The following is a 57,055-nucleotide window of genomic DNA, read 5'->3' as shown; positions in this document are numbered from 1 at the left end:
GGGATTCCCCGGCCTGGGCGCGGTAGATGCCATCCCGCGCCACGGCCACCCGGCTGCCGTCGGCCAGCACCTGGAAGGCCTGGATGTTGAAGCGAAGGGCGCGCGCCGCGAGGGAGAAGGTCGAAGCCACGGGCTTCCAGCCGGAAGTGGGAACGTAGCAGTCCAGGTTCCACGTGGCTCCGCCATCGTCTGAGCGGAAGATCCGGTATTTGCGGGCGATGTAGAGGCTCCCCTTCCGGTCGATGAAGAGGGCCCGCCCCCGGGTCTCGGCTTGGATCGTCAGCGGCGTGTCGGATGTCATCTGGGCGTATTCCCCATGGCCTCGTCAAAGGGTGGAAGGGTCGGTTGAAGGTCAGCCCCGAGCCTATCAGGAGGATGTGTGATTTGAAGCGCGGTGTGATCCGCAGAGTCGTAAATTTCCTGATAGCATCCTGAAGTCCTAGTCCCGGAGAAAGCATGAGCTTGTGGGCGAAAGCCAAACGCTTTTGGAGCCTGCGGGGCTCCAGGGGGCGAATCATGCTGGCCGCCGACACCGTGGTGGTGGGGCGCATCCTGGTCCCGGGCAAAGGACTGGTGCGGATCGGCGCTGGCGTGCGCCTTGATGCCAGCCAGGCGCCGATCCTGCTCATGGCCTTTCCCGGCGCCGAAATCATCCTCGAAGATGGCGTGACGATCGAATCCGGCGCCTCCATCGAAGCGGTGCGCTCGGTCCGGATCGGCGCCCGCTCCCAGCTCTGCGCCTTCAGCATGATCCTCGACAACAGCTTCCATCAGCTGGAGGGGGATCGCGAGGTGCTTCCGGATTCCCATCCTGTCGTGCTCGAAGAGGACGTGTTGATCGGCCCCCGCAGCATCCTGCTGCCGGGGGCCCACCTCGGCCGTGGCACCCGGGTGGGGCCGTGCACCGTCCTGTCACGCCGGACTCCTCCGGGCGCGGTGGTGGTGGGGCATCCAGCGGTCATCCGGATGCCCACATGAACCCCAGGCCCTGGCTCGACACTCTCCGGCGCCTGGCGCTCCCGGTGATCCGCATCCCGTCGATCATCCGGGCCTGGGTGTTCCTGCGGGGCACCCGGCTTGGCAGGCGCGTACGACTGCTCAGGGGCGGCCGTCTCTGGGTGGAGGGGGAGGAGCGGATCACGCTGAGCGATCTGGCCTGGTTCAACAGCGGGCCCATCCCGACGTCCCTGGTGTGCGAGCCCGAGGGGGAGATCCTGATCGGAGTCCACACGGGGTTCAATTACGGCGCCTCCCTTCGGGCCCGGCGCTCCATCCGGATCGGCGAGGAATGCATGTTCGGTGCGATGGCGATGGTCCGGGATCATGATGGGCACCGGACGGCCCCCGTCGTCATCGGCGACCGGGTCTGGCTCGGCCATGGCGTGGTCGTCGAGCCGGGGGTGACCATCGGTGATGATGCGGTGATCTCGGCGGGCAGTGTCGTCGTGGAGGACGTGCCACCTCGGATGATCGCCATGGGAAACCCGGCCCGGTGCATGCCGCTGAAGGCGCTGCGCCGGGCCCAGGCTGCCCATGGCATCGAGGCGCCCTCGGAGAAGGAGAAGACGGGGGCGGTGTCCTAGCCGAGGCTCCTGGGCTTCCGGTGCACGGGGCATGGGGCAGGTGCAAATCCAATGAAGCATTCATCCAGGGGTCGAAATTTCGCAAGAGCACGCTATTGAATGCGGGCTAGACTGTATATGCTGATCTGAATCTCATACGAAGGCGGCTGCCCCGCCCCACCCAGAACCCAACCACAAAGGGTGATCGCGCATGAACCTCGACACCATCTCCATTACTCCGGCCATCCGCGAGTTCATCGCGCGGAATTTCCTCTTCAGTGAGACGGGGTTCAACTACAGCGACGACGCCTCCTTCCTGGAAGAAGGCATCATCGATTCCCTGGGCATCATCGAGCTCGTGTCCTTTGTGGAAAAGACCTTCGGCATTTCGGTCGCCGACAGCGACCTGCTTCCGACGAACTTCGATTCCGTGAGCCGGCTGAGCGCCTTCATCACGAACAAGCTCACCAACGGCTCCTGATGGTTCCTCGATGCTGGTCCACGAATTCCTGACGCGCTCGGCCCGCCGCCTTCCGGACAAGGTCGCCCTCGTGTGCGGCGAGCGGCGCCTGACCTATGGGGAACTGGACGCCATGGCGAACCGTCTGGCGCGGGCCCTGGCCGAGGGTGGCGTGGTGCGCGGCGACCGGGTGGCCCTGCATCTGCACAACACGGTCGAGGCCGTGGTGGGTATCTTCGCGGTGCTGAAGACCGGCGGCGTGTTCGTGCCCGTCAACGCGTCCACCAAGACCGACAAGCTGGCCTACATCCTGAACAACTGCCGCGCCAAGGCACTGTTGATCGAGGCCCGCAACCTCGAAGCCATGAATGCGTGGGACACGGTGCCTTCGCTCGCCCTCGCGGTGGTGTGCGGGCCCAAGGCGGAATCGGCCGGCTCAGGCGACGCGCGGATCCGCGCCTTCGATGCCATCCAGGCGGAGTGCCCGGCGACGGAACTTCCGGTCACCCACATCGACCTGGACCTGGCCTGCCTCATCTACACCTCGGGCAGCACGGGCGAACCCAAGGGTGTGATGTGCGACCACAGCAACGTGGATTTCGCGAGTTCCTCCATTCTGAGCTACCTGGGAAGCCGGGAAGGGGACATCGTGCTCAGCGTGCTGCCCCTGTCCTTCGACTATGGCCTCTACCAGCTGCTGATGACCTTCAAGATCGGCGGAACGCTGGTGCTCGAGCGCACCTTCATGTATCCGAACCTGATCCTCCAGCGCATCCAGGAGGAGCGCCCCACGGGCTTCCCGGGCGTGCCCACGGTGTTCGCCATGTTGTTGCAGAAGGATCTCAGCCAGTACGACCTCAGCAGCCTGCGCTACCTCACGAACACGGCGGCGGCCCTCTCGCCCTCCCGGATCCTCGACATCCAGGCGGCCTTCCCGGGGGCCACGCTCTATTCGATGTACGGTCTCACGGAAACCAAGCGCACCCTCTACCTGCCGCCGGACCAACTGGCCCAGCGGGCCGGATCCGTGGGCATCCCCATCCCCGGCACCGAGGCCTGGATCGAAGATGAGTCGGGCCGGCGCCTGGGGCCGGGTGAGACCGGAGAGCTCGTGGTGCGGGGCCGGCACGTGATGCGCGGCTACTGGGAATCCCCCGAGGCCACGGCCCAGCGGTTCCGGCCCGGGCCGCTTCCCGGCGAGCGCCTCTGTTATTCGGGCGACCTGTTCCGCATGGATGAGGAAGGCTATTTCTACTTCATCAGCCGCAAGGACGACATCATCAAGTGCCGCGGCGAAAAGGTGGCGCCCAAGGAGGTGGAGAACGTTCTCCACATGCTCCCCGGGATTACGGCGGTGGTGGTGGGCGTGCCCGACGCAACGGCGGGCGAGGTGGTGAAGGCCTTCATCGTGCCCAATGGCGCGACGCTGACCGAAGCTCAGGTGATCGCCCACTGCCGGGCCCACCTGGAGGATTTCATGGTTCCGAAATTCGTCGAATTCAGGACCGAGCTGCCGCTGACTTCCTCCGGGAAGATCAGCAAGCTCGGGCTGCGCTAGGAGCCCGGATGTGCGGCATCGTCGGAGTCTGCGGGATCAGCCGGGCGCGGCCTACGGAGGCCTCGACGCTGCGCGCCATGCTGGGGATGATCCGGCACCGGGGCCCTGACCAGTTCGGGATCTACTTGGACGACTGGGCCGCCCTCGGCAACGCCCGCCTCAGCATCATCGATCTGAAGACGGGCCAGCAGCCGATCTCCAACGAGGACGGCAGCCTCTGGATCGTCTTCAACGGGGAGGTTTTCAACCACGTGGAGCTGCGTCAGGAGCTGGAAGCCCGCGGTCACCGCTTCAGCACCACCAGCGATACGGAAACCGTCCTGCTCGCCTACGAAGAGTACGGCCCGGCCTGCCTGTCGAAGTTCAACGGCCAGTTCGCCATCGCCATCTGGGACACCCGCCGCCGCAGCCTCTTCCTCGGCCGGGACCGCCTGGGCGTGAGGCCCCTGTTCTACACGCGGACCGGGGACACCCTCATCTTCGGCTCGGAGATCAAGGCCCTCCTGGCCTATCCCGGCATTCAGGCGGAGCTGGATCCCCTGGCCATGGATCAGATCTTCACCTACTGGAGCCCCCTGTCACCGAGGTCCTGCTTCGAGGGGATCCATGAGCTGCCCCCGGGCCACTTCATGCGCCTCGAGGATGGGCGGATTCGCATCGAGCCCTACTGGGAGCTGCGTTTTCCGGAGGAGGGCAGCCTTCCCCTGCGGACGAAGGGCGAGTACGCCGACGAACTGCGGGACCTGCTCATCGATGCCACCCAGGTGCGACTGCGCGCGGACGTGCCGGTGGGCGCCTACCTGAGCGGGGGGCTGGATTCCTCCACCATCGCTGCGATCATCCGCCACCACACGGCCAGTCCCCTCGAAACCTTCTCGATCTCCTTCGGCGATCCGGGCTTCGACGAAAGCGAGTATCAGACCCAGATGGCGCGCCACCTCGGCACGCAGCATCACGTGGTGCACGCCAGCCACGCCGACATCGGCCGGGTGTTCCCAGAAGTGGTCTGGCACGCGGAGATCCCCATCCTGCGGACTTCTCCGGCGCCCATGTTCCTGCTGTCGAAGCTGGTGCGGGACAAGCAGTTCAAGGTGGTGCTCACGGGAGAAGGCGCCGACGAATTCCTGGCGGGCTATGACCTCTTCAAGGAGGCCAAGATCCGCCGCTTCTGGGCGGCCCGGCCCGATTCGACCTTCAGGCCTGGCCTCTTCAACCGCATCTACCCCTGGATCTCCGGACTGGCCCGGGGCGGGGGCAGCTACGCCTCGGCCTTCTTCGGCATGGGCCTCGAAGAAACCGGATCGCCCGACTACTCCCACAGCATCCGCTGGCGCACGACCGCGCGCACCAAGCGCTTCTTCAGTGAGGACCTGGCCGAGCGCATCGGCGTCGCCATGGCTGCCGAAGGCCACGGGCTGGCCTATCCCAGCGGCTTCGGGCAGTGGGATCCCCTGCATCGCGCCCAGTACCTCGAGATCTCCGTCTTCCTGTCCCAGTACCTGCTGTCTTCGCAGAGCGACCGGATGGCCATGGGGCATTCCGTGGAGGGGCGCTTCCCCTTCCTCGACTACCGCATGGTCGAGTTCTGCAACCGGCTTCCGCCAACGCTGAAGCTGCGCGGCCTCACCGAGAAGTTCCTGCTCAAGGAGATCAGCCGTGAATGGCTGCCGCCGGCCATCACCGACCGACCCAAGCAGCCCTTCCGCGCGCCGATCCACCGGGCCTTCTTCAACGACACGCCCCCGGACTATCTGGAAGAGCTGCTGTCGCCGGGCGCCGTCCGGGCCTCGGGATGCTTCAACCCCGTGGCCGTGGATCACCTGGTGGCCAAGCTCAAGCTGGGCCAGGGGCTAAGTGAGACCGAAGACATGGCCCTGGCCGGCATCATCTCCACCCAGCTGGTGGAGCGGCAGTTCGTATCAGGCTTCCGACCTTCCCCCCCTCTCGACGAATCCGATGACGTGAAAACCGTCCTCCGCCAAGGGGCTTCCACAGAGGAACAGCCATGCCCATGAACCGGCGAGTCCTTGATATCGACGCGGCCGCGGAGACCGACCGCATCGTCAGTTGGCTGCGGGAGAACATGCGGGGCCTGCACCGCAGCGGTGCCGTACTCGGCATCAGCGGGGGCATCGACTCCTCCGTCTGCCTGGCGCTCTGCGTCAAGGCCTTCGGCCCCGAGCGCGTGGTGCCCCTCCTGCTGCCGGAGAAGGATTCGGATCCGGCCTCCGAGCAACTGGCCCGCGACCTGGCCGCCCACTACGGCGTCAAGCCGGTGCTCGAGATCATCACGCCCGCGCTGGACGGCTATGCCTGCTACGAGCGCCGGGACGAGGCCATCGCGCGGATCTTCCCGGAATACGACCCCAAGCGGGGCTACAAGGCGAAGATCGTGCTTCCGCCGGGCCTGCTCGAGCAGGGCACGCTCAACATCTATTCGCTGACCATCCTCACACCCGACGGGCAGGAGAAGACCGCGCGCCTTCCGCCCCAGGAGTTCGCCCAGATCGTCGCCGCCTCCAACTTCAAGCAGCGCACGCGCACGGCCATGCTCTACTACCACGCCGAACTCCGGAACTACGCCGTGGTCGGAACCCCCAACAAGAACGAGCACGACCAGGGCTTCTTCGTGAAGCACGGGGACGGCGGCGTGGATCTGAAGCCCATCGTCCACCTCTACAAGACCCAGGTCTACCAGCTGGCGCGCCACCTGGGCGTGCCCGAGATCATCCAGCAGCGCACCCCCACCTCCGACACCTACAGCGCCCCCGCCACCCAGGAGGAGTTCTTCTTCCGCCTTCCCTTCGACATGATGGACCTGCTCTGGTACGCCCAGGAGAATCACATCTCCCCCGATGAAGCCGCCGCGGCACTGGATCTGACGCCGGCCCAGGTGCAGAACGCCTTCGACGATTTCACGCGGAAGACCCGCAGCACCCACTACCTGCGGACGCCGCCCCTCGACATGGTCGGCCTCGGCAGCCCGGCGCCCGTCGGGGTCTAGGCGCCTTCTGGATCCGGTGGAGGTGCCGCCATGGCTTCGAGTTCCGAACCCCAGCCTTCCGTGATCCGCGGCTTGCTGGCCGTCCTCGTGGGCTTCGGGCTGATGGCTTTCCTCGCCTGTTCCAGGAGTGCCGATTCCCATGCCAAGGAGCACGCCATGACTGGTTCCGCCGGACACGCGAAGATCGTCTTCCTGCATCACAGCACGGGCGAGGTCATTTGGAATGGGGGACTCCCCCAGTTCATCCAGGGCTGGAACGCCGCCCACGGCACGCAGTACGAGATCACCGAGATGAACTATTCGAGCGCCCTGGGAGGACGCACGACCCTGCGGCGGCTGCTGCCCGAACGGATCTTCAACAAGGTGGTCGGCGGCCGCTACCCCTGGGACAACTATCCCTACGACTACTGGAACCTTTGGGTGAAGCACAGGGGCGAGAACCGGGATCGCTCCGAGCTGAACCTCGACGACCTCGCGCGGACCTATGACGTGATCGTCTTCAAGCACTGCTTCCCCGTCAGCCTAGTCAAGGCCGACGATGGCGCCGCTGACGTGTCCTCGCCGAAGAAGACCCTCGCCAACTACAAGCTGCAGTACGAGGCCCTCAAGCAACGCATGCATGAATTCCCCCAGGTCCGATTCATCGTCTGGACGGGTGCCGCCCAGACTCAGGCCTGCAGCAGCCCGGAGGAGGCCGAGCGGGCGCGGCAGTTCACGACCTGGGTGAAGGAGGTGTGGGACGAGCCCGGCGACAACATTTTCGTGTGGGATTTCCACGGGCTGGAGACGGAAGGCGGGCTCTATCTGAAGCCGGAATTCGCCTCGGCGCCCGACGACCCGCACCCGACCCGGGCTCTCGGCGCGAAGGCCGCGCCGCTGCTCGGGCAGCGCATCGTGGATGTGATCGAAGGACGCGGCGACCAGGTCAGTCCGAAGGGGCGCTGAAACCGATCAGGCTTGAACGGAAGATGGAGGGCTACATGGAACCAACGGATCTCCAACAGCTGAAGGTCCAGGTGGCGACGATCATCGCTCACGAGGCGGGATCCGCGACCGAGAGCGAGGCCGAGAAGATCATCGAATCCGCCCGCTCGAGGCATCCGGAGGCCTTCTCCTCCCTCGCCCTGGAATGGGCGGCCAAGCGCGCCGAGGGCGCGCCCCTGGGCCTCATCACGGGGCGCGAACACTTCCTGGGCATCGACCTGCTGGCCCGGAAGGATGTGCTGGCGCCTCGGGAAGAGACTGAGATCCTCGGGAAGGAGGTCCTCGGGGTCCTTCAGTCCCTGGCCCAGGAAGATCCGGAGCGGGAGTTGCGGATGATCGACATGGGCTGCGGCTCCGGAAACCTCGCCTGCGCGGTGGCGGCGGCCATCCCGCGGCTTCGCGTCTGGGCTTCGGACATCACGGCCTCCTGCGCCGAACTCACCCGGGCCAACGCCGCCCACCTGGGCCTGCAGGGCCGGATTGAGGTCAGTCAGGGCGATCTCTTCGCCCCCCTCGCCAACCTGGGGCTGGAAGGCACCATGGACCTCGTGGTGATGAACCCGCCCTACATTCCCACGGCCTCCCTGGAGAAATCCCACGCGGGACTGCTCCAGCACGAGCCGCGGGAAGCCTTTGATGGCGGCCCCTACGGGGTGTCCATTCTCACGCGGCTGCTGCAGGAGGCGCCGCCCTTCCTGAAGAAAGACGGACACCTCCTGTTCGAGTTCGGCTTGGGGCAGGCCCGGATCGTCCAGGCGCTGGTGGAGCGGAAACAGCTCTATTCCGATTTCCGCTTCGCGATGGATGGCCACGGCGATGCCAGGGCGATCATCCTGCGCCTGTAGTGCCCGAGCGCAGGTGAAGATGCCTCGGGCAAAAAGATGGCCTGATGCTTGAGCGGGACCCGGCCCCTGCTGCCATACTGGAGTCATGGATTATTCCGAGAACATGATGAGGCCTGAACGGGCTGAGCCTGCCCGAAGAGACCGGGGTTTCGCTCCCGTGGGGCGCGCCAGGACGGCCTTTTCACGGGGAATCCGGGTTCAGTACCTGTTTGCCGGCCCCCGTCCCTAGAGGCGACCGGCACGTTCATGACGGATCGAGGCTGAGTTGGAGCGTATGCGAGAAAGCGATGAGCCGCTGGATCAGGCTGGAGGCACGGAGCCGGGATGCACACCGCTCGCCGAGCCGCCCGAAGTGCTCTTCGAGAACGAGCACTTCCGCGTGACCACGGCGGTGCCGGGGGATGTCGACGCCCTGGTGGATCTCCACGAGACCTGCTTTTCGAAGCACGAGCACATCCTGGTCCAGCTTGGGCGACCCTTCATCCACGCGGTCTACCGCTGGTTCGTGAGCGCCCCGGAGAATTTCGTGCTGGTCGCGCGGCGCGGCGACCAGATCATCGGCTTCACGACACTTTCGGACCGGCCCTACAACATTCCCATGCTGCGGGCCTGCAAGGCCGAACTGGTGAAGGGCTTCCTGCTGCACCCATGGGCCATCTTCAGCACCGATCTGCTGGTGCGGCTCGTACGGATCGCGTTTAAGAAACGGATGGCCGCCGAGCAGGAGCGGGTGGGTCAGATTGCCTTCACGGGTGTCGATCCGCGGTTCCAGGGGCAGGGCATCGGCAAGGCCATGAAGGAGGCCTCGCTCCAGATGTGCCGCCGCCGGGGCCTGGTGGCGGTCTCCACGGGCGTCCGCCGGCAGAACCCGCGGGCTCGGTTGTTAAATGAGCAGGCGGGTTTCGTCGAAGTTCCTTCGCGCAGCACCCGGCGCCTGATCTACCTCCGACTGGATCTGCAGAACCCGGTCCAGGAGGGCACCATCCGGGTGTCACGGCCCGTTCAGGCCATCGCCTTGAAGCCCCGTTCCGCGCCCAGCCACATCCTGATGGTGACGGCCTACTACTCACCTGTGCTCGCGGCCACCACGCACCTCATGCGGGATCTGGCCGAAGGGCTGGCCGAGGGCGGAAACCACGTGACGGTGCTGACCAACGGTCCGAGCAGGAGTGGCGCGCCCATCGAGGACCACCCGCTTCTGAGGGGCCGCATCCATCGCGCCTGGAACCCCTTCCTCCGGAAACTGGGAGTCTTTTCCAAGGCCTTCGAATATTTCTGGTTCTCGGCTTTCTTCTTCCTCCGGGGTCTGTTCGTCCGGAAGGTTGATCTCATCTTCGTGGTGTCCACGCCTCCCCTCGCGGGCCTTCCCGCGGCCCTGCTGGCCTGGATGAAGGGCGCCAAGCTGGTCTACAACCTGCAGGACATCTTCCCCGAATCGGCGGTGGTGGCGGGCCTGCTGCCCGGGAAGGGCCTGATCTACCGGGGCTTCCGGAAGGCGGAAGAGCTCACCTACAAGGTGTCCGACCTGGTGATTTCCATCAGCGAAAGTTTTTCGGAGTACGTCCAGCAGATCGTCCCCGGCAAGGCCGTGGCGACCGTTCCGAACTGGGTGGACACGGACAGCATTACGCCTCGGAGCGCCGAGAGTGATCCGGTGCTCGCGGAATTCCGGCAGGGCGGCGCCTTCGTCGTGCAGTACGCGGGGAACATCGGATTCGTGCAGAACCTGGAGAATCTGTTGCTGGCCGCCGAATGCCTGAAGGACTATCCCGATATCCGTTTCGTCTTCATCGGCGATGGCAACGCCAAGCAGCCCCTGGAGACCATGGCCCGCGAAAGGAACCTGAAGAATTGTGGCTTCCTGCCCCTGCAGCCCCTGGAGCGGGTGGCCTCGGTCTACAACGCCTGCGATCTCGGCGTCATTCCGCTGAAGCCCGGCGCGGCCCAGATCGCGGTCCCCAGCAAGACCTGGAACTACCTGGCCGCGGGTCGTCCGGTCATCGGGTGCGTGGAGTCCGACAGCTACCTGGCCCGGGTGATCCGCGACAGCCGCTCCGGCGAGATCGTGCCGCCGGATGATCCGCAAAGCCTGGCCAAGGCCATTCTCGACTACCGGAATGCGCCGGACCGGATCCAGGAGGCCGGGCTCTGGGGGCGCGACTACGTGGAAACCTACCTGTCCCGCCGCGTCGCCATCCAGCACTTCATCCGCACCTTCGACCGCCTGCTCGGGCGCCGTTCCGAAAGCACCTGATGCGCCGCGCCGACCTCGCCCGTCGGTTGTTCCTCCACCCTTCACCTGAATCCACCGCCCGATGACCCTGGGCCCCGTTTTGGAGACATCGACCATGAGGAAGGAATTCCTTTCCTACAATCCGCCGAGCATCGGCGACGAGGAACGTTCGGAGGTGATGGACACCCTCCGCACCCCGTGGGTGACCACGGGCCCCAAGACCAAGGCCTTCGAGGCGGCCCTGCAGGACTACCTGCAGGCGCCCAGCGTGGTGGCCCTGAACTCCTGCACCGCGGGCCTGCACGTGGCACTCGTGGCCCTGGGCGTCGGGCCCGGCGACGAGGTGATCGTGCCCGCCATGACCTTCTGCGCCACCGCCAACGTCGTTGAGCATGTGGGCGCCAAGCCGGTCCTCGTGGACGTGTGCCCCGACACCCTCACCATCTCGCCCGAGGCCGTGGCAGCCGCGATCACGCCGCGCACGAAGGTGATCCTGCCCGTGCACTATGCGGGCCACCCCGTCCAGATGGACGAGCTGGACGCCCTCGCGGAACGCCACGGGATCGCCATTCTCGAAGATGCCGCCCACGCCATCTCGACCCGCTACAAGGGGCAGCTCGTGGGATCGCGGAAGAACCTCGCCGCCTTCAGTTTCTACGCCACCAAAAACCTCACGACGGTGGAGGGGGGCTGCCTCACGGGTGAGCCGGCCCTCGTCGAGAAGTCCCGCATCATCGGGCATCACGGCATGAACCGAGATGCCTGGAAGCGCTTCGACCGTTCGGGATCCTGGTACTACGAGGTGGTACTGCCCGGCTTCAAATACAACATGACCGACATGCAGGCGGCCATCGGCCTCGTGCAGCTCAAGCGCCTCGAGCGCTTCCAGAAGCGTCGCCGCGAAGTGGTGGCCCGCTACGAGGCCGGCTTCAAGGATCTTGCGGCTCTGGAACTTCCGGTGGAGCGCGACTGGGCCCACTCGAGCTGGCATCTGTACGTCCTCCGCCTCAGGGCCGGCGCGCTGCGGATCGACCGCAACGCCTTCATCGATGGCCTGAAGGAACGCAACATCGGCACCTCGGTCCACTATCTGCCCGTGCACATGCACCCCTTCTACCGGGACAAGTACGGCTACAAGCCCGCGGATTGCCCCGTGGCCGCCGATGCCTACGAGCGCATGCTGAGCCTGCCCCTGCACGCGGAACTCACCGATGCGGATGTGGATGACGTGATCCAGGCCGTGCGCGAACTCGTGCAGTCGAACCTGGCCTAGTCATGGCGAAGCGGGCCTTCGATCTCTTCTGGTCGGTGCTGGGGCTGGCGGTGCTCTTTCCGCTGCTGGCCCTGGTGGCCCTGGCCGTGAAGCTGGAGGACGGCGGGCCCGTCTTCTTCCGCCAGATCCGCATCGGCCGCGGGGGGCTTCCCTTCCGCATCTGGAAGTTCCGGACGATGGTCCTGGACGCCGAACGGCAGGGGCGTGCCATCACCGTGGGGCAGGATCCGCGGATCACCCGGATCGGGCGGCGCCTGCGGAGCACCAAGCTCGACGAGATCCCCCAACTGCTGAACGTCCTTGTGGGGGAGATGAGCTTCGTCGGGCCGCGTCCCGAGGTGCCCCGCTACGTGGAGCTCTACACGGACCCTCAGCGCGCCATCCTCGCCCTGCGCCCCGGCATCACGGACCTGGCCTCGATCAAGTACCGGAACGAAAGCGAGCTGCTGGCCGAGGCGGCGGATCCCGATGCGGCCTATGTGGACGTCATCATGCCCGACAAGCTGCGCATCAACCTCGCCTACGCGGCCCAGGCCTCCGTGGCTTCGGACTTCCTCGTCATCCTGGCCACCCTGGGCCTCTACCCGGCCACCCGCATCCGGGGCGGGGCCGAGGCCTGAAAGGAAAAGATCCACCACGGAGACACGGAGATCACGGAGCGGGCACGGAGAGAAGAAAAATCTGTTTTTCTCCGTGTTTTCTCTGTGTCCTCCGTGCCTCCGTGGTGAATCTCTGTACTGGCGTCAGGCCTTGCGCCAGACGAAGCGGTTCACGTAGTCCACGTAGCTGTGGATGGCGCGGACGACGGTTTCGGAAACCTGTGGCGCATCGTAGTCCTTCACGAGACGTGTGCGCCGCTTGGCGTGCACCGGCGCCGAATGCAGCACCTGGATGGCCTGCTCCACGCGCTCGATCTCCATGCCCGTCATGATCACGGCGCCCTCCTCCATGCCCTCGGGACGTTCGTGGGCTTCGCGGATGTTGAGGGCGGGGAAGTCCAGGATGGAGGATTCCTCGGTGATGGTGCCGCTGTCTGAGAGGACGACGAGGGCGTTCTCCTGCAGCTTCACGTAGTCGAAATAGCCGAAGGGCTTGATCAGCTCCACCCGGGGATCCGTGGTGAAGCCGCCGGATTCAAGCCGTTTGCGCGTGCGCGGGTGGGTGGAGACGATGACGCGCTTGCCGTGGACTGCCGCGAGATGGTTCAGCAGGTCGACGAACTTGGGCAGGTTGACGTCCGAATCGACGTTCTCCTCCCGGTGGCAGCTGACGAGGTAGTAGTCCTGCGGGGCCAAGTTGAGCCGCTCGAGGATGCCCGAGCCCTGGATGCCCTCCCGGTAGCTGTGGAGCACCTCGTACATGGGACTGCCGGTCTTGACGATGCGGTCCGTCGGAAGGCCCTCGCGCAGCAGGTTCTCGCGGGCGTGGCCGCTGTAGGGCAGGTTGATGTCGGCCAGGTGGTCCACCACCTTGCGGTTGGATTCCTCGGGTACGCGCTGGTCGAAGCAGCGGTTCCCCGCCTCCATGTGGAAGATCGGGATCTTGCGCCGTTTGGCAGGGATGACGGACAGGCAGCTGTTGGTGTCGCCCAGCACCAGCAGGGCGTCGGGCCTGCGCTCGTCGAGCACCTTGTCGACCTTGGCGATGATGTTGCCGATGGTTTCGGCGAGTGAATCACCCACCGCGTCGAGGAAGTGGTCGGGCTTGCGGATGCCCAGGTTCTCGAAGAAGACCTGGTTCAGCTCGTAGTCGTAGTTCTGGCCCGTGTGCACGAGGATGTGCTCCGTCGTCTCCTCAAGCCGGGCGAGCACCCGCGACAACCGGATGATCTCCGGCCGGGTCCCCACCACGGTCAGTACGCGAAGCTTTTTCATCGAACGAACTCCGACTTGATGCCCCGCTCGGTCATGGCCTCTTGGACGCAGCTGAGGGTCAGGAGCAGTTCCTTCACCTCGGACAGGTCGAGCCGCTGGGCATTGTGTGAATGATACTCATCGCTCTGGGAGACTTCGAGATCGCCCACGGAGAAGTATTTGGAATAGTTGAGGTCGCGGGAATCGGCGGGCACGCGGAAGTAGTCGCCCAGGTCCTCGGAGCGCACACGCTCCTCCCGCGAGAGCAGGCTTTCATAGCGCTTTTCGCCGTGCCGGGTGCCGATGACCTGGATCTCGTTGTCCGCCTGGAGCAGTTCCTTCACGGCCTGGGCCAGGTCCAGGATGGTCGAGGCCGGGGACTTCCGCACGAAGGTGTCGCCGTTGTGGCCGTGCGAGAAGGCGAATTCCACCAGCTCGACGGCGGTGTCCAGGTGCATGAGGAAGCGCGTCATGGCCGGATCGGTGACGGTCATGGGTTTGCCTTCGCGGATCTGATCGAGGAAGAGGGGGATGACCGAACCTCGCGAAGCCATGACGTTGCCGTAGCGGGTCACGCAGATCACCGGTCCCTTGGGCCCGAGGTTGCGGGATTCGGCGATGGCCACCTTTTCCATCATCGCCTTGGAGATGCCCATGGCGTTGATGGGATAGACGGCCTTGTCGGTGCTGAGGCAGACGACGCGCTTCACCTGGGCCTGGATGGCCGCCTGCAGCAGGTTGGAGGTGCCGAGGACATTGGTCCTCACGGCCTCCATGGGATAGAACTCGCAGGAAGGCACCTGCTTGAGCGCGGCGGCGTGGAAGATGTAGTCGACGCCCCGCAGCGCGGACAACACGCTGCCCGGGTCGCGGATATCGCCGATGTAGTACTTGATGCGGTCGTCCTTGTAGTGATGCCGCATGTCGTCCTGCTTCTTCTCGTCGCGGCTGAAGATGCGGATCTCGCCGATATCCGTGCTGAGGTACTTCCGCAGCACGACGTTGCCGAAGGATCCCGTCCCGCCCGTGATGAGCAGGGTTTCGTTCTTCAGGTCTAGGTGGCTGGACATGCTGCCTCCAGTTCAGGGGTGACGTGCTTGGAGATGATTCCGTAAGCCTGGTTCGAGGTGAAATGCGTTTCGAGGTACCTGCGCCCCGAGGCGCCCATGCGGGCGCGCAGCTGCGGATCCGAGACCAGCCGGTCCAGGTGCTGCTGGAAGGCGGGCAGGTCGCCGGCGTGGCACCAGAGGCCAGCCTCGGCCTCATCGAGCATGCCCCCGAAATCCGTGGCGCGATCGAGGGCGGCGATGACGGGCATGCGGATCTCGAAGTACGAGAGCACGCGGGAAGGGAAATTGGGGATGGTGAAGCGGGGGTCCAGGCAGACGAGGCCGATGTCGCATTCCCGCGCCAGGGCTTCGTATTCGGGCCGCGGCAGGTGGGAGATGTGGGTGACGTTCCTGAGCCGCTTGGTTTCGATGGCGTGGGCCAGCCGCTTGCGCTCCGTGCCCCGTCCCACGAGGAGGAAGTGCAGGTCGGTGCGGTCCCGGTTGGCTTCGAAGACCTCCAGCAGGAAGCCCAGGCCCTGGGGCACTCCGAGGTTGCCTCCGTAGAGGACGACGGTGGCCGCTTCCGGGATGCCGTACTGGCGGCGGAGCGGGCCCGGCGGGGTGAGTCCCAGGTCCGGGCCTGGGGTGCGGGTGTTGGGCAGCACCTCGACCTTGCCCGCGGGCAGGTCGGGGTTGTGCCGCAGCAGGTAGTCCACGTTTCCCTGCGACATGCATCCGATGACATCGGAGACCGCGTAGAGCTGCCGCTCCTGCCGCCGGAAGTAGGCGTAGAGCATCGGATTCCGGATCATCCCGAGATCCCGCGCGTTCTGGGGGAAGATGTCCTTCAGGATGAGGTAGGTCTTCGCCCAGGGCTGGCGGCGCCTCAGCCCGCGGATGACACGGGAGAACGTGACGGGCGGCGCCACGTACAGCACGAGGTCATAGCGGCGCTCGGGAAGATGCTCCGCCATCGCGCGGAGGTACTGCCAGGGTAGGGCCGTGAGGCTGATGCCCTTCTCGTAGGGGCCGACATCGTAGATGTTGCCCGTGCGGACCCGCAGCACCTGGAAGGGGCCTTCCTGCACGAGCCGCGTGGGGCGCTGGTTCTTCCGCTCGTCGACGGCGATGATGTCCACCTGGTGCCCCTGGAGGCAGAAGGTCTCCATGAGCTGCATGATGTCGGAAGGCGCGCTCGGCTTGGTGGGCAGGGGGAAACCGAGGGTGAGGTAGAGGATGTTCATGGCGAGACGCCGTCTTCTGGCGAGGCCCATGGCTGGGGCCCGGCCGGATGGAGGGGCGGAGGGGGCTGGTTCATGCGGAAGGCCTGTAGTGGCTGGCGACCTGTCGGTACTTGCCGGAGGAGAGGAGGGGGATCTGGTCGACGTGCGTGACGGAAACCACCGCATCCGCCCCGACGAGATCCTTGGCGAGCCGGATGAATTCGTCGTCCTTGTAGTGCAGGTTGGCTCCGTTCAGGACGATTTCGTACCGCCCCTTGGCCTCCTGCACGAACTGGTATTGCTTCAGCTCCGTGAAGGGCCAGAAGAGGGTGCAGACGGCGAAGGGCGAGATGGGACGGTCCTCCGTGTCGTAGATGAAATCCAGACGGCGGCCCTCGACATCCTGCAGGGTTTCCGTGGCCCATCCGCAGGTGGCGTGGTTCTGCCGGATCACGATATCGCCGGTGTCGTAGCGGATCAGGGGCATGGCGTGGTTGAAGAGGTCCGTGAGCACCACGCGCGCACGCTCCCCGGGGCCGGCGGGCGTGTCCTCCTCCAGCTTGAGGAACTCGAAGACGTAGCTCGCCGTGTTGAGGTGGAATTCGTCCCCGTTGGGACACTGCTGCGCGAGGACGCCGTTCTCCTGATTGGAATACCGCGCGACCACGGGGCAATTGAAGCGCGACTTCAGGGCCAGTCGCACCTCCCTGGGGAGGGCCTCGGCGATGCTGATGATGGAGCGCAGGTGGAAGTCCTCGGAAGGCGCCCCGCTTTGATCGAGCTGCTGCAGGAGCCGCACGAACGTCGAAGGGAAGCCCAGCATGCAGCGAATCCCGGAATCGGTGCGCAGGAGGGTTTCGAGGGCCGCGACATGGCCTTTGTCCAGGGACGAGATGTCGAACATGACCGCGTTTTCGCTCAGGGCGACATGCAGGGGCTTCCGATTGTTCGCCGTCCAGCAGCGCGTGAAGATGTAGCGGTCTCCGACCTGGTAGCCCGCCTTGCCTCCGAAGTAGATCATCTCGGCCAGCACGCGCCGGCGCTTGTCCTGGTTCTGCACCACGGCAAAGGGGGTGCCCGTCGAGCCGCTCGTGCGCATGGTCCGCAGGCGGGCGTTCTGGTAGGCCGACGAGCGGAAGGCTTCGTACTGAGGCTTGATGGCGGCCTTGTGGATGACAGGGAAATCCTGCAGGGAGGAGAATCCCCGGTACTTGGCATAGAAGGCCGTGGTGTCCACGGCGTGATGCAGCAGGGCTTCCAGGCGCTCGGCAGACTTGGTTCCGGAGATCAGCTGGGTCTCGATGTCCTCGCAGTGTTTCCGGATGGGCGAGCCCTGGGCGAAATCGAAGGCCCAGAAGCCCCAGTTCCGTATCCGCGCTGTGAGCATGAAGCGTTCCCTCCATCCTTGGGCGCCGGGGGCGCACCTGGAAACCGCGTGTGTCGAATCAATGGCGATGGTTGGCTCCATCGCAGGCTATCCCTGTTTCGGTGTTCGGGGCCAAGCCGAAGGGCAACGGCGTGGCAACGGGGCCTGCTTCTCCCTCGCCGGAGGCCTTCGTGCGGCCGCTGGAAAGCTTGGTCTAGGTGTCCATAAAGGTGTCATTCAAGCCATTATCTTACATAGAATGGTCAGGAAAAACACGCCAGCCCGATCGGAGAAGCGCCGGAATGTTCAAACGCCTTGAATCAGATCGGACCCCGGCTCGGGGCCTTCCTTCCGGTGGATGGCCGAGCCTGGCAAGGTTCACGTGCCTGGTCCTCCTGCTGGCGGTGGCTGCGCTTGACGCCTGGGCGGCTGCACCGGGCGCGACGTTCTACGTGTCCACGGAGGGCTCGGATGCCTGGACTGGGCGGCTGCCCGCGCCGAACCGCGACCATACGGATGGTCCCTTCGCATCCGTGTCGCGGGCCCGCGACGCCATCCGCGCGCTGAAGGCCGGGCCCGGTCCGTCCGGGCCACTCACGGTGCAGATCCGGGGTGGCCAGTACTTCCTGGAGCGGCCCCTCAGCTTCGGGGTGGAGGATTCGGGCACGGCACAAGGACCGGTCTCCTACGAGGCCTATCGGGGCGAACATCCGGAATTCATCGGCGGTCGCCGCCTGGTTCCACCGGCCTCATCGCCCGGCGCGCCCGTCGTCTTCAGCCTGCCCGAGACCGGGGCGGGGCCCTGGGCCTTCCGGTCCCTCTTCGTCGACGGGCGGCGGGAGGTGCGGGCCCGCTATCCCAACGTCGAAGCGGCGGATCCGCGGAAGGCATTCCTGTATGTGAAGCCTGCCCCGGACCAGCTCAGCTTCGGCGTCAGCGTGGGCGGCATCCACCATCCGGGCGACTGGCTGGAGTACCGCGTGCAGGTGCCGGCGGACGGCGACTACCTCCTGTGGCTGCACTACGGGGCCCTCAATGCGCCCTACGGCGTGACGGCCATGGATGGTCGCACTTGGGTGCAGGTGGACGGGCAGCGGACCTTCCCCCTCGGTGACCTCGCGGACACCGGGGGATGGAGCCCCGCGCGGTGGGCCAAGGCGGCCCGCATCCGCCTTTCCGCGGGCACGCACCTGCTGAGATGGCAGAACCAGAAGGGGGGCGGACTCGTCCTGGACGCGCTGGTGCTCTGCGATGACGCGGCCTGGATGCCCCAGGGCACGATGACGGCCGCGCCCGAGAAGGGGCATCGCGTGGTGCTGCCCGCGCGGGCCTTCGCCCGTTCCCATGGCCGCCAGATCACGGTGAACGGCGCCGGATCGGGGCCCAGGAACGCGATCTGGTGCGCCCGGGACGAGGTCCATCCGGCCTGGCTGGAGGCTCCCGATGCCGAGGTGCACGTCTTCCAGTCGGGCGACTCGCGGGCCTTCTCCGAGATCCTCTCCATCCGGGGCTACGACCCCGCGGAGGGGCGGCTCCTGCTCGGAGGTCCCGAGGCCCATTCCGCCCTCAATCCGGGGGACCGCTACTACATCGAGAACGTGAAGGAGGAACTGGATGCGCCCGGGGAGTGGTTCCTGGACGCCCGGGCCCGCAGCCTGACCTACCTTCCGAGATCGAGCTTCTCGGCCCGGAGCGAGGTCATCGTCCCCATGACGACGCGGCTGATCCAGGTGGAGGGGGGCCGCTCCGCGGAGACGCCGGTGCATCACCTGCGCTTCTCGGGTCTGACCTTCCGCGATACGGATTGGGTCCGCGGCGGGGCGAGCGCGGGGTACGGCATGGGGGATGACGGCGCGATCCTCTTCGCCAACGCTGAGGCCTGTGCGGTGGAGGACTGCCGCTTCCTCAACCTCGGGGCCTATGCCGTGTGCCTGGACCAGGGACGGCGCAACACCGTCCGGGGCTGCGACGTGGCCCACGCGGGCGGCGGAGGGGTGCTGATCCGGGGTGGCCGCGACAATCAGATCACCGACAACCACCTGCACCACCTCGGCGAGGCCTACCAGCACGTGGGAGGGATCGTGCTCGAAGGCGTCGGCGCCTCGGGCAACGACGTCTCCCACAACGCCATCCACGATACGTCCCGCTACGGCATCTCCCTGAAGGAACCGGGCGAGAAGAATGTCATCGCCTTCAACCGCATCCAGAACACGAACCTGGAGACCTACGATTCGGGCGGCATCGAAGTGACCCAGCACGACCGGGCCTTCCGCAGCGGCAGCGCCATCCGCAACAACCTGGTGGCCGACACCATCGGGTTCTCCTCCATCTTCGGCGAGCCGATCTACATGTCCTGGGGCATCTACCTGGATTCCTTCGCCAGCGGCTACGAAGTGAGCGGGAACGTGGTCTGCCGCACCTGGAACGGCGGCGTCATGCTGCAGGGCGGGAAGGAGAACCGGGTGACGAACAACGTGTTCGTGGACGGCCAGGTCTCCCAGGGCACCATCGCCAACTACCAGGGACAGTCTTCAGGCCTGAAGGTGAACGCGAACATCCTCGCCTTCTCCTCCCCCGAGGCCGTGGCCTTCGATACGGGCACCTTGGGGCCCGGGGTCCTCCAGATGGATCGGAACCTCTACTTCCCCCCAGGGGGCGTTCCCCCGGTCTTCACCTCGCCCGGGGCGGAGCGGTTCAGCGAGTGGCAGGGGCTGGGGCGGGACGCGGCGTCCCTGGTGGCCGACCCCCGGTTCCGCATGGCCAAGGGGGATGACTACGCCCTGCGCCCGGGATCGCCGGCCTTCCGGTTGGGCTTCAAGGCGCTTCCCCTCGACCAGGTGGGGCCGAGGACCCGCGCTTGCACCTGTTCCATCCGCCCTGCCGGGCCGGCCTTCTGGGGAACGCCCCGTCCGAGCCTCAAGCGGCTTGCGAAAAACACGCGGGATTGACGTATGAACAGCGGCAGGATCCAATCGAAGGGGAGGGCCACGAATCGATCAATCCCTTTGAATCGATGCACCCGGTCCTTCATCCACCCATGAAGATGGGGTAATGCCCGGAAGGGCCGCTTGGATTCCATCCGCTTCGGCAAGGAGGAGAGCATGGGGAAAGTCGTTGTGACAGGTGCGCGAGGCTTTATCGGGCGCAACCTGATCGCCACCCTGTCCGCACGCCCTGAGTTCGAGATCCTGACCTTCGATGTCGAGGACGCGCCGGAATCCCTGGCCGGGCTGCTGGCCCAGGCGGACTTCGTGTTCCACCTCGCGGGGGTGAACCGCCCCAAGGACCTCAGTGAATTCGCCCAGGGCAACACGGGGCTGACGCAGCAGATCGTGGATCACCTCCGCGCCCTGGGCCGCCCCGTGCCCCTGCTGATCAGCTCGTCGACCCAGGCGGCCCTGGACAATCCCTACGGCACGAGCAAGAAGGACGCGGAGTCGGCCGTGCGCGCCTACGGCCACGATACGGGCGCCCCGGTCTACGTGTTCCGCCTGCCCAATGTCTTCGGCAAGTGGTCCCGCCCCAACTACAACTCGGCGGTGGCGACCTTCTGCCACAACACGGCCCACGGCCTGCCCCTGGAGATCCACGATCCGACCCGCGAAATGACCTTGGTGCACGTCGACGACGTGGTGGCCGAATTCCTCGCGGCCCTGGAGGGCAATCCCCACCGCGGACCGGAGGGCGATCCCGAAGTGCGGCGGGTCTTCACGATCACGCTGGGCGACCTGGCCGCGCGCATCAGCCGGTTTCCCATGACGCGGCAGACGCGGGAAGTCCCCGAGGTGGGCGACGAGCTGACCCGGCGTCTCTACTCGATGTACCTGAGCTACCTCCCCGAGGATCAATTCGCCTACGCGCTGGACACCAAGCGCGATCCGAGAGGGTGGCTGGCGGAGGTGCTGCGCAGCCCGGCCATGGGCCAGATCTTCGTGTCCATCACCCGGCCCGGCATCGCCCGCGGCAACCACTGGCATCACACGAAGACCGAGAAGTTCCTGGTGGTGAGCGGCGAGGCGGTCGTGCGGTTCCGGCAACTCGAGGGCACCGACGTGATCGAGTATCCGGTGTCGGGCGAGGCACCGCGGGTGGTGGACATCCCCCCGGGGTACACTCACAGCATCACCAACACCGGCAGCACAGACCTCGTGACCCTCTTCTGGGCCAGCGAGCCCTTCGATCCAGGGAGACCCGATACCCATGCCCTCCATGTCTGACGGCCCGGCGCCTCGCAGTCCCGAGGGGATCACGCAGCAGGCGCCCGGATTCATCGGCGGCTTCCTCATCCGGCAGAAGGCGAAACTCACCCGCAACAAGCAGATCCTCGGCTCGGTGGCCGCGGTCTTCGGTGGCAACATCACGGCCTCGCTGCTGGGCGCCTTCGGCGGCCTGCTGGTGGCCCGCTTCCTCGGGCCCGAAGAGACGGGCCGCTACCGGGTCTACACGATCCCGCTCATGTACCTCACCTTCATGCACCTGGGCACCTTCGACGGCCTGTGGCGCCAGATCCCCTTCTACACGGGCAAGAACATGCCCGAGAAGGTGGAGGCCCTCGCCTCCGCCGCCGGGGCCTGGAACGCCCTGATCTCGATCCTCGCATCGGCGGCCTTCCTGGTCTGCGCGGCGGTGGCGCTGATCCGGGGAGACCGCTACGGCGTTGCCGGCTGGCTGGCCCAGGTCCTGTTCTGCTGGTTCGTCTACTACGGCGGGTACCTGACGGCGACCTACCGCACCATCCATCAGTTCGTGGCCCTGGCGCGGATCCAGCTCATCCAGGCGGTCCTCGTCTTCGGCGCCGTGTTCATCGTGCCGTTCACGGGCTTTTTCGGACTGTGCATCCGCGGGTCGATCCCGGCCTTCACGGCGGTGGCGCTCTTCCACCGCAACCGCCCCCTGAAGGTCCGCTACCGGTTCGACTGGAAATCCCTCGGCGAAGTGGTGCGCATCGGATTGCCGTTCAGCGTCTGGGGCAGCCTGTACACCTCCATCTGGATGGCCACGGAAAGCGCCCTCATGTTGTCCCTCGGCGGCGTGAAGGGGCTGGGCCTCTTCGCGGTGGCCGCGGTGATGCGGGACGGCATGATCGTCCTGCCCCAATCGGTCTACCAGGTCATGACGCCCCGGGTGGTGGAGGCCTACGCGCGCGAAGGCAGCGTGCGCAGCGCCAACGCGCGCTCATTGGCGGTCACCGCCGGATTGACCGCAGGCATGGCGGGGCTCGTCCTGATCTGCTCGTACCTGATCGGGATCCTGGTGCCCCTGGCGATCCCCAAGTACGCGGCGGGCATTCCGCTCATGAAGGTCTGCCTCTGGTTCTCGGTCCTCCAGGCCGCCTCGCTGCCCTTCAACACACTCTTCGCCACGGGGAATTCCTGGTTGTACGGCCGCAGCGTCATCATCGGCCTCATCGTGTTCCCCATCAGCGCCTACCTCCTCACGCCGGCTTTTGGCGGCATTTTGGCCGTGGCCCTGGGTTCGCTCCTGGGCCGCACGGCCCGCACCCTCGTGGCCTATGCGGAGATCGCGGTGCTGACCCGTCGTGAGGCCGCATGAGTGCCATGGATGATGTCCTGAATCCTCCAGGTGGAGCGGAGGCCCATCCTGAGCCGGTGGCCCAGGCTGAACCGGTGGAAGGCACCCTCCACACCCTGCTGATCCCCTTCGGCGCGGGCATGGCCGTCAACCTCCTGTCGCTCGGCATCGCCAGCCCGTACGCGATGATGGCGATCGGCCTGCTCATCGCACTCGTGGCCATGTTCGTCTGGGCGGACCGACCCTACTCCTGGGTGGTCTTCGTCGCGGTGAGCGCGGGCAATCCAGCCAACTACGGCACCCCCATCTCGTTGAACCTCTATTCGGCGAGCCTCTTCTTCGTGCTGACGAGGGGCGGCGGATGGAAGTCCCTGCCGAAGATGGTCAAGCTGGCCCTCTTCTTCGTGCTGCTGTCCATGGTGGTCAGCGTGCTCGCCTCGCTTTCGGCGGACCTCGCCGTGCCGAGCATCCATACCACCGACGTGTCGCGACCGCGGCCCTGGATGGTCACCTGGAGTGGCGGTGCCACGCTGGAAACCATGTCTTCCCAGCTGGTCTCGATCACCAACTACCTGCTGGGCCCGTTCCTGTTCATCCCGCTCATTTTTTCGAGGATCAAGGGAGACCACAGCCCCGAACTGCTGGTGAAGGGCCTGCTGTTCGCGCTGATCCTGCCCACGGTGTTCCTCTTCATGGTGTCGCGGAGCTTCGGCCAGCCGATCATGGATGCCACCTCGGTCACGGAGGGCATGCTGAATGTCACGGCCTTCCGCCTCGGGAAAATCGACGTCCAGATGCTGCGAACCCAGGTGGGCATCCCCCTGGCGGCGCTCATCTGCGCGTCCTTCGCGCTGGCGGTCTCGCCCCTGCCGCGCTGGACGCGGCTCGTGGCCACGGGATGCCTGGTCACGGCGGGATACATCCTGCTTGTGACCGGCAGCGTGGGCAGCACCCTCGCCAGCCTCGCGGGCATCACGGTCATTCTTTCGCTGAGCCTTCGGCACTTCTCCATCAAGCGGTACGTGGTGCTCCTCGTCGTGGGAGGCGGCCTGGCCCTGACCACGCTCGCGATCCTGCCCCAGAACATCCAGCGCTACGCCACCAGCCGGTACGAACTGCGGGTGGGGAAGAATTCCTCTTCCACCGCCGACCGGGCCTGGCGGTGGAAGAAGGCCTTCAACTACCTGACCGAAAACCCCAGCGGCGTCGGCTGGTCCATCTACGTGGAACCGCTGGGCACCTATCCGCACAACGACTACCTGACCTACGGCATCGCCTTTGGGATGGTCTGCGGGCTGGTCTACCTCCTCTACCCCTCGAGCATGCTGTTCTCGTTCTTCACCTTCGCCTTCTTCCACCGGAAGCCCATGAATGCCTCGCGGCTCGCCCTGGCCCTCGCCGGGGCGGGCGTATCGACCGCGATCTTCATCAATTCCATGTCGGACCACCTGACGGCCAACCGGTGGTATTTCAACCTGGCCTGGTCCCTGATCTGGTACTGCTACTTCGCCAGCCGGGCCAGCTCGGATCCCCTCGACATCAAGGCCATGCTGTCCCGTGAACTCCCATTCGCCTGGAAGGAGCGAGCCGCCCATGCCGAACCTGGCCATCGTCGTCATCGGCTATAACCGTCCGCACGCGCTGTTGCGGCTGTTGAATTCGCTGGACTGCGTGGCCTTCGATGGCCACCAGGTGCCTCTCATCATCAGCCTGGACCGGTCCGGGAACGAGGAGGTCCAGCGCGTCGCCGAGGCCTTTACGTGGCGGCATGGGGCCAAGACGGTGCGCACCTTCCCGCAGCGACAGGGCTTGAAGCAGCACGTCCTGGCCTGCGGCGACCTCACCCGCGACCACGAGCACCTCATCGTGCTGGAAGACGACCTCTACGTGTCCCGAAACCTCTACCGTTTCGCGGTGCAGGCCATCGACTTCTACAAGGACGACGACCGGATCGCCGGGATCTCCCTCTACACGCACCTCTGGAATGTGGCCTGTGATCGGCCCTTCCTGCCCCTGGATGACGCCTCCGACGTCTACTTCATGCAGTACGCCTGTTCCTGGGGGCAGATCTGGTCGCGGGACAAGTGGAACCGTTTCGTCGAGTGGTTCAGGCAGCACGAGGGGGATTTCCAGGCGGGGCCGGCCATCCCCTTCAATGTGGCGGAATGGTCCGAACATTCCTGGCTCAAGCATCACATCCGCTACTGCATCGAGACGGACCGGTTCTTCGTCTATCCTCGGGCAGGGCTGTCCACCAATTTCAGCGACAAGGGGCAGCACAACGTCGGCCAGGAGAACGGCTACCAGATCCCGCTGCAGGAGCGGGGCTCGGAGCCCTACCGCTTCCTGGCCCTGCAGGACTCCCGCGCGGTCTACGACGCCTTCTTCGAATCTCTGGCCCTGGCGGAGCCCCTGGGGGTCGATCCCCGCGACCTGTGCGTCGACCTCTACGGCATCAAGCGGAACCAGGCCGGGGCGCGGTATTGGCTCACGCTGGAACCGGCGGGACACAAGGTGCTCAGGACCTTTGACCTCGCCTTCCGCCCCCAGGAGTCGAACGTGCTCCACGGTGTGCCCGGGAGCGCCATCAAGTTGTATGACACGTCCGTCGCGGCACCCGTGGCCCCGGGCCCGGAAGGTGGCCTCGAAGATGCCCTGGTGAAGTACGATGTGCGCAGCCTCTCCTACAAGGCCCTCCTGCGCTTTGCCTTCCGCATGGCGCTGCGGCGGCTGAAGGCGAAGCTTTCGGGAAGGGGGTGAGCCGGTGCTGGGCCTTCTGAAGACATTCCTGAAGTGGCTCAAGTTCTCGGTGCTCGGCCGCCGGCGGCAGATTCGCATCGGGCCGAAGTGCCAGATCGGCATCCGCACCGAGCTGGAAGGCCACAACGTGATCCTGAGGGGCACGACCTTCGACGGGAGGCTCGGCTACGGATCCTACCTCGGCGAGAACTGCTGGATCTACGGCTCGGTGGGCCGGTTCTGTTCGATCAGCGCGAACGTCATCACCATCTCGGGCAAGCACCCGACTTCGGATTTCGTCTCGACCCATCCGGCCTTCTATTCCCTCCACAAGCAGGCCGGGTTCACCTACGCGAAAGCCCAGCTCTTCGACGAATTCGCCTACGCCGACCCGGAACACCGCTACGGCGTGGTCATCGGCCACGATGTGCTCATCAGCTACGGTGTGCGGATCCTCGAAGGCGTCACCATCGGGGATGGGGCCATCCTGGCGGCCGGCGCCCTGGTGCGCTCCGACGTCGAGCCCTATGCCATCTATGCGGGCGTTCCCGCGAAGAAGATCGGTCAGCGTTTCGACGATGACACGATCCGCCGTTTGATCGAGGTCAAGTGGTGGGACCGGGATCCGGCCTGGATCGAAGCCCATGCGCCGCTCTTCGCAGACATCCAGCGCTTTCTCGAGGCCTGTTCATGAAGATCCTGATGATCGGGTTCGGCAAGATCTACTACATGTCGTACATGCATTTCTACCTGGATCAGCTGAAGCGCACGGATCACGAGGTGCACCTGATCTATTGGGACCGCGACGGAAAGCAGGACGTCCCCGTGCCCGGCGGTGTCGTAGCCCACAAGTTCGAGCACCACATGGAAGACGACGCACCCAAGTGGAGAAAGCTTCGGGCCTTCTGGAAGTACCGGAGGGCCTGCCTCAGGCTCCTGGACGCGGAGCGCTTCGATTCGGTCATCGTGCTGACCACCATGCCCGGCGTGGTGCTGGCGGATGTGCTGAGGAAGCGCTACCCCCACAACTACATCTTCGATTATCGGGACGTGACCTTCGAAAATGTCGGATGGTTCAAGCGGAAGGTCAACGACGTGGCCCGGCATTCCAGGGCCACCTTCGTCAGTTCGGACGCCTTCAGAACCTATCTGACTGACGAAAGCATCCACACCAGCCACAACCTCCTGCTGGATTCCCTCCAGCACCGCGAGGTGCGCCGTTCGGCACCGCGCGCGGCCCACCCCATCCGGATCCGTCATTGGGGTCTGCTGGGCCACGAGGAGATCAACCGCCAGATCATCGAGAGGTTGGGGAACGATCCGCGCTTCGAGCTGCACTACCATGGCCGGGAGCAGGAGGCGGCCCGCAACCTAAAGGCGAAGTGCGAGCGGGAGGCCATCCGGAACGTGTTCTTCCACGGGCTTTACCGACCCGAGGAGCGCTACGAATTCGCGAAGGGCACGGACCTGCTGCACAATATCTTCACCAACGACATCAAGACGCAGCCCGCCATGGCCAACAAATTCTATGACGGCATCACGTTCTACCTGCCCCAGCTGTGCAACGTCGGATCCTACATGGGCACCCAGGTGACCCGTGGCGGATTCGGCCTGGAATGCGACCCCGCCGCTTCCACCTTCGCCGATGACCTGTTCAGCTACTACCAGTCCATCCCGTGGGCGGCCTTCGAAGCCAACTGCGACGCGAGGCTGGACCAGGTCCTGAAGGAATACCAGCAGGGCGTGGCGGTCATCGCGGAATTCCTGGCGGGGCCTGCGGCCGTCTAGGCCAGGCCCTGGAAGAAGGCGTGGACTCGCCCGCCCTGGATGACGCTGGTCTTCCGGGTGAGGACGAAAGTCTTCGCGTGCAGGCCCATGAGGTGAAGTTCTTCCCGGGGTCGGCCCAGCAGGTCGGTGAGCGAAGCGGACAGCGCTTCAGCCGAGGCGTCGGGGAAGGTGTAGACATGTTCGAGGTATTCCTTGGGCATGCCGGGTAGGGGCGCGGTCAGCACGGGCGTACCGGATGCCATGTATTCCATGTTCTTGGATGGGAACGAGTACTTCGTGAAGGCTTCCTCGGCCGGCCGTGGATTGACGAGCAGGGAGGCCCGCACCTCGGCGGCGACGACCTCCGCGTTGGGCCGCACGCCCCAGTATTCGATGCGCGGATCACGGTCGGCGTAGTCCTGGATCACGGCTTCCAGTTCGCCGGAGCCGTAGAGCCAGAGCCTGGCGTTGGGGTGGGGTACGCGCAGGAAGGCCTCAAGCAGGGTAGTGACGCCGTACCGGGCGTACAGGGCTCCAGCGTAGATGACGACCTGTTCCGAGTACTTGCCGGCCAGGGTGTTGGGCACCTCGCCCATGCCTGGATCGACGATGCCTTCCATGATCAGGTGGGGGCGGCCCTTCGGATTAACCAGGTCGTTCATGGCCTCGGTGAGGAGGATGTATCCGTCGTAGCGCCCCATGAAGTAGGTGGAGAGGGTCACGTAGATGCGGAGGATCACATGGTGAAAACTCCAGCGGGCGCGGTCCGCCGGGCTGTACATGTAGTCGGGGATATCGGTGACGATGGTGATGGCGCGCGTTCCGGTCAGCTTGGCGGCCAGCAGGGCTCCTACGGAGATGGAGAGGTCCAGCGCGTCGCAGATGAGGAACCGGGGATGGCGACGCCTGACGAGGCTCCACCGAAGGCAGGAGACAAAGCTCCAGCTGAAGGTGATCAGGTGCGACAGGATGGGGACCATCTTCAGGGACAGGTAGCGGAAGGAGATGCCGTCTTCGGATTCGGCGGATGGTCGCGGGAAGCCCCTTCTTCCCGCCGGATTGGGGATCACGGACAGGGCTGTCAGTTCGCGGACAAAGGTGCTCAGGCCCCGGGCCAGGAGGCCGTGGAACTTCTGGATCTGCTGGGGGGGCTTCACGGCCTGATCGCGCAGCAGCTCGGCGAACCGTTTTTGCGAGCGGAGCACCGATACGTACAGGATGTCCATGAGCCGTCGTCCTTGTGGAGCAAGTGTGCCGCAGCTACGGCGTTGAAGACCAGCCTAGCCTGGGAGGAAGTGAAGCCGGGCGCTGCGGGATGCCCGTTCAGCTGGCCCGCCGATCCGGGCCTGTTTCAGGAATTGTCCGCCTTGCCGTACTTGTAGTGGTAGGCATAGCGGTACTGCTGATCGAAGTATCCGAGACCGGTCGGGGTGATGTCGTTGAAGACGCAGCCCTTCAATGGGAGACCGCTGGATTCGACGCGGCTCTGGCAGGTGCGCAGCTCGTTCATGGAGTGCTGGCCGAATTTGGCCACCAGCAGCACCGTGTCGACCTTGGCTCCGATGATGGTGGCGTCGGTGACGGGCAGCAGCGGTGGGGCGTCGATGACGACATAGTCATACTCGGTGGCCGCATCCTTGAGGAAGGCCTCGAAGCCCGGGGACATGAGCAGTTCCGCGGGATTCGACGGAATCTCGCCGGTGCTCATCATGTCCAGGCCCGGGACTTCCGTGTGGTTGACCACGGACTTCCAGCTCGTCAGGCCGGCGATGGCTTCTGAAAGCCCTCCCAGGCGGTTGCGGAGACCGAAATACTTGTGGAGGTCGCCGCGGCGCATGTCGCCGTCCACCAGCAGCACCCGCAGGCCGGCCTGGGCCAGCACCACGGAAAAGTTGGTGCTCACGAAGGACTTGCCGATCTTTGGCGAAGGGCCGGTGAACATGATGCTGCGGCTGCCCGCGGGTCCCATGGAGAAATTCAGCGTGGTGCGGAGGCTGCGAAGGCTTTCGGTCGCGAGATCATCGGGCTCGTGGAGCGCGAGGAGGTGGCTGCCGGAATGGCGCTCTGTGAGGGCCTTGTTGTGGTGGCGCTGGGCCTTGCTGTGGGGGATGGTCACGAACACGGGCAGACCCAGTTTGGTCTCGATGATCCGGTGATCCTCGATCCCCTTCTGAAGGGTGCGCATGCCGAGCACGATGCCCACGCCGACGAACAAGCCGACGACGAAGAACGTGGCCACGAGCATTTCCTTTTTGGGCTTGATGGGCTTCAGGCTGGGCATGGCGTAATCGACGATGCGGGTGTTGTGTCCTTCGCCGGCCCGGGTGATCTGGAGCTGCTGGATGTTGTTCAGGAGGGCCGTGTAGAGCTCGGTGCTGACCTGCACATCCCGGGAGAGGCGCACCAGCTCCTGCTGGGCTCCGGGCAGGGCGCGCACCTTCTGGTTCACCACGGCGGATTCCCCTTCCAGCTTGGCGATTTGCGCGTTCAGGGTACCCACGACATCCGAGTTCTCCTGGTAGATCCGGCGCAGTTCCTCCTTCTTCTGTTTCAGGGCGGAAATCTGGGCGGCGAGGCTCGAACTCTGCTGGAGGGCCAGGTCCGCCTCCCGCGGGATATCCACGGCGCCGGTCTGGGTGCGGAAGTGGTTCAGGCGGTTCTCGGCGGCCTCCAGGCGGGCGTGAACCTCGGGGAGCTGCTGCTGGAGCAGCTTCAGGGTCCCTGCAATCTCCTCGCTCTTGCGCTCGGTGTTCTGAAGCACGTACTGCTTCATGACTTCGTTGAGCACATCCGCGGCCCGGAAGGGGTTGGTCTGCCGGAGGGTGAGGGCGAGGAGGTTGGTGGCTCGGCCGGGCTGGTTCGCGCCCTTTTCAGCTGCTTCCAGATCGTTCCGGAGGTCCGTGATGACGCCCAGCATGGGCCTGCGCATGAGGTGGAACTTCTGCCCGGGCTTGGCGACCATGCGGCGGATCTGCAGCTTCAAGGTTTCGCCGCCGTAGGTTCCCTCGAGCATGTCGCCGACCTTTCCGGTGGCCAGAGGTGCGTTCGCGGGGAAGGTGGCCCCGGGCTTTCTCGCCGTGGTGGGGGATTCGGCGGGAGTGAACCAGGTGAAGGAACCATCGGGGAGGGCCATCAGCTGGAATTCGAGGCCCCGCATGTAGTCGGGGAGCTCGAAGGTCTCCACCTCCATGAGTGGTGCATCCGCCTTGCCACGCACCATGGCCTCCCCGATGACGGGGAAGAGGACCGGCGTGGCGACGACATCGAGGTTCAGCGCGGTCACGGTGCTGCCGAGCACCATGTTGCTGCCGATGATCTCGATTTCCGTCAGGGCGTCGGAGGGTGCCGAGAACAGGTTCCCCATGCGGGCGAAGGCCGCGTCGGATTCCCGGACGGGCTTCGGCGGCTCGATCTGGAGCATGGCCTCGGCCTGGTAGATGGGCGTGGTGCGCCAGGCGTAGAACACGCCCAGGAGAACGAAGGCCAGGACACTGCCAAGGATCACGTAGCGGCCGATCCAGAGGTTCAGCAGCCACTCATGGAAGTCGATTTCGCGGGATTCTTCAAACCCTCTCGCCAAGCGGGAAAAGGCCTGGGTCAGTCCGGATTGGAAGGGTGTCTGGTGCGGGGCCTGGGGCGGGTGCGTGGAAGTCATGCCGACCTTTGCTTGGAATGGAAATGGGGCAGCCAGGCCGATACGGATCGGCGGATGTCCTCATAGGCCCGGCGGAAGGCCTCGGGGCCCTGGCCGAAGGGGTCTTCGATGTCGCGCGGGGGAGTGGACAGCCATTGGCCCAGGAGGAAGATCCGGCCCCGGACCGCGGGCGCGATCTGGGTGCACCATTCCTTCTGGCTGGCGTCCATGACGAGGATGAGATCGGCCTCAAGGGCCATCTCAGCCGTGACCTGCCGGCCGCGGTGGGCCGAGATGTCATGCCCGTGCTCTTTCATGATGCGCGCGGCCTCGGGGGCCGGCGGGCAGTCCACCAGGGCCTTCAGGCCTGCGGAGGAAACCTGGATGGTAGGGGCGAGCGCGGCGCGGAAAAGCCCTTCGGCGATGGGGGCGCGGCAATGGTTCCCCACGCAAAGGACGAGGATGGAGTGGATCGACGGTGTGGATTTCAAAGGTTTGGCCTGAAGGGGACCCAAGGTGTGTGGGAGGGGCTTGGACGCATCGGCAGAAGGATCAGTTCACACGATGGATGAAGTAGTGCGTTTCTCCAACGGAAACCGCCGTGGAGGTGACGGCCGTGACCGTGGGCAGCAGGAGCCCCATGACGCGGCTGAAGCGCACGAGCGTTCCGGCATCCACGTAGACGATGTCCCGTGCATTGAGCGCGAAGCGGTCCGCCAGGATCATGGCGGTGGGATTGCGGGCGTCGAGGTGGTAGACGTCCACGGCGCTGGGCGAGCTGCCCTGGCGGATGACGTAGATCGAGCGCGCGTCGGCGCTGCCGCCCTGGATGCCGCCCACGCCATTGATGGCCTGGGCCAGGGAGAGGCTGCCGTGGAGCATGGGCATGGAGCCGGGCCGAACCAGCTCGCCCATCATGTAGACGGGGTTCTCCTGGTTGTTGGGCACGGTGAGGGAATCGCCGTCCTTCAGCAGGATCTGGCCGATCCGGTTGCCCGAGGTCATGAGGGCCTGGAAATTCAGCCGCCACACCTTGTTTCCGCGGGTGAGCAGCAGCTGGCTGTCATCGGCCGCCGGGGTGAACCCGCCCGCGCGGTTGATGGCTTCCGAGAGCGTGAAGGGCACGTCGGTGACGTTGTAGACCGCAGGGGTCTTGACCTCGCCGCCGACATAGATCTTCTGGGAGCGGTAGGCGATGACCTTCACGTCGATCTGGGGATTGTGCAGCACCTTGGAAAGCCGCGTGGTGAGCGCTTCTCGCACCTCGGTGGTGGTCATGCCATCCACCTTGAACGATCCCACGTGGGGGAAGTAGATCTGGCCGGTCTCGTCCACGATGATCCCGGACGAGGCATCCTGTCGGAACTGGCCCAGGGGCAGGGTGATCTCGGGGTGGTCCCACACGGTGACGAGCAGGGCATCCTGGGGCCCGATGCGGTAGGCCGGGGCCTTTTCCTTCAGCAGCAGTTCCGCGGCCGTGGCGTCCAGTTCGCGGGGGCGTTGGCGCGTCAGGGTCTCATTGTTGAGGGGGTGCAGGGTGATGTTGAGCCCGTCCATGTGGGTGGTGGACTCGGTGCGCCCGGGTTTCACGTCCAGCTTCATGCCGGGTGCGTTGCAGGCGCCGAGCACAAGCAGGGCGCCGAGCGCCGTTCCGAATCCAAGCCGCGCCGCCCGGGTATCACCCGTCTGAGCGGAAGGCGAGGCGGGAGCGGGTGGAAGACACGACGTTGATTCTTGAAGGGTGGACATATCAGGCTCCACTGGGCGTGCACCACGGGGGAATCGGGCGAAATTGAAACCTCAAACTATCGCAAATTACCAAGTTTACGCAAGCTTCTTTATGGGCCTTCGGCCTCATGCCTGCTGGGCTTGATCCCTACAAGCGACTCGGTCTCTTTGATCTCGTCGAGGTCATTTGGACCAAAGCCGGTGGGGCGCTCGCGGGACGGAGATGGATCCGGCTCCGAGGTTGGCACCGAACCCACTCAGGCGGGATTCGAACGCGTCTGGCTGCGCCAGCCGAACCGAGCACGCCTCGGCGTGAGCATCATCGAATCCTCTCGATCCGATGGGTCAAAACACCAGAAGGGCCTTCCGAAGAAGGCCCCTCTGGTGTTTTGGTCGGCGCGAGAGGATTCGAACCTCCGACCCCTACCACCCCAAGGTAGTGCGCTACCAGGCTGCGCCACGCGCCGTGAACTATTGACTCTAGACCGAGTGCGGGCCCAGGTCAAGGTTTCGGTTCGGAGCAGAGCCGTTGGTAGAGCGCGCGCACGGATTTGAGGATGGGCTGCAGGTCCGAACTGGTGCGGAGCAGCCTGGGGATGGTGGGCTTGGGCTTTTGCGCGGGGACGGCGGGCAGCTCCTCGACATCGAGGCCGAGGTCGAGCCGTTGCACCAGGTGGCCGTGGGCCAGCAGCTCCTCGCAATCGGCCACCGTGAGGCCTTCGGCCAGCCAGGCCTTGATGCGCCTCAGGCGCGGCAGTTCGTCCACGTGGTAGTAGCGCAGGTTGCCCTTGCTGCGGCGGGGCTTGATGTCGGGAATGACGTCTTCCCAGTAGCGCAGATCCTTGGGGCCGACGCCGATGAGGGCCGCCGCTTCGCCGATCTTGAACCACTTCTTGTCGCTCATCGGCGCACCTGCCTAGCTCTCCCTGGGTTCGATGCCCAGGGTCTTGAGGCGCTTGTAGAGGTTGGAGCGGTCCATGCCCACGCGCTCGGCGACGCGGGTCATGTTGCCGTTCTGCAGGCGCATCTCGCGCTGCAGGTACTGGGTTTCGAACCAGTCCTTCGCATCGCGCAGGTTGGCGAATTCGGGGAAGGAGAAGGGATCCTGCTCGGCGATGTGGCGGGCCGCCAAAGGGCCCAGGTCGCGGGGGCCGATCTCGCTGCCGCGGCCCAGGATGACGGCGCGCTCCATGAGGTTCTTCAGCTCGCGCACGTTGCCGGGCCAGTCGTGGCGCAGCAGCGTGTCCTTGGCCTCGGGGCCCAGATGGCGCGGCGGGCGCCCATACTGGCGGGCGATGCGGCTGATGAAGGCCTCGGCCAGGGGCAGGATGTCCTCGGGACGCTCGCGCAGGGGCGGGATGCGCAGGGGCACCACGGCCAGGCGGAAGTAGAGGTCTTCGCGGAAGCGGCCGCGGGTGATCTCACCGGCCAGATCCTTGTTGGTGGCGGTGATGACGCGCACGTCCACGCCCACGGCGCCGCCCCCGCCCACGGGCTCCACGCGGCCCTCCTGGAGGGCGCGCAGCACCTTGGCCTGGGTCTTGAGCGACATGTCGCCCACCTCGTCGAGGAAGAGGGTGCCGCCGTCCGCCTCGCGGAACTTGCCCTTCTGATCGCGCATGGCGCCGGTGAAGGCGCCCCGCTGATGGCCGAACAGTTCGCTTTCGATGAGCTCTTCGGGGATGGCCGCGCAGTTCACTTCGATGAAGGGGGCACCGGCCCGCGGGCTCTGCAGGTGGATGAGGCGGGCCACCTCCTCCTTGCCGCTGCCGTTCTCGCCGGTCAGCAGCACGCGGCCCTCCGTGGGCGCCACGAGCGCCACGTCGGCCATCAGGCGCTTCATGGCGGGACTGTCCGCCAGGAAGAAGCGGCCGCCTTCCACTTCGGCCAGCAGGCGCAGGTTCTCCTGCTCCAGCTTGGATTGGCGGAGGGCGTTGCCGACGACGAGCAGCAGGCGGTCGAGGTCGATGGGCTTTTCCAGGAAATCGAAGGCGCCGAGCTTGGTGGCCTGCAGGGCCGTGTCGATGCTGGAATGGCCCGAGATCATCACGACGGGCAGGTCGGGGCGGAGCTGCTTGGCCTGCTTCAGCGTCTCCAGGCCGTCCTGGCCGGGCAGCCACACATCCAGCAGCATGAGCTGCAGACCTTCGCCGTCAGGGTTGTTCAGCAGGTCGATGGCCTGCTCGCCCCGCTCGGCCTTCACGACGTGGTAGCCCTCGTCTTTCAGGGCTTCGCCCAGGGAGCGCCGGATGCCCGGCTCGTCATCCACCAGGAGAATGGTCGTGGGGGCGCGCATGTTTTTATGCTGGATGCTGAACAAGCCTTTGTCCAGCAGGGGCTTGCCTAGAATTCTGCGAGCGCCTTCTCGGTTTCAGGCAGCAGGGCCGAAGCCAGCTCCGCGGCCGCCAGGTAGTAGGGATGGGCCGAAACCTGGGGAAGCTGTTCGAGCACCAGCGCCAGGAGGGGTCGCAGGTGCTCGCCGATCAGACGCCGTGCCAGCTTCTGGTACCTCGGACGTTCCGCGAGATCGCCTTCGAGGCATTCGCCGAGCAGGTGGCTCAGGCAGGCGAGTTCCAGCCCCAGGTGATCCGGAGGCAGGTTCAGGTCCGCCTGGAGGCTGATGTCGGCCTCGTCGTAGATGGCCCGGATGGGATCGATCACCTCGGGAGCCATGTGATGGCCACGGGCCTGGACGGATTCGAAGAGATGGACGGTGTCCGTGTCTTTGGCATGCAGGAAGAGCCGGGCGTATTCCACGGCCTGATCCTCGGGCCCCATGACCTCAGCCGTCATGCGTTTCAGGGGATCAGCCAGGGTGGGGCCGGGGCCGCTTTCCAGCAGCTGCAGCAGATCCTCCCTGAGATCGGCATCCGGTTCGATGAAGGCTTCGGCGAGGATCTGGGCGAGGTCGGCCAGGAGGGCGAGCGGCATGGTGATCCCCAGCAAAGTCACCATCATTCCACCACTCCGAAACCGGCAAAGCCGGTTTCGGAGACGAATGGCCTCATTGGAGCACCCCGGCCTGACGGAAGCTGCTCAGCTGGCCCGCGTAGACGAAGATGTAGCGCAGGAGGAAGCCGCCCATGAGGACGAGTCCCGAGGCGGTGAGGGCGAGGCGCCGGTCGCCGTGGAAAGGTTGGCCCTTGAGCAGGCTGGGGGCCAGTTCGGAGATCTCGATGCCGAGGGGCACCAGCAGACCGAGACCCAGGAAGAAGACCCAGAACACCAGGGTGTAGGGGCCTCCCAGGATGAGCGTGAGGGCCTGTTTCACGGCCAGTACCGAGAGCTGTCCGTGGATCAGGTAGGGGAGGATGATGAAGAGTTCCAGGGAGATGAAGATGACGTCCATCCACACGAGGAACTTCAGATCCCGCTGATCCGCGGGGCGTTTCTTGTCCAGGGCCAGCACCAGCAGCAGGGCCGCGGCGCCGCTCGAAAGGGCCGAGAACAGGAACATCTGGGCCACCAGGTTGGTGTTCCAGAAGGGGCGCGCCGACACGGCCCCCAGCAGCACGCCCGTGTAGATGCCCACGCCGATGGAGAGCGGGAAGCCGATCATGGCGAGGGTCTTCCGGTGGGCGGAGAGATCCACGTTCAGGCGATGGACCAGCTTCCAGGCGGGAGGCACCTTGCTGAACAGCTTCTGGCGCCCCGCTTCGGGCAGCCAGGCGAAGGCGTAGACGAAGGCGAGGACGGTGAAGAGGGTCAGCAGCCAGGAGCCGATGGACATGGGGCTTTCCCAGCGGAAGTGCATGAACAGTTTGTAGAAACGGTACCAGTTACCGAGATCGAGGATGAGCAGGCCCGAGCCGAGGGCCACGGGCCAGGGTGCCAGCCAGGCGCCCACCTGGGCGATGCGCGGGTAGGCGGGACGGCCATCCACCTCCAGGTAGTTGGCCAGCCCCGCGGCGAAGAAGAGCCCGGCCGAGAGCCCGCCCAGGAAGAGGTAGACGACGATGAGGAGACCCCAGTTGAACTCGTGCATGGCTGCCTCCTAGAGCAGGTAATAGAGCTGAGGGCCGTTGCCCGTTTGAGGTTCCTTGACGTGGTAGCGCCGCGTCGCGAGCAGCTCGTGGATGCGGCTGGTGGGATCTTCGAGGTCGCCGAAGACGCGCACCTTGGAGGGGCAGGTCTCCACGCAGGCCGGAATGTTCCCCTTGTCGATGCGATGGGAGCAGAGGGTGCACTTGCCGACGGTGCCAGTCTCTTCCTGGAAGTACCGCGCGTCATAGGGGCAGGCGATCATGCAGTAGCGGCAGCCGATGCAATCGTCGGCCGCCACGAGCACAATGCCGTCCTTGCGCTGCCAGGAGGCGCCGGTGGGGCACACGCGGACGCAGGAGGGATGTTCGCAGTGATGGCACTGCTCGGGCTCGAAATCGATGCGCAGCTTGGGGTACTCGCCCTGCCGATCCTCGTTGATCCAGTTCCGGGTATTGCCGACGGCCACCTCGTTCTCGGCCTTGCAGGCCACCGCGCAGGCCTTGCAGTTGATGCATTTCCGGGAGTCGATGACGAGGGCGTAGCGCCGCTTTCTGATATCCATGGTTCACCCCTCAGGCGGTCGCGACTTTGACGAAGGTTTCGTGGAAGGCGGCGTTGCCCGAGACCTGATCCCAGGCCGTTTCGAGCACGGCCGCGTCGCTGGCGCCCACGTTGTAGACGAGGCTCTGCATCTTCGACTTCTTGCCGAAGCCGTGGAGCATGAAGACGCAGTCGGGTCGGATCTCCTCGGTGACGCGAGCCTTCAGCTTCACGCTGCCCACGCTGCTGGTGACGCTCACGGTCGCGCCGTTCTGGATGCCCAGCCGCGCCGCGGGCTTGGGATTGATCCAGAGGTCGTTCTCCTTCATGAATTCATGCAGCCAGACGTTGTTCGACTGGTTGGCGTGTGTGAAGTAGCCCACCCGGCCCAGCACGAGGCGGAACTGATCGCTCCGCGGCTGCTTGGGCGCCGCGTAGACGGGCAGGGGATCGTAGCCCGCCTCCTGGAGCCGCTCGGAGAAAAGCTCGACCTTGCCGGTCTTGGTGACGAAGCGGTGGTCGGGATTCAGGGTCTTGCCGTAGCTGGGCTGCCCGCTGGCGGCCCAGACGCCGTGCTTCTTCATGTGTTCGGCGGCCATGGGAATGGGCAGGTCCTTGAATTCGGCCTCCACCCACTGCTCGATGGTGTAGTCGAAGTAGTCGCCGAGGCCCAGGCGCTTCGCCAATCCCTGCACGATTTCCAGGTTGGGCTTCGTGTCGTGGATGGGCTTCACCACCTGCTGCCGGAAGACGACGGCGGGCCAAATGCCGGGCATCACTTCCACGGGATCGGTGCGCTCGAGGTAGGCGCTTTCGGGAAATACCACGTCGGCATACCAGGCCAAGTCGCTCATCTGGACGTCGATGACGCCGATGAAATCCATCTGCTCGATCATCTTCAGCGTCTTCGACTGATCGGGCATGGCGTTGAGGGGATCCTGCTTGTAGACCATCCAGGCCTTGATGGGGTAGGGCTTCCCGCTGAGCACGTTCTCGCGCAGCTTGAGGTAGACGCCGTCGCCCTTGGCGGCCAGGGGGAAGTGCTTTTCGATCTCGTCCACGCGGGGCGCCTTGGGCTCGTCCCAGGGCATGAAGAGAAACTCGCCCTTGGGCAGCTTGGCGTTGGGCACCATGCCGCCCATCTGATCCCAGTTGCCCACGATGGCGTTGAGGATGGCCTGGGCGCGGCGCATCTGAAAATCGTTCTGGTACCACGAGGAACGGCGCCCAGCGTAGTAGAGGGCCCGGGCGCCGGCATCGGCGAATTCGCGGGCGATGCGGGTGATGTCCTTGCCCGGGATCTCCGTTTCCTTCTCGGCCCACTCGGGCGTGTAGGGCTTCACGTGCTCGGCCAGCTGCTCGAAGCCCACCGTGTAGGCGCTGACGAACTCCTTGCTGTGGCGGTTCTCGGCGATGATCACGTGGATCATGGCGAGGATGAACGCGAGGTCGGTGCCGGGCTTGATGGGGTACCACTCATCGGCCTTGGAGGCCGTGACGGTGAAGCGGGGATCGAGGTAGACCAGCTTGGCCTTACGCTCCATCACGCCGCCGATGAGGTCCATGGTGTCGGGCGTGATGATGCTTTCGAAGCGGTTGGCGCCGGACATGATGACGTATTTGCTGTTGAGCAGGTCGAAGCTGGGCACGGTGCCAAACGTGGCGCTGTAGGCCAGGTTCACGGAGGCCAGGCAGAGGGTCGGGTGGCGCACGAGGTTGGGCGATCCGAAGGCGAGGCCCAGGTTCTTGAAGAAGACCTCCTGGAAGCCCTCGGTGGAGGACCAGAGCGTGCTTTCGGGGCCGTACTTCGACTTGGCCTCGCCGAGCTTCTTGGCGGCGAAATCGAAGGCCTCGTCCCAGCTTACGGGCTTCCACTTGCCCTCGCCGCGGGCCCCCACGCGGATCATGGGTTGCTTGAGGCGGTCGGGATCATAGACCTGCTTGATGGCCGCGTTGCCGCGGGCGCAGAGCATGTCGCGGGACTTCGGATTCTCGGGATTGGGATTCAGCTTCTTGACGCGTCCGGCCTCGACGACGGCGATGGCCGAGCACTTGTTGGGGCAGAGTTCACAGGTCGTGGGAACTTCCCGGTTGTCGGCCGTCGCGCTCCGGCCCTTCTTGAAGTAGCTGAGGCAGCCCACCTCGAGGGTGGCGGCGGCCCCGGCCGTGAGGCCCGCGGCCTTCAGGAACAGGCGCCGGTCCATGCGTGTGGTTCCCATGACGATCTCCAGGCAGGGTGTAGCGCGGGCCGGAGGGTTGCCCCTCCGGCCCGGCGGCGTGTCGTTTAGAACTTCACTTCGATCGAGGCGTAGAGATTCTTCACCGTCGCGGGGTAGGCGTACTGGAGCATGGGCGTGTTGCTCAGGTTCATGGCGGTCTCCCAGTTCTGCCCAGGCTGCGCGGAGGGGCCGATCTGCCAGCCGCTCATCGCGGTGGTGTACTTGTAGTCGATGTAGCCCAACCGAAGGGCGGCGTGGTGGGCGAACTTCCAGTGGATGTAGGCCTCCCACACGTCACCGCGGGCCCCGAGTTTGTCGGTGTATTCACCGGTGGCCGGGGTGTAGGTCCACCAGCGGGGCGAGCCGTGGTTGAACTCGACTCCGAATCCGATGTCGGTGGTGGGGTCATAGCGCATGCCGGCGTAGTAGGCCGTGGCGGTCTGGCTCTTGGTGGGGTCGCCCATCAGCCCGCCGAAGCCGGACAGCTGCGTGAGGCCGGTGGGGTACCCGGCAGGCATGGCAGACGGGAACGTCCAGTAGGCGCCGTACTGCGAGACCTGTCCGTTGGGATGGCTCTTGAGGTACCCGCCGCTCACGAAGTAGGTGAAGGTGTCACCGATCTTGTGTTTCCAGGTGGCGGTCATCTGATCCATGTCGCCGAGATTGGCCGTGGCGGTGACGTACTGGGTCGAGGGCGTCTGGCCGGGGATCGGGAAATTGATGGTGTTGCCGAAGGGGATATCCGTCATGTTGCCCATGCGGTTGTAGCCCAGGTAGAGGTTCGCGCTCTGGACGGACTCGCCGATCTGGAAGAGCAGGGGCATGTCGAACATGGCGCCCAGCACGGTCGTGTCCTTCAGGGGTCCGATGTTGCCCACCACGGGCGTGATGGCAGATGGATTGGTCCCGTTGAAGTTGGTGAAATTCATGCCGACGATGGTCTGGTTGGTCTTGACGCTGCCGCCGCCGCCGAAGCCGCTCTCGTAGCCCACGCCGTAGCAGAAGCCCAGCAGCGTGTTCTCGGGGAGTCCGAGCTTGTCGAGCTGGAACTTCCACCCGATGCCGTCGATGGTGGCGTTCACCGCCAGGGCCTGAGGAGTGGCCTGCCGCTCGCCGCCTTCGCGGACTTCGAAGGGCGGGCCGTCCGAGGTGTTCTGGCGGCCGATGGACAGGATGCTGGCGACCGCGGGGAAGTGGTAGACCAGGCTGGCTCGCTCGACCAGGAGGGCATCCGTGGCGGGTGTCTGGCCGGCGGTGAAGGAGGTGCTGATTGTGTTGGGCGTGCCGTTGAAGGTGGGCACGTCCGCGCCGCCGTGGACCTTGTACATCGTGAGGCGGCCCATGATCTTGGCGTTCTCGTTGATGGTGATGCCCATGTTCAGGCGGAGCCGGGTGGACCACTGGACCGAGTTGGTCCAGTCCTGGGCCGGAACCATCGGGGCGGGGACGACCATGGGCATTCCCGCCGCGGGGCCCGAAGGCGTCTGCATGAATCCATAGAACGGCATGTAGGGCTTGAAGTGTTCCTGGGCGCTATCGAAGCGGGTGCGGAGTTCGCCGCCCCACTGGATGTTGTCGCCGGCGACCTTGGTCTCCACCTTGACGAGACGGGTGTCGATTTCCTGAGCGGCCGTGGCCTTTTCTTCCACAGCCTTGAGCTGGGTTTTCAGCTGTTCGATCTGCTTCTGCAGATCCTCGTTGGATTGGGCGCTCAGGGCCGCTGGCGCCAGCATGGCGACGAGGGCGAGCGTGAGGCGGGAGTGCATGGGATGTCCTCCAGAAGGGGGTTCAGGGGCAAGGGAATGGGGGTTGGGGCGGAGTTGGTGGCTGGGCTTGGCCCAGGCAACTGGGGGTCAAAGGGGGGACGCAGAGCGAGCTGGAGCGAGCGGGCGGTCCCCCTTTTAAGACGTAAACTCAGCCGCCGCAGGTTTCGGGCTGGGGGGAATCCGAGGCGTGGTTCACCAGGAAGGTCTGCACGTCCTTGACCTGCTCGGGCTTCAGGAGGGTGTCGAGCTTCTCGGCGCCCTTCTTGTGTTTCCCGGCGGCGAAGTAGGCCTTCCACTGGGCCTGGGTCTTGGAGAGCGGGGTGATCTCCTTGGCCGCGCTGCCCGCCGTGTGGCAGGACTTGCAGGTCTTCTTGAAGAAGAACTTGCCCTTGGTATCGCTGCCACCTTCGGCGGCCAGCGGCGCCGTGATCACAGTGATCGCAGCGAGGAGCAACAGGGAGTTCCGCATGAAACACTTCCTTTCTGTGTGGGTGGGGCAGGGCAACGCCATCCCAACGGAGGTTGGAAAACGATTAGGGATCCCCGTGACCCGCAAGGCCTGGATGCGGACTTGCAGCGGGATCGTCATTGAGGATGAACTGGTGTTTAACGTGGTCAAGTCGTTCGTGACTATGATCACTAATAATTAAATAACCACTCAGTAATTTGAATCACTCAATTCGATTGGCATGAATCTGGACTCATCTCGGCAGTGGCGTGCGGACTGCTATCGTGGGGTGCGAGGGCCCTTCCATGGATGCTGTCCCCGGTCTTCCAACGCTCGAGCAGGACGCGGCGCTTTCACCGATCATCAACCACCCGCTGAAGCGGCAGGTGCTCGTCTGCACGTCGAAGAGCTGTACGGCCAACGGCTCCGAGGCGGTGCTGGAGGCCTTCAAGGCCGGTCTGATCGAGGAGCAGCTGCTGTTCTTCAAGGGCAACCGGGAGGGTGAGGTGCAGTGCATCCAGTGCGGCTCGGTGGGTTTCTGCGCCATCGGCCCCGCCGTGCTGGTCTACCCCGACGGCATCTGGTACGCCCACGTCACCCCCGCGGACGTGCCCGAGATCATCGAAAGCCACCTGAAGGGCGGTGTGCCCGTGGAACGGCTCGTGAGGAAGCGCTTCCCCTAGGCGTCCGGTCGCCGAACCGACCTGGGCAGGATCGTGGGACCATGGAGCCATGCTCGTGGACGCGCACTGCCACCTCACCGGTTCCTACCTGGCCCCCGACCAGGTGGAGGCCACCCTGGCGCGGGCGCGGGCAGAGGGCGTGACGGGCTTCATCGCCGTGGGCACGGATCTGGAGGATTCCCGGATCGTGCTGGACCTGGCCACCCGCACGCCCGGCGTCCAGGCCAGCCTGGGCGTGCATCCGCATGAGGCCAGCAGCTGGTCGCCGCAGGTGGCCGAGGCGCTGGGCCGGATGCTCGCGGATCCCGCCGTGCGCTTCGTGGGGGAGACGGGCCTCGACTGGCACTACGACCTGAGCCCGCGGGATGAGCAGGAGCTTGCGTTCCGGGCCCAGATCCGCCTGGCGAAGGCCCTTCGCAAGCCGCTGATGATCCACACTCGCTCGGCCCCCGAGGCGACGCTGCGGCTGCTGGAGGAAGAAGGCGCCGACGCGGTGAAGGGCATCATCCACTGCTTCAGCGAGGATCGCGCCTTCGCCGCGCGGGCCCTGGATCTGGGCTTCTACCTGAGCTTTTCGGGCATCACCACCTTCAAGAAGGCCGAGGCCATCCGCGACGTGGCGGCCTGGGCGCCGGAGGACCGCATCCTCGTGGAAACTGACGCGCCCTTCCTGGCCCCCGTGCCTTACCGGGGCAAACCCAACGAACCGGGCTACGTGCGCTTCACGGCCGAAGTGGTGGCCGAACTGCGCGGGATCCCCTCGGTGAAACTCGCGGAGCTGACCACGCGCAACCTGGAGGCCCTGTGCGGCTGGGCGCCCTCATCCTGACGGCGGCGCTGGCGGCGCCGAACCTCGCGGGCCAGGAACGCTCGCAGCATCCCTCCCTGCCCTGGGAGAAGGTGCTTCCCCTGGATTGGCAGAGTGGTCCCGCGGGCCTGCGAGCCGAGGGGTCGCTCCCGGCCCTGGAAGCCTCGACCGGCCCCGTGGTGGCGAAACTGACAGGGGATGGCACCCTGAGTATCTGGGATGCCCGGGGTATCATCCGGCTGAAGACCGGGCTGCCGGGACGTCCCCTCAAGGCCTGGCGGGACGGTGGTCTGCTGCTTCCCGAGCCTTCGGGCACCTGGCCCTTCCCCCAGGATTCGCCGCTAAGCCAGGGGTTGGGCGGCCTCCAGTGGGCCGCCGAGGATTTCCGGCCCTTCCTGCGGGGCTTGCTCTGGATCCTCGAGGATGGCGAAGGTTTCCTCACCGTGGTGCATCCCGCCACGGCGCGGGCCGTCCATCTGCCGCTTCCACCCGGGCGCGACCTCCAGCTGAGGTTCCTGCCGGATCGCCTGGAAGTGAGCGCTGGCGAGGTGGAGCAGGGCGCTCCCCGGCGCTGGTCCCTTCCCTGGATGGGCCTGCTGCCCCGCCTCGCGGAACTGGGCCCGCACAAGGACCCGGTCAAGACGGGCAGCGCCCTCGCACCCTTTCCCAAGGATTGAATTCGGGCCTTTCGGAATTGGCACGTCCTTGGCTGTGACCCATCTTGGAACCGACCCACTGGGATCCGGCATCCATCCCGCGGAGGGCCCCATGAACGCGACCTTCACCCAATCCCGACTCGCGGCGCTGCTGTTGCCCGCGGCCATCCTGGCGGCGGCGCCGCAGGCTCCTCAGCCGCCCGCGGCCCCCGAGGACGATGAGACCTACCAGGGCGAGTCGCCCGAGCGCTACGCCATGGTGCGGGCCCTGGAAGGCGACGTCACCATTCGCAAGGGCGATATCGAGGAATCCCTCAGCCGGGGCACGCCCATCGCGGAAGGGGATGTCGTGGAAAGCCGCGGCCGTGGCGTTCTGCAACTGGGTGATGGCACCCGCGTGGCTTTCGGCGGCGCCACCCGGTTCAGTGTGGCGGCCCTCTTCACGGACCGGAAGGGCGAGAAACAGGTTCTGCTCCGCCTCGACTACGGCCGGCTCCGCGTGCTGCTGGGCGGGCAGTCCGATGCCCGCTTCCGCGTGGACACCCCCTCGGGTACGGCCACCTGCTTCGACAAGGGCGCCTTCACCGTCGAGGCCGAGCGCGACAAGCTGGTGCGCCTGAAGGTGCACAGCGGTCGCGTGACCTTCACCAACGAACGGGACGAGGCCCGCATCGCCGCCGGCGAGCGCCTGACGGTCTACAGCCCGCAGGATGGCCTCGATCGCGTGCGCGGCTTCAACACCTATGACGGCGACGACTTCGACCGGTGGAGCGACCGCGCCGTGATCGTCCATCGCGGCGAAAGCTGGGATCACGTGCCCGCCGAGATCCGCTACTACGCTGATGATCTGGATAACCATGGCCGCTGGATCAACTCCGACGAATTTGGATGGGTATGGCAACCCAACGGCGTCGCCGAGGACTGGCGTCCCTACTACGAGGGGCGCTGGGCCCCCTACGCGGGGGGCATGACCTGGGTCTCCGACGAGCCATGGGGCTACATCGCCTACCACCACGGCCGCTGGCACTGGAGCGTGGGCGTGGGCTGGTGCTGGATCCCCGGCGTCTACTACAGCCCCGCCTGGGTGGCCTGGAACCATACGCCGGGCTATTGCGGCTGGGCGCCATTGGGCTACTACAACACGCCCTGCCACTGGGGCTACGGCGCCTGGCGTGGCGGCTACGCCTGGAACGTGGTGTCCATCAACTTCATCAACGCACCGAGGATCCACACCCGCGTCTACACGGATGTCCACGTCATCGGCACCTTCAACGGCCCTGGCGGCGGACCCCGCGACCTCCGCGCGCCCTGGCAGCGCTCCCCGCTGATCGTCTCGCGCACCGAGTTCCACAATCCCGGGCAGTTCCAGAACGCCTTCCAGCGTGACGTGAACCGGGAGCGCATGCGGAGCTACGAGCTGCAGGCGCGGAACACCACGGGCCGCGAAATCTTCCATCGGGAGCTGAGCCGCCCCAACCCGGTCGACTCGCGCCCGGGATCGCCGGTCGTGGCGCCCGTGCGGCGCCCCTTCGAAGAGCGCCGCAACCAGCCGGTGGAACGCTTCGCCCCCCGCGAGCGGCCCATCGAACAGCGGCCCGTCGAACCGCGTCCCGGCGACCCGCGCCCTCCCATCGCGCCGAGGCCCGAACCGCGCCGGCCAGACCAAACCCAGCCCCAGCCTTCTCGCGAGATCCGTCCCGAAGCCCCCCGGCCCACGCCGCGCATCGAGGAGCGCCGTCCCGACAATCCGCCGGTCCGGGACCGCTTCGAGAACCGCCGGCCCGTGGAAGAGCGGCGCCCCGAACCGCGGCCCGTGGAGGAGCGACGTCCCGAGCCCAGGCCCATGGAAGAACGGCGGCCGGACCCCGTGCGGGAACGCAGCCCCGAGCCCCGGCCCCGCATCGATCGCATGGATCGTGAGGAGCGCCGCCCGGAACCCATGAGGCCCGTGGAGCGGGAAAGCCGTCCCGCGCCGCGCCCCGAGCCCGCCCGTGAAAGCCGGCCTGCGCCGCGCCAAGAGCCCGCCCATGAAAGCCGTCCGGCGCCACGCCCCGAGCCGGCCAAGGAGAGGCCCCGCGAGGAAAAGAAGTCGCGCTGACCGTGAAGCGTGGCGCAAGGATCTACATGCGCTAATGAAGAAGGGCCCCGACTGGGGCCCTTCTTCTTGAACCGGAGCGCCCTCTAGGCCACTTCGATGGGGTAGATGCCCTTCTGGATGAGTTCGCTTGCGATGCGGCCGCGCAGGCGGGCGCTGCTGGTGGGGTGGAATTCGGTGAAGGCCTTCACGCCCGCCAGGGCATGACGCAGGGCTTCACCCTCCACCACGTCGGCGCAGAGCATGCGGGCGTCGCCGTGGACCTTGTGCCAGCTTTCGTTCACGTAGAGCTCGGTCATGTCCCGGGCGATCTGGGCCCAGCGGTGGCCGCCCTCCAGCATGCGTTCGGCGCGCACGACGGCGCTTTCCATGGTGTAGATCTCCATGAGCATGTTGCTCATGCGGGCCATGACCTCCTGGTTGTCGATGAGCTTCTGGCCCAGCACCTGCACCGCGAGGCCCGCCGCCAGCATGCACTGGCGCTTGCTCAGTTCCACACCGTGCTTGAGGCGGGCGAGGGGGCCCGTGAAGGTTTCGGCCTTGACGGGGTTCGAGATCTCCTTGGCCACCTGCTGGCCGAACTGCATGAGGGGTAGGTCGCCCTTCATGGCGCGCTTGAGCAGCGTGCCGGCGATGAGGAGGCGGTTGATCTCGTTGGTGCCCTCGAAGATGCGGTTGATGCGGCAGTCGCGCAGGGCCTTCTCGGGGGGGTACTCGGCGCTGAAGCCGTAGCCGCCGAAGGCCTGCACGGCCTCGTCCGCCACGAAGAAGAGGGCTTCGCTGGCCCAGACCTTGGAGATGCTGCATTCGATGGTGTATTCATCGATGGCGGCCATCTTGTCGGCGCCGGCCGTGGGGCTGTCCCAGCTGGTGCCGTGGAGGGCCTCGTCGATGTAGCCCACCGTGCGGAAGTTCATGGCCTCGCACACGAAGATCTTGGTGGCCATGTCCGCCAGCTTCTGCTGGATGAGGCCGAAGGAGTTGATGGACTTGCCGAACTGCTGGCGCTCGGTGGTGTAGCGGATGGCGTATTCCAGGATCCGCTTCATGCCTCCCTGGCTGCCCACACCCAGCTTGAAGCGGCCGATGTTGAGGATGCCGAAGGCGATCTTGTGGCCCTTGCCGATTTCGCCGAGCAGGCGGTCCTTGGGGATGCGGCAGTTCTCGAGGATGACGGTGCGGGTGGAGCTGCCCTTGATGCCCAGCTTCTTTTCCTCGGCGCCGGTGCTGATGCCGGGATCGGTCTTTTCGACGATGAAGGCGCTGAACTGCTGGCCGTCCACCTTGGCGAAGATCACGAAGACATCGGCGAAGCCGGCGTTGGTGATCCACATCTTGGTGCCGTTCAGCACCCAGCTGTCCCCGTCGAGCACGGCCGTGGCCTTCGCCCCGAGCGCGTCGGATCCGCTGCCGGCCTCGGTCAGCGCGTAGGCGGCCAGCCACTCGCCGGTGGCGAGCTTGGGCAGGTAGGTCCTCTTCTGGGCCTCGGTGCCGAAGTAGACGATGGGCAGGGTGCCGATGCCCGTATTGGCGCTGTAGGTCACGGCGAAGCTGCCCTGCTTGCTCATCTCCTCGAGCACGAGCATGGCCGTGCGCTTGTCGACGTCCATGCCCTCGTAGGCTTCTGGAACCTCCAGGCCCAGCAGGCCCAGTTCGCCGGCCTTCTTCATGAGCTCGACCGTGAGGGGGAGGTTGAGCTTGTCGATCTCCTCGTCCTTGGGCAGCACCTCGCCCTGGATGAAATCCTTGGCGGCCCGGGCGAATTCCTTGGCCTCGTCGCCGAAATCCTCAGGGGTGAACTGGGGCATCGCCCCGATGGGGGTCAGCAGGAAACTGCCTCCCTTGACCTGCTCTGCAGCAGCGGTGCTCATTGGGTCCTCCGGATTGGGTAGGGTCCAAGATGGGTGGTCGGAGGCCGCTTGGCTAGCCTCTACCTCTGGTCAATGGGGATAAGGCTGTCCGGGGGGACCGCCACGGGGCCATCTGGTCTGGTTCAATGGAAGGTGCCAGGAGGTTGGATGCCGGAAGGCCGTGATGTGCAGCAGATGTTTTCGGCCATTGCCGGAAAGTACGATGTCTTGAACCACGTCCTGTCCGGCGGCGTGGACTTCTGGTGGTGGTGGCGCATGGCCCGGGTCAGTGGCGCGGCGCCGGGGAAGCGCTTCCTCGACGTGGCGGCGGGCACCGGCGATTCCAGTCTGGCCCTCGCGCGCCGGGGCGCGGACGTGGTGAGCACCGATTTCACCCACGCCATGCTGCGCCTGGGGCCGGCCAAGTTCGCGCGCAAGGGCCTCGCCTCGAAGATCTGGGCCTCCAGCGATGCGGACGCCCAGCGCCTGCCCTTCCGCGATGCGAGCTTCGACGGGCTCACCATCTGCTACGGCATCCGCAACGTGGAGCAGCGTCCCCTGGCCTACGCCGAATTCCTGCGCGTCCTGCGCCCCGGCGGCCAGCTCACGATCCTCGAATTCAGCACGCCGGTCTGGCCGGGCCTGAAGGCCTTCTACAACTGGTACAGCCTGCGGGTGCTGCCGCGTATCGGCGCCTGGATCAGCGGCGACGATTCGGCCTACACCTACCTGCCCGAAAGCATCCGCAGCTTCCCGGACCAGCCCTCCCTGGCGGAGGAACTGAAAAGCGCGGGCTTCCGCGAGGTCCGCTGGACGAACCTCACAGGGGGTATCGTGGCCCTTCACACGGGTGTGAAGTAGGTCAGAGTTCGCGGTGCCGCTCGTCGAGCATCTGGTCGAGGATGTGGACCACTTCCTCGCTGGCGCGTTCGGCGGATTCGAAGTGGCTGAAGATGCGGTTCTGTAGCGCTTCGTCCTTGTCCCAGGAGGTGCCCAGCAGGTTGACGGCCTCCTGAATGCTGGCGTGGACGCCCGCATGGGGGGTCTCCAGCCGATGGAAGGATGGCACGTGGGAATACTGCTCGGCCCCCTGGCCCTGGTAGTACCAGGCGCCCAGCCGGCACTCGCGGTGGTCGGTGCGGATGGCGCGGGCTTCGGGGGAATCGGGCCCCTGGTGCAGCACGCGGTAGCCGTTCTGCTTGAAGAGGAAGTGGTCCACCTTGACCAGGGAGGCGAAGCTGAAGTCCTGGGCCTTATCCACCTGGACCATGGAGGTCTTGGCGGAATCGGCGAACTTCAGCACCTGGGAGCGGAAGTCGCGCACGGCGTTCCGGCTGCCTTCGGCGATCTCCTTCACCTGCTCTGAATCCTTGATCATCCGGCTGGTGGCTTCCCCGAAGGATTCGATGGTGGCCGCGATGGAGGCCGCGGCGTCCTTGGTGTTTTCGGAGAGGGTGCGCACCTCTTCGGCGACGACGGCGAAGCCCTTGCCGATCTCTCCCGCGTGGGCGGCCTCGATGGCGGCATTCAGGGCCAGCAGGTTGGTGCGGTCCGCCACGTCGGTGATGACCTGGACGATCTGGTTGATCTCGTCGCCCTTCTCGTGGAGCAGCGTGGTCTGGGCGTTGGTCTGGGCGATCATCTCGGCCACCTGGTTGAGGTTGGCCACCAGGTTCTCGATGGTGGTTCGGCTGCCCTCGGCCTCCTGGGCCGTCTCCTTCGAGATCTGGCCCACCACGCCCAATTCCTGCGTCATGCTCATCAGGTATTCCTGGATGGACTTCAGGTTTTCGATGAGGTTGCCGGAATTGAGATCGGTGATGCGGGCGATGAGGCGTTCCTTGATGGCCATGTGCTGCACCTGGCCGAGGCTTTCCACGGAGACGTTCACCCGGGTCATGGCGTCCTTGAAGGCCCCGTGAAGGCCCTGGTCCATGGCGAGCCGGAAGGTCTTGCCCTGGCTCGCGTGGTCGAAGGCGGAGAACACTTCACGGAAGTAGGCCTCCTGCTGATCCAGCAGGTCGTTGAGGGCCCAGGCCAGTTCACCCGTGGCCGCGCCCTTCTTGATGCCCGTCATCCGCTGGTCGAGGTTGCCATCGGCGGCGGCCTTCAGGTTCTTCGTGAGGTTTTTGATGGCCAGCAGGACGCGATGGACCGTATAGAGGGTCAGCCCCAGCAGGAGGGCCGTCACGGCGAACAGCGCCCAGCCGAAGGTGGAAACCCGCCCCGAGCCCGTGGCGACGAGGTAGCCGAAGACGAGGAACAGCCCCAGCGTGAGGGCGACCAGATAGTGGACCCTAGAGCCCAAAGACAAATTCTTCATAGCTCATGCCCTTCTGTTCGAGTGCTTGATGGAGGACGGCCAGTGAGGCCTTCATGCCCGCCTGGCCGTCACCGGCGCGCCGCTCGGCGTCGAGCATGGCCCGGTAGAGTCCGCTGACGGCCTGGACGGCCTCGGGTTTCGGCTTGCGCCGGACGGAGTAGTAGCCGATGAGGTTCCCCCGGGAATCGAAGGAAGGGGTGATGTTGGCGAAGACCCAGTAGAAGCTGCCATCCTTGGCCAGGTTTTTCACGTAGGCGCAGATCTCGCTCTTCGCCTGGATGGTGTCCCAGAGCAGCTTGAAGACGGACCGGGGCATGTCGGGGTGGCGCAGGATGTTGTGCGGCGCGCCGAGCAGTTCCTGTTCCGAGTAGCCGGAGATGTCGATGAAGACCCGGTTCCCGTAGGTGATGAGTCCCTTGAGGTCCGTCTTGGACACTATGAAATCATTTTCACCCAGGACTTTTTCGTGTTGGGTTGGTTGAGGCCGAAGGCTCATGGGCGAGATCTCCACCCACGTGGTATCGGTCACCTCATGAGGGCTTTCTTAGTTCTGGCGGCTTGGCCGGTATTTACATCCCCGACAGCGGATAGCGGCCCTGATCCACAAGGACTTGGGCGATCCGCTCACGCAGGGAAGACAGGGGCATCGGGGCCGGGGCGTGCATGGCCAGGAGGTCGGCCAGGAGGGTATCCAGGGCCGGGCCGGTGGCGAGTTCGGCCGCCAGCATGCGGGCCTCGGATTGCACGCGGTTCCAGGCTTCCTGGGCGTAGACGGTGGCCAGATCCCGGGCCAGGCCGGCCCAGCGATGACCGCTCTCGGTCAATTTCTTCGCGCGGACCACGGCCGATTCCATGGCGTAGACCTCCACCAGCAGGTTGCTGATGCGGGCGGTGGCCTCCTGGTTGTCCAGGATCTTCGGGCCATGTTCGGCCTGGGCCCGGGCGATCACCTTGAGGGCGAGGGCCTTGGCGAGGGCCACGGTCTTCAGCAGCTCGTCCTGGGGCAGATCCACCGGGGCCGCGTCGCTGCCCGCCAGGGGAAGGCCATCCACACCGCCGCAGCGCTTGAGGAAGGTGCCCGCGATGAGCAGACGGTTGATCTCGTTGGTGCCCTCGAAGATGCGGTTGATGCGGCAGTCGCGGTAGATTTTCTCGGCCGGATATTCGGCGCTGAAGCCCGCGCCACCGAAGGTCTGCACGGCGTCGTCGGCGGTGGCGAAGAGGGCCTCGCTGCCCCAGACCTTGGACATGGAGGCTTCCACGGCGTACTCGTCGATGGCCTTCATCTTGTCGGCGCCGCCGGTCTCGCTGTCCCAACTGGTCTGGGCCAGGGCCTCGTCGAGGTAGCCGATGGTGCGGAAGCTCATGCTTTCGCCCACGAAGATCCGCATGGCCATGTTCGAAAGCTTCTGCTGGATGAGGCCGAAGGCCGTGAGGGGCTTGCCGAACTGGGTGCGCTCGCCGGCATATTTCAGGGTGTATTCCAGCACCCGCTTGCCGGCGCCCACGGAACTCGCGCCTAGCTTGAAGCGGCCGATGTTCAGGATGCCGAAGGCGATGCGGGCACCCTTGCCCTTGCCGCCCAGCAGCCGGTCTTCAGGGATGCGGCAGTTGTCGAGGATGACCGTGCGCGTGGAGCTGCCCTTGATGCCCATCTTCTTTTCTTCGGCGCCCGTGCTGATGCCGGGGTCGGTCTTTTCGATGATGAAGGCGCTGAGGTGGCTGCCGTTGACCTTGGCGAAGACGGTGAACACGTCGGCGAAACCGGCATTGGTGATCCAGGCCTTGGTGCCGTTCAGCACCCAGTGACCATCCTGCAGCACGGCGGTCGTCTTGGCACCCAGGGCGTCGGAGCCGCTGCCCGCCTCCGTCAGCGCGTAGGCCGCCACCCACTCGCCGGTGGCGAGCTTGGGCAGGTACTTCGCCTTCTGCTCGTGGTTCCCGAAGTAGACGATGGGCAGGGAGCCGATGCTCGTGTGGGCGCAGTAGCTGGTGGAGAAGCTGGCCTGCTTGGCCATCTCCTCGAGGACCAGGAGGGCCGTCTTCTTGTCGAGGTCCAGGCCGCCGTAGGCCTCGGGGATCTCGATGCCCAGGATGCCCAGCTCGCCGGCCTTGGCCAGCAGATCACGGCTCAGCTCGAGGTCGAGGTGATCGATCTCCTCGTCCCGGGGCAGGATCTCGCCGTTCACGAAATCGCGGGCGGCTTCGGCGATGGCCAGCGCGTCTTCGCTGTTCTCTTCGGCGATGAACTGGGGCAGGGAGCCCGCGGGATGAAACATGAAACTGCCGCCGCGCACCAACTGGGTCTCGACCAAGGCCATGGGAACCTCCCGATGCCTCGATGATCTACCTGGAGTCAGAAGGGCTCCACTCCTATTGTGGAGACCTCGGTCACAAAAGGCGGTTACCACATCAGATGAGGCGTTTCTGGCCCTGGGGATGGTTGAGGACCACCTTCTTCACATGCTCGATCCAGGTGGCGCGGCCACCGGGTTCCAGGCGCTCATGGGGCAGGGAGCGTTCGTCGAGCAGCTTGTCCACGAGTTGGTCGATGGCCTCGGCGAAAAAGGTGTCCGTATCGCGGATGCCGTCGGCGGCCAGCGTGCCGCCGAAGGGCACCTTGAAGAGCAGGTCGTAGCCCTTCATCCAGTGGTGCATGAACCGCTCGATGGGCAGCTGGCGGCCGAAGGCCAGCATCATGTAGGCGTAGTTGTCGAGCACGCTACGGTCGCAGACGACCACGTCGTGCTGGCTGCCCGAGCGGATCTCTTCGGCCATCTGGGTGAGGAAGATCCAGGTCTGGGCTTCCAGGGAGGTCTTCTGGTTGATGGGCAGGGGGGAGAGCCGCGCCACCTCCTTCACGATGTCCACGTGGACGCCCTCCCGCTTGAGCACGGCGGCCAGTTCGTAGCAGAGGGTGGTCTTGCCCACCCCGTGGGTGCCGATGAATGCGACTTTCAAACGTCTTCTCCCGATTCTGCCTGGGCTCGGCGGGCTTGCATCTCGGCGCGGAAGGCGGCGGCGCAGTCGGGGCAGACGCCGTGGGTGAAGGTGGCTTCGGTGTGCTCGGAGAGGTAGGTCTCGATCTGTTTCCAGTAGCCGTGGTCGCCGCGCACCTTCTTGCAGTGGCTGCAGATGGGGAGCATGCCCTTGAGGGTCTTCACCTCGGCCAGGGCCTGGGTGAGCTCGAGGATGAGGCGGTCCCGCTCGGCCTCCATGCGCTTGCGCTCGGTGACGTCGCGGGTGACGCCCTGGAGCCCCTGCACGCTGCCGTCCTCGCCCCAGACGATGCGCATGCGGACTTCCACCTGGATCTCGCGGCCATCCTTGTGGCGGAGGCTGACTTCCACGGCTTCGGTCTCGAAGGGCTGGGATCCGGCGGGCAGGTTCCGCGCGCCGGCGATCTTCTTGTAGAGCTGGTCCCGCCCCTGGGCGGAGAAGGTGCGGTCGCTCAGGCTGAGGCGGACGGCCTCTTCCGGCGTCCAGCCCCGCTGCCGCAGGATGGAGGGGCTGATGTAGGTGACCCGCCCTTCGGCGTCCGCCGTCCAGATGACGTCCAGGGCGTTCTCGGCCAGCAGGCGGTACTTGGCCTCCTCCTGGGCCAGCCGGTCCTGGGCGGCCAACTGGCGGCGCCAGGCGGCCTTGGCCATCCAGGTCACGACCGCGGAGAGCACGATCAGGCCCATCACCGCGAGTCCCGCCAACAGGGCCTCCTTGCGCCAGGGATGCAGGTAGTCCGCCTGGCCCAGCGACACGAGGAGGAAGAGGGTCGGATTCGAAAGCCGTCGGAAGGTGTAGGTCCGTACCTCACCGTCCAGGCGCGAATGGGTGGAGAAGTGGCTCACGGCCAGGCCGGACCGCACGGCGTCCAGGTATTCGCCCTCGACCCGGGTGTCTCCGATGAGCTGCTCCAGGCCGGGGAAGGAGGGGTACCGGGTGATGAGCGACAGGTCGGCCCCTCGGAGGGAGATGGAACCCCGGCCTCCCACATCCACGCGGGAAAGCAGCTGGTTGAGGTGGTCGAGGGGGATGGTCGCGTAGACGATGCCCCCGAACCCGTCCTTGGGTTTGTTCAGCCGCCGCGCCAGGATCATCACCCACTTGCCGCTGAAGCGGCTGACGAGAGGAGGCGACACCACCAGGCCGGCCTCGGGATGCGCCTTCAGCTGCTGGAAGTAGCCGCGATCAGCGATGCTGAGGTGAGGTTGGGCTTTGAGGATGGATGTGCCGTGGTTGACGAACCCATCGGCATCCGCTGTGCGGAGGGCATCCAGCCACTTGAGGCGCGGGAACTGGGTCGCCAGGCTGGTTTCGATCCTTTCTCCACCATCCCCCGGGCCCGGGCGTTCCGCCTCGTCCTTGACGGCGAGGAGGACCAGGTCGATCTGGTGGATGGTGGCCAGAAGGTTCTCTTCGAGCACCTGGGCCAGGTTGTGAGTGGTCTGTTCCGCCCGTTGGATGTACTGGGCCCGACTGATCGTCAGGGTCGCCACGGCGAAGACCACGATGAGCAGATTGAAGAGTGCCACGCCCCAGGCCAGAGCCCGCGCGGTGCTCCGCTCGGGTCGAGGCGCCTGGGGATCGGGGCTGCTCATGCCTGCTCCGGGTGATGGGATGATTCCACGCCCCCGCGCGTTCCAACGCAGACCTCCTCTGGAGGAGGGGCGTCGATGAACGGGTGGGTTCAAGCCTCCAGTATCCCCGGGGACCAGGGACTCCGGCCTGTGTTCTCCATCACGGAAGCAGAAGGGCTAGAACAGGCTGGTGCCGTCCATGGCCTCGGGCTGGGCGAGGCTGAACAGTTTCAGGAGGGTGGGGGCCACGTCGCTGAGGGCACCGCCACTGCGGAGCTGGCGGGCCTCGAAGCCTTTGGCCACCAGCACGGCGGGCACGGGATTCAGGGTATGGGCGGTGTGGGGGTTGCCGCCCTCGTCGCGCATGCATTCGCAGTTGCCGTGGTCGGCCGTGATGAACAGGGCGCCGCCTGCGGCCAGGGTGGCGTCGGCGATGCGACCCACGGCGCCGTCGATGGCCTCGCAGGCGGTGACGGCGGCGGCCAGGTCACCGGTGTGGCCGATCATGTCGGGGTTGGCCAGGTTGCAGACCAGCAGCCGGTAGTCGCCGGACCGGATGGCCGCTTCGAGCCCCTGGCTCACGTCCGCCAGGCTCATCTCGGGCTGCAGATCATAGGTGGCCACCTTGGGCGAGGGCACCAGCCGCCGCACTTCCCCTTCGAAGGGTTCTTCCCGACCGCCGTTGAAGAAGTAGGTGACGTGGGCGTATTTCTCGGTCTCGGCCGTGCGGAACTGCTTCCAGCCCTGGGCGCTGATGAGCTCGCCCAGGATGTGGTCGAGGCTCTGCGGCGGGTAGGCGACGGAAAGAAAAGGATCCAGTTCGGCATCGTAGGCCGTGAAGGTCACGAGCTTCACGGCGGGGCGCTTTTTCTGGGTGAAGCCTGCAAAAGCCGGATTCACCAGGGCGTGGCACATCTGCCGGGCCCGGTCGGCGCGGAAATTGAAGAAGAGCACCCCGTCTCCGTCGGCGATGGGATGGAAGGCATCCAGCTTGGTGGGGGCCACGAACTCATCCGTTTCACCGCGCTCGTAGGCGGCGGTGATGGCGGCCAGGGCATCGGGAGCCGTCTGGGCGGCATCCCCATCCACGTAGAGCTTCCAGGCCTGCTCGGTGCGCTCCCAGCGCTTGTCCCGGTCCATGGCAGTGTAGCGGCCGCAGACGGAGCCGAGGGTGACGAGGGGGCAGGCGCGCAGTTGGAAGGTCAGCCACTGCAGGTAGCCGTCGGCGCTCTTCTGGCCCGTGTCGCGGCCGTCAGTGATGGCGTGGATGGTGGTGGGCACGCCTTCGGCCTGGGCCCACTGGGCCAGGGCCACGAGGTGGTTCTGGTGGCTGTGGACGCCGCCGTCGCTCACGAGGCCCAGCAGGTGGAGCCGCTTGCCCGACGTTTTCAGATCCTTCAGGAGACCGCCGATGGCGGCGTTCTCGCGGAAGGTGCCGCGCCGGATGGCCGCGTCGATGCGGGTGAGTTCCTGCCAGACGACGCGCCCGGCGCCCAGGTTCATGTGCCCCACCTCCGAATTGCCGAACTGGCCATCCGGCAGGCCCACGGCCTCGCCGCTGGTGAGCAGCTGGGTGGTGGCGTAGGCCTTGCGCAGCTCGTTGAAGCGCGGCATGGAAGCGACGAAGGTGGCGTCGAAGGCGTTCCGGGGGCCGTCGCCGAAGCCGTCGAGGATGAGGAGGGTGATGGGGCCTTGGATCATGGGCGGGGTCAGTCCTTTTTCGCGGTGCGCTGTTTGGCCTTGAGGCCTCTGGGCAGGTCCTCGGGCACGAATCCGATGCGGTGCTCCTCGTGGGCCGGCTCCTCCTCGTCCTGGAGGGTCTTCAGCACCAGCTCCAGTTTCTGTTCCAGGGCCGATACCCGGGCGGACAGCTCGGCCTGGGTGGTGAGCAGGTGGCGGGCCTCGGCGAAGGCCGGCAGCAGACTCAGCAGCCGGGATTCCTTCTCTGGAAGCAGGCCGGTCAACAGGGCGGCGCCGGCCTCGGTGAAGGCCAGGATGGGGGCTTCGGGGATTTTCTGCCGCTCCTCGGCCGTGAGGGGGAAGACGAGGGACTCATGGAAGCGCTCGGGGTGGGCCTCCACGAGGGCCGTCAGGGCACTTGTCTCCATGCCCAGCTGGTCGGCCAGGGCCTGGTCGGGCAGGGCGGCCGTGTCGCGGATCCAGAGGAGCCGCGACAGCACCTCGACGGGGGCGCTCACGGCACCTGCTCGCCGTGGGGATTGGACAGCAGGTAGAGCACGGCCATGCGGACGGGCACGCCGTTGGTCACCTGGTCGAGGATGAGGTTGTTCGGGCCGTC

50 protein-coding genes and 1 tRNA gene (2 of these 51 only partly in view) are annotated in these 57,055 nt (G+C 65.8%); 24 read left to right on the top strand and 27 right to left on the bottom strand.

Translation table 11 applies throughout. The features are described from left to right. A protein-coding gene (locus QSJ34_RS17110; protein ID WP_285577594.1) for a beta propeller repeat protein crosses the window boundary here: on the bottom strand, positions 1-301 show its 5' portion. The gene continues 734 nt to the left of window position 1, outside the view; 301 of the gene's 1,035 nt are visible here — the first part of the coding sequence; it begins with the start codon at positions 299-301; its stop codon lies beyond the left edge, outside the window. A 215-nt stretch (positions 302-516) separates the two neighbouring features. On the opposite strand from QSJ34_RS17110, the gene QSJ34_RS17105 reads away from it, so the two are divergent. The 11 genes from QSJ34_RS17105 to QSJ34_RS17055 all read left to right on the top strand — a co-directional run bounded on the left by QSJ34_RS17105 (position 517) and on the right by QSJ34_RS17055 (position 12,539). Beyond that, positions 517-978: an acyltransferase gene (locus QSJ34_RS17105; RefSeq protein WP_285577592.1), complete on the top strand. Its 462-nt coding sequence runs from the start codon at positions 517-519 to the stop codon at positions 976-978. Continuing rightward, a complete protein-coding gene (locus tag QSJ34_RS17100; RefSeq protein ID WP_285577591.1) occupies positions 975-1,583 on the top strand; it encodes an acyltransferase in 609 nt (202 codons plus the stop codon). The genes QSJ34_RS17105 and QSJ34_RS17100 overlap by 4 nt, the downstream gene beginning before the upstream one ends. A 190-nt stretch (positions 1,584-1,773) precedes the next feature. Further along, complete coding sequence (locus tag QSJ34_RS17095; protein WP_285577589.1) at positions 1,774-2,043, top strand: acyl carrier protein; 270 nt, start codon at positions 1,774-1,776, stop codon at positions 2,041-2,043. Between the two features lie 10 nt (positions 2,044-2,053). Next, positions 2,054-3,580 carry a class I adenylate-forming enzyme family protein gene (locus QSJ34_RS17090; RefSeq protein ID WP_285577585.1) on the top strand — a complete coding sequence of 509 codons (1,527 nt, stop codon included), beginning with the start codon at positions 2,054-2,056 and terminating at the stop codon, positions 3,578-3,580. Between the two features lie 8 nt (positions 3,581-3,588). Next, entirely contained in the window at positions 3,589-5,595 is a 2,007-nt protein-coding gene (gene asnB / locus QSJ34_RS17085) for an asparagine synthase (glutamine-hydrolyzing) (protein ID WP_285577582.1), read from the top strand. Further along, the gene (nadE, locus tag QSJ34_RS17080) at positions 5,586-6,584 is read left to right on the top strand and encodes an NAD(+) synthase (RefSeq protein ID WP_285577580.1); all 999 of its coding nucleotides are present in this window, start codon (positions 5,586-5,588) and stop codon (positions 6,582-6,584) included. The genes asnB and nadE overlap by 10 nt, the downstream gene beginning before the upstream one ends. A gap of 30 nt (positions 6,585-6,614) precedes the next feature. After that, positions 6,615-7,529, top strand: coding sequence for an SGNH/GDSL hydrolase family protein (locus QSJ34_RS17075; RefSeq protein ID WP_285577578.1), 915 nt, complete (start codon positions 6,615-6,617; stop codon positions 7,527-7,529). 35 nt (positions 7,530-7,564) lie between these two features. Beyond that, positions 7,565-8,413, top strand: a complete 849-nt coding sequence (locus QSJ34_RS17070) for a N5-glutamine methyltransferase family protein (RefSeq protein WP_285577576.1) — start codon at positions 7,565-7,567, stop codon at positions 8,411-8,413. 274 nt (positions 8,414-8,687) lie between these two features. Next, positions 8,688-10,667: a GNAT family N-acetyltransferase gene (locus QSJ34_RS17065; protein WP_285577574.1), complete on the top strand. Its 1,980-nt coding sequence runs from the start codon at positions 8,688-8,690 to the stop codon at positions 10,665-10,667. Positions 10,668-10,761: 94 nt separating this feature from the next. Next, positions 10,762-11,919, top strand: coding sequence for a DegT/DnrJ/EryC1/StrS family aminotransferase (locus tag QSJ34_RS17060; RefSeq protein ID WP_285577572.1), 1,158 nt, complete (start codon positions 10,762-10,764; stop codon positions 11,917-11,919). A gap of 2 nt (positions 11,920-11,921) precedes the next feature. Continuing rightward, positions 11,922-12,539, top strand: coding sequence for a sugar transferase (locus QSJ34_RS17055; protein WP_285577570.1), 618 nt, complete (start codon positions 11,922-11,924; stop codon positions 12,537-12,539). Positions 12,540-12,662: 123 nt separating this feature from the next. Here the strand turns inward: QSJ34_RS17055 and wecB are convergent, their stop codons facing one another. From wecB to QSJ34_RS17035, 4 genes are all read right to left on the bottom strand, one after another. Next, entirely contained in the window at positions 12,663-13,793 is a 1,131-nt protein-coding gene (gene wecB, locus QSJ34_RS17050; RefSeq protein ID WP_285577568.1) for a non-hydrolyzing UDP-N-acetylglucosamine 2-epimerase, read from the bottom strand. Further along, positions 13,790-14,842 (bottom strand): polysaccharide biosynthesis protein, encoded by a 1,053-nt coding sequence (locus QSJ34_RS17045; protein ID WP_285577566.1) that lies wholly within the window; start codon positions 14,840-14,842, stop codon positions 13,790-13,792. Before QSJ34_RS17045 ends, wecB begins: the two co-directional genes overlap by 4 nt. Then, complete coding sequence (locus QSJ34_RS17040) at positions 14,827-16,065, bottom strand: glycosyltransferase family 4 protein (protein WP_285577564.1); 1,239 nt, start codon at positions 16,063-16,065, stop codon at positions 14,827-14,829. Before QSJ34_RS17040 ends, QSJ34_RS17045 begins: the two co-directional genes overlap by 16 nt. 70 nt (positions 16,066-16,135) lie before the next feature. After that, positions 16,136-17,431: a phenylacetate--CoA ligase family protein gene (locus tag QSJ34_RS17035; RefSeq protein ID WP_285577562.1), complete on the bottom strand. Its 1,296-nt coding sequence runs from the start codon at positions 17,429-17,431 to the stop codon at positions 16,136-16,138. Positions 17,432-17,814: 383 nt separating this feature from the next. Here QSJ34_RS17035 and QSJ34_RS17030 point away from each other — a divergent pair, with 383 nt between their 5' ends. The 7 genes from QSJ34_RS17030 (at position 17,815) to QSJ34_RS17000 (ending at position 27,469) form a co-directional block, all read left to right on the top strand. Then, complete coding sequence (locus QSJ34_RS17030) at positions 17,815-20,358, top strand: right-handed parallel beta-helix repeat-containing protein (RefSeq protein WP_285577560.1); 2,544 nt, start codon at positions 17,815-17,817, stop codon at positions 20,356-20,358. 153 nt (positions 20,359-20,511) lie between these two features. Continuing rightward, positions 20,512-21,627: a polysaccharide biosynthesis C-terminal domain-containing protein gene (locus QSJ34_RS17025; protein WP_285577558.1), complete on the top strand. Its 1,116-nt coding sequence runs from the start codon at positions 20,512-20,514 to the stop codon at positions 21,625-21,627. Continuing rightward, on the top strand, positions 21,611-22,963 hold the full coding sequence (locus tag QSJ34_RS17020; protein ID WP_285577556.1) for an MATE family efflux transporter: 1,353 nt from the start codon (positions 21,611-21,613) through the stop codon (positions 22,961-22,963). The genes QSJ34_RS17025 and QSJ34_RS17020 overlap by 17 nt, the downstream gene beginning before the upstream one ends. Next, on the top strand, positions 22,960-24,570 hold the full coding sequence (locus QSJ34_RS17015) for an O-antigen ligase family protein (protein ID WP_285577555.1): 1,611 nt from the start codon (positions 22,960-22,962) through the stop codon (positions 24,568-24,570). Before QSJ34_RS17020 ends, QSJ34_RS17015 begins: the two co-directional genes overlap by 4 nt. Then, positions 24,536-25,702, top strand: coding sequence for a glycosyltransferase family protein (locus QSJ34_RS17010; RefSeq protein WP_285577554.1), 1,167 nt, complete (start codon positions 24,536-24,538; stop codon positions 25,700-25,702). Before QSJ34_RS17015 ends, QSJ34_RS17010 begins: the two co-directional genes overlap by 35 nt. 4 nt (positions 25,703-25,706) lie before the next feature. Beyond that, positions 25,707-26,375, top strand: coding sequence for a CatB-related O-acetyltransferase (locus tag QSJ34_RS17005; protein ID WP_285577552.1), 669 nt, complete (start codon positions 25,707-25,709; stop codon positions 26,373-26,375). Next, positions 26,372-27,469 (top strand): glycosyltransferase family protein, encoded by a 1,098-nt coding sequence (locus QSJ34_RS17000; protein ID WP_285577550.1) that lies wholly within the window; start codon positions 26,372-26,374, stop codon positions 27,467-27,469. The genes QSJ34_RS17005 and QSJ34_RS17000 overlap by 4 nt, the downstream gene beginning before the upstream one ends. Here QSJ34_RS17000 and QSJ34_RS16995 read toward each other — a convergent pair. The 13 genes from QSJ34_RS16995 to QSJ34_RS16935 form a co-directional block, all read right to left on the bottom strand. Next, positions 27,466-28,674 (bottom strand): glycosyltransferase, encoded by a 1,209-nt coding sequence (locus QSJ34_RS16995; RefSeq protein ID WP_285577548.1) that lies wholly within the window; start codon positions 28,672-28,674, stop codon positions 27,466-27,468. The two genes, QSJ34_RS17000 and QSJ34_RS16995, sit on opposite strands and share 4 nt — an antisense overlap. A 125-nt stretch (positions 28,675-28,799) precedes the next feature. Then, entirely contained in the window at positions 28,800-31,103 is a 2,304-nt protein-coding gene (locus QSJ34_RS16990) for a polysaccharide biosynthesis tyrosine autokinase (protein WP_285577546.1), read from the bottom strand. Next, entirely contained in the window at positions 31,100-31,573 is a 474-nt protein-coding gene (locus QSJ34_RS16985) for a low molecular weight protein-tyrosine-phosphatase (RefSeq protein WP_285577545.1), read from the bottom strand. Before QSJ34_RS16985 ends, QSJ34_RS16990 begins: the two co-directional genes overlap by 4 nt. Positions 31,574-31,634: 61 nt before the next feature. Further along, positions 31,635-32,831, bottom strand: a complete 1,197-nt coding sequence (locus tag QSJ34_RS16980) for a polysaccharide biosynthesis/export family protein (RefSeq protein ID WP_285577543.1) — start codon at positions 32,829-32,831, stop codon at positions 31,635-31,637. Positions 32,832-33,200: 369 nt separating this feature from the next. Then, positions 33,201-33,277: transfer RNA gene (locus tag QSJ34_RS16975), tRNA-Pro, on the bottom strand. A gap of 35 nt (positions 33,278-33,312) precedes the next feature. After that, on the bottom strand, positions 33,313-33,714 hold the full coding sequence (locus QSJ34_RS16970) for a helix-turn-helix domain-containing protein (protein ID WP_285577541.1): 402 nt from the start codon (positions 33,712-33,714) through the stop codon (positions 33,313-33,315). Positions 33,715-33,726: 12 nt separating this feature from the next. Continuing rightward, entirely contained in the window at positions 33,727-35,106 is a 1,380-nt protein-coding gene (locus tag QSJ34_RS16965; protein WP_285577540.1) for a sigma-54-dependent transcriptional regulator, read from the bottom strand. A 47-nt stretch (positions 35,107-35,153) separates the two neighbouring features. Next, a complete protein-coding gene (locus QSJ34_RS16960) occupies positions 35,154-35,741 on the bottom strand; it encodes a molecular chaperone TorD family protein (RefSeq protein WP_285577538.1) in 588 nt (195 codons plus the stop codon). 73 nt (positions 35,742-35,814) lie between these two features. After that, entirely contained in the window at positions 35,815-36,795 is a 981-nt protein-coding gene (gene nrfD / locus QSJ34_RS16955) for an NrfD/PsrC family molybdoenzyme membrane anchor subunit (RefSeq protein ID WP_285577536.1), read from the bottom strand. Positions 36,796-36,804: 9 nt separating this feature from the next. Beyond that, positions 36,805-37,356: a 4Fe-4S dicluster domain-containing protein gene (locus QSJ34_RS16950; protein ID WP_285577534.1), complete on the bottom strand. Its 552-nt coding sequence runs from the start codon at positions 37,354-37,356 to the stop codon at positions 36,805-36,807. A 10-nt stretch (positions 37,357-37,366) separates the two neighbouring features. Then, the gene (locus QSJ34_RS16945; RefSeq protein WP_285577532.1) at positions 37,367-39,553 is read right to left on the bottom strand and encodes a molybdopterin-dependent oxidoreductase; all 2,187 of its coding nucleotides are present in this window, start codon (positions 39,551-39,553) and stop codon (positions 37,367-37,369) included. Positions 39,554-39,618: 65 nt separating this feature from the next. Further along, on the bottom strand, positions 39,619-41,319 hold the full coding sequence (locus tag QSJ34_RS16940) for a DUF3373 family protein (RefSeq protein ID WP_285577530.1): 1,701 nt from the start codon (positions 41,317-41,319) through the stop codon (positions 39,619-39,621). Between the two features lie 148 nt (positions 41,320-41,467). Continuing rightward, positions 41,468-41,788, bottom strand: coding sequence for a c-type cytochrome (locus QSJ34_RS16935; protein ID WP_285577529.1), 321 nt, complete (start codon positions 41,786-41,788; stop codon positions 41,468-41,470). On the opposite strand from QSJ34_RS16935, the gene QSJ34_RS16930 reads away from it, so the two are divergent. The 5 genes from QSJ34_RS16930 (at position 41,787) to QSJ34_RS16910 (ending at position 46,012) form a co-directional block, all read left to right on the top strand. Continuing rightward, on the top strand, positions 41,787-41,969 hold the full coding sequence (locus QSJ34_RS16930) for a hypothetical protein (RefSeq protein ID WP_285577528.1): 183 nt from the start codon (positions 41,787-41,789) through the stop codon (positions 41,967-41,969). The genes QSJ34_RS16935 and QSJ34_RS16930 overlap by 2 nt on opposite strands. 103 nt (positions 41,970-42,072) lie before the next feature. Beyond that, positions 42,073-42,450 carry a (2Fe-2S) ferredoxin domain-containing protein gene (locus QSJ34_RS16925; RefSeq protein ID WP_285577526.1) on the top strand — a complete coding sequence of 126 codons (378 nt, stop codon included), beginning with the start codon at positions 42,073-42,075 and terminating at the stop codon, positions 42,448-42,450. A gap of 49 nt (positions 42,451-42,499) precedes the next feature. After that, complete coding sequence (locus QSJ34_RS16920) at positions 42,500-43,279, top strand: TatD family hydrolase (protein ID WP_285577524.1); 780 nt, start codon at positions 42,500-42,502, stop codon at positions 43,277-43,279. Continuing rightward, complete coding sequence (locus tag QSJ34_RS16915) at positions 43,255-43,935, top strand: hypothetical protein (protein ID WP_285577522.1); 681 nt, start codon at positions 43,255-43,257, stop codon at positions 43,933-43,935. The genes QSJ34_RS16920 and QSJ34_RS16915 overlap by 25 nt, the downstream gene beginning before the upstream one ends. A 91-nt stretch (positions 43,936-44,026) precedes the next feature. Then, positions 44,027-46,012: a DUF6600 domain-containing protein gene (locus QSJ34_RS16910; protein ID WP_285577520.1), complete on the top strand. Its 1,986-nt coding sequence runs from the start codon at positions 44,027-44,029 to the stop codon at positions 46,010-46,012. Between the two features lie 83 nt (positions 46,013-46,095). Here QSJ34_RS16910 and QSJ34_RS16905 read toward each other — a convergent pair whose 3' ends face one another. Beyond that, the gene (locus QSJ34_RS16905) at positions 46,096-47,880 is read right to left on the bottom strand and encodes an acyl-CoA dehydrogenase family protein (RefSeq protein ID WP_285577518.1); all 1,785 of its coding nucleotides are present in this window, start codon (positions 47,878-47,880) and stop codon (positions 46,096-46,098) included. Positions 47,881-48,027: 147 nt separating this feature from the next. On the opposite strand from QSJ34_RS16905, the gene QSJ34_RS16900 reads away from it, so the two are divergent. Beyond that, positions 48,028-48,720, top strand: coding sequence for a class I SAM-dependent methyltransferase (locus QSJ34_RS16900; RefSeq protein WP_285577516.1), 693 nt, complete (start codon positions 48,028-48,030; stop codon positions 48,718-48,720). Position 48,721: 1 nt separating this feature from the next. Here the strand turns inward: QSJ34_RS16900 and QSJ34_RS16895 are convergent, their stop codons facing one another. The 8 genes from QSJ34_RS16895 to QSJ34_RS16860 all read right to left on the bottom strand — a co-directional run. Further along, complete coding sequence (locus QSJ34_RS16895) at positions 48,722-50,182, bottom strand: methyl-accepting chemotaxis protein (RefSeq protein ID WP_285577514.1); 1,461 nt, start codon at positions 50,180-50,182, stop codon at positions 48,722-48,724. After that, positions 50,157-50,678, bottom strand: coding sequence for a PAS domain-containing protein (locus tag QSJ34_RS16890; protein ID WP_420798871.1), 522 nt, complete (start codon positions 50,676-50,678; stop codon positions 50,157-50,159). Before QSJ34_RS16890 ends, QSJ34_RS16895 begins: the two co-directional genes overlap by 26 nt. Before the next feature lie 73 nt (positions 50,679-50,751). Continuing rightward, complete coding sequence (locus QSJ34_RS16885; protein ID WP_285577510.1) at positions 50,752-52,503, bottom strand: acyl-CoA dehydrogenase family protein; 1,752 nt, start codon at positions 52,501-52,503, stop codon at positions 50,752-50,754. 91 nt (positions 52,504-52,594) lie between these two features. Further along, on the bottom strand, positions 52,595-53,143 hold the full coding sequence (locus QSJ34_RS16880) for an AAA family ATPase (RefSeq protein WP_285577508.1): 549 nt from the start codon (positions 53,141-53,143) through the stop codon (positions 52,595-52,597). Next, a complete protein-coding gene (locus tag QSJ34_RS16875; protein ID WP_285577506.1) occupies positions 53,140-54,777 on the bottom strand; it encodes a PAS domain S-box protein in 1,638 nt (545 codons plus the stop codon). The genes QSJ34_RS16880 and QSJ34_RS16875 overlap by 4 nt, the downstream gene beginning before the upstream one ends. Positions 54,778-54,933: 156 nt before the next feature. Continuing rightward, positions 54,934-56,457, bottom strand: a complete 1,524-nt coding sequence (gpmI, locus tag QSJ34_RS16870) for a 2,3-bisphosphoglycerate-independent phosphoglycerate mutase (RefSeq protein WP_285577504.1) — start codon at positions 56,455-56,457, stop codon at positions 54,934-54,936. Positions 56,458-56,465: 8 nt separating this feature from the next. Then, on the bottom strand, positions 56,466-56,954 hold the full coding sequence (locus QSJ34_RS16865; RefSeq protein ID WP_285577502.1) for an ORF6N domain-containing protein: 489 nt from the start codon (positions 56,952-56,954) through the stop codon (positions 56,466-56,468). Beyond that, positions 56,951-57,055: the final stretch of an aspartate carbamoyltransferase catalytic subunit gene (locus QSJ34_RS16860; RefSeq protein ID WP_285577500.1), read on the bottom strand. The gene runs 855 nt beyond the window's last position; only the last 105 of its 960 coding nucleotides appear in the window; its start codon lies beyond the right edge, outside the window; it ends in the stop codon at positions 56,951-56,953. The genes QSJ34_RS16865 and QSJ34_RS16860 overlap by 4 nt, the downstream gene beginning before the upstream one ends.

Origin of the sequence: Geothrix limicola (genome assembly GCF_030268085.1) — a bacterium.
GTDB lineage: Bacteria > Acidobacteriota > Holophagae > Holophagales > Holophagaceae > Geothrix > Geothrix limicola.
The sequence above is the reverse complement of the archived record's forward strand: the minus strand, read 5'-3'. Positions and strand labels throughout refer to the sequence as shown.

Coding starts and splice junctions, on each gene's coding strand:
- QSJ34_RS17105 (WP_285577592.1), top strand. CDS start 517: ATGCTGGCCGCCGACACCGTGGTGGTGGGGCGCATCCTGGTCCCGGGC.
- QSJ34_RS17100 (WP_285577591.1), top strand. CDS start 975: ATGAACCCCAGGCCCTGGCTCGACACTCTCCGGCGCCTGGCGCTCCCG.
- QSJ34_RS17095 (WP_285577589.1), top strand. CDS start 1,774: ATGAACCTCGACACCATCTCCATTACTCCGGCCATCCGCGAGTTCATC.
- QSJ34_RS17090 (WP_285577585.1), top strand. CDS start 2,054: ATGCTGGTCCACGAATTCCTGACGCGCTCGGCCCGCCGCCTTCCGGAC.
- asnB (WP_285577582.1), top strand. CDS start 3,589: ATGTGCGGCATCGTCGGAGTCTGCGGGATCAGCCGGGCGCGGCCTACG.
- nadE (WP_285577580.1), top strand. CDS start 5,586: ATGCCCATGAACCGGCGAGTCCTTGATATCGACGCGGCCGCGGAGACC.
- QSJ34_RS17075 (WP_285577578.1), top strand. CDS start 6,615: ATGGCTTCGAGTTCCGAACCCCAGCCTTCCGTGATCCGCGGCTTGCTG.
- QSJ34_RS17070 (WP_285577576.1), top strand. CDS start 7,565: ATGGAACCAACGGATCTCCAACAGCTGAAGGTCCAGGTGGCGACGATC.
- QSJ34_RS17065 (WP_285577574.1), top strand. CDS start 8,688: ATGCGAGAAAGCGATGAGCCGCTGGATCAGGCTGGAGGCACGGAGCCG.
- QSJ34_RS17060 (WP_285577572.1), top strand. CDS start 10,762: ATGAGGAAGGAATTCCTTTCCTACAATCCGCCGAGCATCGGCGACGAG.
- QSJ34_RS17055 (WP_285577570.1), top strand. CDS start 11,922: ATGGCGAAGCGGGCCTTCGATCTCTTCTGGTCGGTGCTGGGGCTGGCG.
- wecB (WP_285577568.1), bottom strand. CDS start 13,793: ATGAAAAAGCTTCGCGTACTGACCGTGGTGGGGACCCGGCCGGAGATC.
- QSJ34_RS17045 (WP_285577566.1), bottom strand. CDS start 14,842: ATGTCCAGCCACCTAGACCTGAAGAACGAAACCCTGCTCATCACGGGC.
- QSJ34_RS17040 (WP_285577564.1), bottom strand. CDS start 16,065: ATGAACATCCTCTACCTCACCCTCGGTTTCCCCCTGCCCACCAAGCCG.
- QSJ34_RS17035 (WP_285577562.1), bottom strand. CDS start 17,431: ATGCTCACAGCGCGGATACGGAACTGGGGCTTCTGGGCCTTCGATTTC.
- QSJ34_RS17025 (WP_285577558.1), top strand. CDS start 20,512: ATGGGGAAAGTCGTTGTGACAGGTGCGCGAGGCTTTATCGGGCGCAAC.
- QSJ34_RS17020 (WP_285577556.1), top strand. CDS start 21,611: ATGCCCTCCATGTCTGACGGCCCGGCGCCTCGCAGTCCCGAGGGGATC.
- QSJ34_RS17015 (WP_285577555.1), top strand. CDS start 22,960: ATGAGTGCCATGGATGATGTCCTGAATCCTCCAGGTGGAGCGGAGGCC.
- QSJ34_RS17010 (WP_285577554.1), top strand. CDS start 24,536: ATGCCGAACCTGGCCATCGTCGTCATCGGCTATAACCGTCCGCACGCG.
- QSJ34_RS17000 (WP_285577550.1), top strand. CDS start 26,372: ATGAAGATCCTGATGATCGGGTTCGGCAAGATCTACTACATGTCGTAC.
- QSJ34_RS16995 (WP_285577548.1), bottom strand. CDS start 28,674: ATGGACATCCTGTACGTATCGGTGCTCCGCTCGCAAAAACGGTTCGCC.
- QSJ34_RS16990 (WP_285577546.1), bottom strand. CDS start 31,103: ATGACTTCCACGCACCCGCCCCAGGCCCCGCACCAGACACCCTTCCAA.
- QSJ34_RS16980 (WP_285577543.1), bottom strand. CDS start 32,831: ATGTCCACCCTTCAAGAATCAACGTCGTGTCTTCCACCCGCTCCCGCC.
- QSJ34_RS16970 (WP_285577541.1), bottom strand. CDS start 33,714: ATGAGCGACAAGAAGTGGTTCAAGATCGGCGAAGCGGCGGCCCTCATC.
- QSJ34_RS16965 (WP_285577540.1), bottom strand. CDS start 35,106: ATGCGCGCCCCCACGACCATTCTCCTGGTGGATGACGAGCCGGGCATC.
- QSJ34_RS16960 (WP_285577538.1), bottom strand. CDS start 35,741: ATGCCGCTCGCCCTCCTGGCCGACCTCGCCCAGATCCTCGCCGAAGCC.
- nrfD (WP_285577536.1), bottom strand. CDS start 36,795: ATGCACGAGTTCAACTGGGGTCTCCTCATCGTCGTCTACCTCTTCCTG.
- QSJ34_RS16950 (WP_285577534.1), bottom strand. CDS start 37,356: ATGGATATCAGAAAGCGGCGCTACGCCCTCGTCATCGACTCCCGGAAA.
- QSJ34_RS16945 (WP_285577532.1), bottom strand. CDS start 39,553: ATGGGAACCACACGCATGGACCGGCGCCTGTTCCTGAAGGCCGCGGGC.
- QSJ34_RS16940 (WP_285577530.1), bottom strand. CDS start 41,319: ATGCACTCCCGCCTCACGCTCGCCCTCGTCGCCATGCTGGCGCCAGCG.
- QSJ34_RS16930 (WP_285577528.1), top strand. CDS start 41,787: ATGAAACACTTCCTTTCTGTGTGGGTGGGGCAGGGCAACGCCATCCCA.
- QSJ34_RS16935 (WP_285577529.1), bottom strand. CDS start 41,788: ATGCGGAACTCCCTGTTGCTCCTCGCTGCGATCACTGTGATCACGGCG.
- QSJ34_RS16925 (WP_285577526.1), top strand. CDS start 42,073: ATGGATGCTGTCCCCGGTCTTCCAACGCTCGAGCAGGACGCGGCGCTT.
- QSJ34_RS16920 (WP_285577524.1), top strand. CDS start 42,500: ATGCTCGTGGACGCGCACTGCCACCTCACCGGTTCCTACCTGGCCCCC.
- QSJ34_RS16910 (WP_285577520.1), top strand. CDS start 44,027: ATGAACGCGACCTTCACCCAATCCCGACTCGCGGCGCTGCTGTTGCCC.
- QSJ34_RS16905 (WP_285577518.1), bottom strand. CDS start 47,880: ATGAGCACCGCTGCTGCAGAGCAGGTCAAGGGAGGCAGTTTCCTGCTG.
- QSJ34_RS16900 (WP_285577516.1), top strand. CDS start 48,028: ATGCCGGAAGGCCGTGATGTGCAGCAGATGTTTTCGGCCATTGCCGGA.
- QSJ34_RS16895 (WP_285577514.1), bottom strand. CDS start 50,182: ATGAAGAATTTGTCTTTGGGCTCTAGGGTCCACTATCTGGTCGCCCTC.
- QSJ34_RS16890 (WP_420798871.1), bottom strand. CDS start 50,678: ATGAGCCTTCGGCCTCAACCAACCCAACACGAAAAAGTCCTGGGTGAA.
- QSJ34_RS16885 (WP_285577510.1), bottom strand. CDS start 52,503: ATGGCCTTGGTCGAGACCCAGTTGGTGCGCGGCGGCAGTTTCATGTTT.
- QSJ34_RS16875 (WP_285577506.1), bottom strand. CDS start 54,777: ATGAGCAGCCCCGATCCCCAGGCGCCTCGACCCGAGCGGAGCACCGCG.
- gpmI (WP_285577504.1), bottom strand. CDS start 56,457: ATGATCCAAGGCCCCATCACCCTCCTCATCCTCGACGGCTTCGGCGAC.